General features: G+C 62.4%; 54 protein-coding genes and 1 tRNA gene (1 of these 55 running past the window's edge). 27 read left to right on the top strand and 28 right to left on the bottom strand.

Annotated features, from left to right (window positions below; translation table 11 throughout):
• The first annotated feature begins 383 nt into the window (after positions 1-383).
• From DOM54_RS04105 to DOM54_RS04120, 4 genes are all read left to right on the top strand, one after another.
• Positions 384-1,313 carry a hypothetical protein gene (locus tag DOM54_RS04105; protein ID WP_110715140.1) on the top strand — a complete coding sequence of 310 codons (930 nt, stop codon included), beginning with the start codon at positions 384-386 and terminating at the stop codon, positions 1,311-1,313.
• Between the two features lie 114 nt (positions 1,314-1,427).
• On the top strand, positions 1,428-1,715 hold the full coding sequence (locus DOM54_RS04110) for a DUF4235 domain-containing protein (RefSeq protein ID WP_157958434.1): 288 nt from the start codon (positions 1,428-1,430) through the stop codon (positions 1,713-1,715).
• Positions 1,716-1,898: 183 nt separating this feature from the next.
• The gene (locus DOM54_RS04115) at positions 1,899-4,034 is read left to right on the top strand and encodes a TonB-dependent siderophore receptor (protein ID WP_110715366.1); all 2,136 of its coding nucleotides are present in this window, start codon (positions 1,899-1,901) and stop codon (positions 4,032-4,034) included.
• 292 nt (positions 4,035-4,326) lie between these two features.
• Entirely contained in the window at positions 4,327-5,490 is a 1,164-nt protein-coding gene (locus DOM54_RS04120; protein WP_110715142.1) for a GGDEF domain-containing protein, read from the top strand.
• Positions 5,491-5,545: 55 nt separating this feature from the next.
• Here DOM54_RS04120 and treA read toward each other — a convergent pair whose 3' ends face one another.
• From treA to DOM54_RS04145, 5 genes are all read right to left on the bottom strand, one after another.
• Positions 5,546-7,204 carry an alpha,alpha-trehalase TreA gene (gene treA / locus DOM54_RS04125; RefSeq protein ID WP_110715143.1) on the bottom strand — a complete coding sequence of 553 codons (1,659 nt, stop codon included), beginning with the start codon at positions 7,202-7,204 and terminating at the stop codon, positions 5,546-5,548.
• A 160-nt stretch (positions 7,205-7,364) separates the two neighbouring features.
• On the bottom strand, positions 7,365-8,627 hold the full coding sequence (locus DOM54_RS04130; RefSeq protein WP_110715144.1) for a D-mannose isomerase: 1,263 nt from the start codon (positions 8,625-8,627) through the stop codon (positions 7,365-7,367).
• 308 nt (positions 8,628-8,935) lie between these two features.
• Positions 8,936-9,799 carry an SDR family oxidoreductase gene (locus DOM54_RS04135; RefSeq protein WP_206019012.1) on the bottom strand — a complete coding sequence of 288 codons (864 nt, stop codon included), beginning with the start codon at positions 9,797-9,799 and terminating at the stop codon, positions 8,936-8,938.
• A gap of 577 nt (positions 9,800-10,376) precedes the next feature.
• Positions 10,377-11,861: a PAS domain-containing protein gene (locus DOM54_RS04140; RefSeq protein WP_110715146.1), complete on the bottom strand. Its 1,485-nt coding sequence runs from the start codon at positions 11,859-11,861 to the stop codon at positions 10,377-10,379.
• 105 nt (positions 11,862-11,966) lie between these two features.
• Positions 11,967-12,695: a VIT1/CCC1 transporter family protein gene (locus DOM54_RS04145; RefSeq protein ID WP_240613762.1), complete on the bottom strand. Its 729-nt coding sequence runs from the start codon at positions 12,693-12,695 to the stop codon at positions 11,967-11,969.
• A 993-nt stretch (positions 12,696-13,688) separates the two neighbouring features.
• On the opposite strand from DOM54_RS04145, the gene DOM54_RS04150 reads away from it, so the two are divergent.
• The 3 genes from DOM54_RS04150 to DOM54_RS04160 all read left to right on the top strand — a co-directional run bounded on the left by DOM54_RS04150 (position 13,689) and on the right by DOM54_RS04160 (position 16,750).
• Positions 13,689-15,050 (top strand): maltoporin, encoded by a 1,362-nt coding sequence (locus DOM54_RS04150; protein ID WP_110715147.1) that lies wholly within the window; start codon positions 13,689-13,691, stop codon positions 15,048-15,050.
• 98 nt (positions 15,051-15,148) lie between these two features.
• Positions 15,149-16,063 (top strand): MalM family protein, encoded by a 915-nt coding sequence (locus DOM54_RS04155; RefSeq protein ID WP_110715148.1) that lies wholly within the window; start codon positions 15,149-15,151, stop codon positions 16,061-16,063.
• A gap of 147 nt (positions 16,064-16,210) precedes the next feature.
• Complete coding sequence (locus DOM54_RS04160; RefSeq protein WP_110715149.1) at positions 16,211-16,750, top strand: cytochrome b; 540 nt, start codon at positions 16,211-16,213, stop codon at positions 16,748-16,750.
• Positions 16,751-16,814: 64 nt separating this feature from the next.
• On the opposite strand, the gene DOM54_RS04165 is transcribed toward DOM54_RS04160, so the two are convergent.
• The 3 genes from DOM54_RS04165 to denD form a co-directional block, all read right to left on the bottom strand.
• A complete protein-coding gene (locus DOM54_RS04165) occupies positions 16,815-17,987 on the bottom strand; it encodes an L-rhamnonate dehydratase (protein ID WP_110715150.1) in 1,173 nt (390 codons plus the stop codon).
• A gap of 32 nt (positions 17,988-18,019) precedes the next feature.
• Positions 18,020-19,405, bottom strand: coding sequence for a GntP family permease (locus tag DOM54_RS04170; RefSeq protein WP_110715151.1), 1,386 nt, complete (start codon positions 19,403-19,405; stop codon positions 18,020-18,022).
• Between the two features lie 94 nt (positions 19,406-19,499).
• Positions 19,500-20,459 carry a D-erythronate dehydrogenase gene (denD, locus tag DOM54_RS04175; RefSeq protein ID WP_110715152.1) on the bottom strand — a complete coding sequence of 320 codons (960 nt, stop codon included), beginning with the start codon at positions 20,457-20,459 and terminating at the stop codon, positions 19,500-19,502.
• 246 nt (positions 20,460-20,705) lie between these two features.
• Here denD and DOM54_RS04180 point away from each other — a divergent pair, with 246 nt between their 5' ends.
• The 5 genes from DOM54_RS04180 to otnI are packed head-to-tail and all read left to right on the top strand — an operon-like array spanning position 20,706 to position 25,276.
• Positions 20,706-21,491: a FadR/GntR family transcriptional regulator gene (locus tag DOM54_RS04180; protein WP_110715368.1), complete on the top strand. Its 786-nt coding sequence runs from the start codon at positions 20,706-20,708 to the stop codon at positions 21,489-21,491.
• Entirely contained in the window at positions 21,488-22,438 is a 951-nt protein-coding gene (ltnD, locus tag DOM54_RS04185) for an L-threonate dehydrogenase (RefSeq protein WP_110715153.1), read from the top strand. Before DOM54_RS04180 ends, ltnD begins: the two co-directional genes overlap by 4 nt.
• Before the next feature lie 3 nt (positions 22,439-22,441).
• The gene (gene otnK, locus DOM54_RS04190; protein ID WP_110715154.1) at positions 22,442-23,752 is read left to right on the top strand and encodes a 3-oxo-tetronate kinase; all 1,311 of its coding nucleotides are present in this window, start codon (positions 22,442-22,444) and stop codon (positions 23,750-23,752) included.
• Positions 23,749-24,414 (top strand): 3-oxo-tetronate 4-phosphate decarboxylase, encoded by a 666-nt coding sequence (gene otnC, locus DOM54_RS04195; RefSeq protein WP_110715155.1) that lies wholly within the window; start codon positions 23,749-23,751, stop codon positions 24,412-24,414. Before otnK ends, otnC begins: the two co-directional genes overlap by 4 nt.
• A 55-nt stretch (positions 24,415-24,469) precedes the next feature.
• Positions 24,470-25,276: a 2-oxo-tetronate isomerase gene (otnI, locus tag DOM54_RS04200; RefSeq protein ID WP_110715156.1), complete on the top strand. Its 807-nt coding sequence runs from the start codon at positions 24,470-24,472 to the stop codon at positions 25,274-25,276.
• 10 nt (positions 25,277-25,286) lie between these two features.
• On the opposite strand, the gene DOM54_RS04205 is transcribed toward otnI, so the two are convergent.
• A complete protein-coding gene (locus DOM54_RS04205; protein ID WP_110715157.1) occupies positions 25,287-25,982 on the bottom strand; it encodes a CvfB family protein in 696 nt (231 codons plus the stop codon).
• A 305-nt stretch (positions 25,983-26,287) separates the two neighbouring features.
• Here DOM54_RS04205 and DOM54_RS04210 point away from each other — a divergent pair, with 305 nt between their 5' ends.
• The 3 genes from DOM54_RS04210 (at position 26,288) to DOM54_RS04220 (ending at position 28,648) form a co-directional block, all read left to right on the top strand.
• Positions 26,288-26,659 carry a hypothetical protein gene (locus DOM54_RS04210; protein WP_110715158.1) on the top strand — a complete coding sequence of 124 codons (372 nt, stop codon included), beginning with the start codon at positions 26,288-26,290 and terminating at the stop codon, positions 26,657-26,659.
• Positions 26,660-26,888: 229 nt separating this feature from the next.
• Positions 26,889-27,257 carry a hypothetical protein gene (locus DOM54_RS04215; RefSeq protein ID WP_162619756.1) on the top strand — a complete coding sequence of 123 codons (369 nt, stop codon included), beginning with the start codon at positions 26,889-26,891 and terminating at the stop codon, positions 27,255-27,257.
• A gap of 410 nt (positions 27,258-27,667) precedes the next feature.
• Positions 27,668-28,648 carry a GGDEF domain-containing protein gene (locus tag DOM54_RS04220; protein WP_162619757.1) on the top strand — a complete coding sequence of 327 codons (981 nt, stop codon included), beginning with the start codon at positions 27,668-27,670 and terminating at the stop codon, positions 28,646-28,648.
• A gap of 299 nt (positions 28,649-28,947) precedes the next feature.
• On the opposite strand, the gene DOM54_RS20240 is transcribed toward DOM54_RS04220, so the two are convergent.
• The gene (locus DOM54_RS20240; RefSeq protein ID WP_206019013.1) at positions 28,948-29,280 is read right to left on the bottom strand and encodes a helix-turn-helix domain-containing protein; all 333 of its coding nucleotides are present in this window, start codon (positions 29,278-29,280) and stop codon (positions 28,948-28,950) included.
• 161 nt (positions 29,281-29,441) lie between these two features.
• On the opposite strand from DOM54_RS20240, the gene DOM54_RS04230 reads away from it, so the two are divergent.
• Together DOM54_RS04230 and DOM54_RS04235 are read left to right on the top strand one after the other, a co-directional pair.
• On the top strand, positions 29,442-29,876 hold the full coding sequence (locus DOM54_RS04230) for a helix-turn-helix domain-containing protein (RefSeq protein WP_110715161.1): 435 nt from the start codon (positions 29,442-29,444) through the stop codon (positions 29,874-29,876).
• 120 nt (positions 29,877-29,996) lie between these two features.
• On the top strand, positions 29,997-30,374 hold the full coding sequence (locus DOM54_RS04235) for a hypothetical protein (RefSeq protein ID WP_110715162.1): 378 nt from the start codon (positions 29,997-29,999) through the stop codon (positions 30,372-30,374).
• Positions 30,375-31,046: 672 nt separating this feature from the next.
• Here the strand turns inward: DOM54_RS04235 and DOM54_RS04240 are convergent.
• The 7 genes from DOM54_RS04240 to DOM54_RS19955 form a co-directional block, all read right to left on the bottom strand.
• Positions 31,047-31,937 carry an HpcH/HpaI aldolase/citrate lyase family protein gene (locus DOM54_RS04240; protein WP_110715163.1) on the bottom strand — a complete coding sequence of 297 codons (891 nt, stop codon included), beginning with the start codon at positions 31,935-31,937 and terminating at the stop codon, positions 31,047-31,049.
• Positions 31,934-33,196 carry a CaiB/BaiF CoA transferase family protein gene (locus tag DOM54_RS04245; RefSeq protein ID WP_110715164.1) on the bottom strand — a complete coding sequence of 421 codons (1,263 nt, stop codon included), beginning with the start codon at positions 33,194-33,196 and terminating at the stop codon, positions 31,934-31,936. Before DOM54_RS04245 ends, DOM54_RS04240 begins: the two co-directional genes overlap by 4 nt.
• A gap of 42 nt (positions 33,197-33,238) precedes the next feature.
• Positions 33,239-34,744, bottom strand: coding sequence for a tripartite tricarboxylate transporter permease (locus DOM54_RS04250; protein ID WP_110715165.1), 1,506 nt, complete (start codon positions 34,742-34,744; stop codon positions 33,239-33,241).
• 61 nt (positions 34,745-34,805) lie between these two features.
• Entirely contained in the window at positions 34,806-35,303 is a 498-nt protein-coding gene (locus DOM54_RS04255) for a tripartite tricarboxylate transporter TctB family protein (RefSeq protein WP_110715166.1), read from the bottom strand.
• A 20-nt stretch (positions 35,304-35,323) separates the two neighbouring features.
• Positions 35,324-36,349, bottom strand: coding sequence for a Bug family tripartite tricarboxylate transporter substrate binding protein (locus tag DOM54_RS04260; RefSeq protein WP_206019014.1), 1,026 nt, complete (start codon positions 36,347-36,349; stop codon positions 35,324-35,326).
• A 5-nt stretch (positions 36,350-36,354) separates the two neighbouring features.
• Entirely contained in the window at positions 36,355-37,119 is a 765-nt protein-coding gene (locus tag DOM54_RS04265; RefSeq protein ID WP_110715167.1) for an IclR family transcriptional regulator, read from the bottom strand.
• 263 nt (positions 37,120-37,382) lie between these two features.
• Positions 37,383-37,535, bottom strand: coding sequence for a hypothetical protein (locus DOM54_RS19955; RefSeq protein WP_162619760.1), 153 nt, complete (start codon positions 37,533-37,535; stop codon positions 37,383-37,385).
• 247 nt (positions 37,536-37,782) lie between these two features.
• On the opposite strand from DOM54_RS19955, the gene DOM54_RS04270 reads away from it, so the two are divergent.
• Both DOM54_RS04270 and DOM54_RS04280 read left to right on the top strand, forming a co-directional pair.
• A complete protein-coding gene (locus tag DOM54_RS04270; RefSeq protein WP_110715168.1) occupies positions 37,783-38,556 on the top strand; it encodes an SDR family oxidoreductase in 774 nt (257 codons plus the stop codon).
• A gap of 294 nt (positions 38,557-38,850) precedes the next feature.
• Positions 38,851-39,993, top strand: a complete 1,143-nt coding sequence (locus tag DOM54_RS04280) for a LysR family transcriptional regulator (RefSeq protein ID WP_110715170.1) — start codon at positions 38,851-38,853, stop codon at positions 39,991-39,993.
• Between the two features lie 33 nt (positions 39,994-40,026).
• Here the strand turns inward: DOM54_RS04280 and DOM54_RS04285 are convergent, their stop codons facing one another.
• Positions 40,027-41,043 (bottom strand): LysR substrate-binding domain-containing protein, encoded by a 1,017-nt coding sequence (locus DOM54_RS04285; protein ID WP_110715171.1) that lies wholly within the window; start codon positions 41,041-41,043, stop codon positions 40,027-40,029.
• A 51-nt stretch (positions 41,044-41,094) separates the two neighbouring features.
• On the opposite strand from DOM54_RS04285, the gene DOM54_RS04290 reads away from it, so the two are divergent.
• Positions 41,095-41,646, top strand: coding sequence for a nuclear transport factor 2 family protein (locus tag DOM54_RS04290; protein WP_110715172.1), 552 nt, complete (start codon positions 41,095-41,097; stop codon positions 41,644-41,646).
• A 587-nt stretch (positions 41,647-42,233) separates the two neighbouring features.
• Here DOM54_RS04290 and DOM54_RS04300 read toward each other — a convergent pair.
• Positions 42,234-42,611 (bottom strand): winged helix-turn-helix transcriptional regulator, encoded by a 378-nt coding sequence (locus tag DOM54_RS04300; protein ID WP_167406502.1) that lies wholly within the window; start codon positions 42,609-42,611, stop codon positions 42,234-42,236.
• A gap of 136 nt (positions 42,612-42,747) precedes the next feature.
• Here DOM54_RS04300 and DOM54_RS04305 point away from each other — a divergent pair, with 136 nt between their 5' ends.
• Positions 42,748-43,680, top strand: a complete 933-nt coding sequence (locus DOM54_RS04305) for an aromatic alcohol reductase (protein WP_110715175.1) — start codon at positions 42,748-42,750, stop codon at positions 43,678-43,680.
• 356 nt (positions 43,681-44,036) lie between these two features.
• Entirely contained in the window at positions 44,037-44,465 is a 429-nt protein-coding gene (gene fos, locus DOM54_RS04310) for a fosfomycin resistance glutathione transferase (RefSeq protein ID WP_110715176.1), read from the top strand.
• 192 nt (positions 44,466-44,657) lie between these two features.
• Here the strand turns inward: fos and DOM54_RS04315 are convergent.
• The 3 genes from DOM54_RS04315 to rep form a co-directional block, all read right to left on the bottom strand.
• Positions 44,658-44,734: transfer RNA gene (locus DOM54_RS04315), tRNA-Arg, on the bottom strand.
• A gap of 185 nt (positions 44,735-44,919) precedes the next feature.
• Complete coding sequence (gene cysE, locus DOM54_RS04320) at positions 44,920-45,762, bottom strand: serine O-acetyltransferase (protein ID WP_110715177.1); 843 nt, start codon at positions 45,760-45,762, stop codon at positions 44,920-44,922.
• Between the two features lie 46 nt (positions 45,763-45,808).
• Positions 45,809-47,857 carry a DNA helicase Rep gene (rep, locus tag DOM54_RS04325; RefSeq protein ID WP_110715178.1) on the bottom strand — a complete coding sequence of 683 codons (2,049 nt, stop codon included), beginning with the start codon at positions 47,855-47,857 and terminating at the stop codon, positions 45,809-45,811.
• A 96-nt stretch (positions 47,858-47,953) separates the two neighbouring features.
• Here rep and DOM54_RS04330 point away from each other — a divergent pair, with 96 nt between their 5' ends.
• Positions 47,954-48,409, top strand: a complete 456-nt coding sequence (locus DOM54_RS04330; RefSeq protein WP_110715179.1) for a GNAT family N-acetyltransferase — start codon at positions 47,954-47,956, stop codon at positions 48,407-48,409.
• 20 nt (positions 48,410-48,429) lie between these two features.
• On the opposite strand, the gene trmL is transcribed toward DOM54_RS04330, so the two are convergent.
• The 3 genes from trmL to pyrE all read right to left on the bottom strand — a co-directional run bounded on the left by trmL (position 48,430) and on the right by pyrE (position 50,468).
• On the bottom strand, positions 48,430-48,900 hold the full coding sequence (gene trmL, locus DOM54_RS04335; protein ID WP_110715370.1) for a tRNA (uridine(34)/cytosine(34)/5-carboxymethylaminomethyluridine(34)-2'-O)-methyltransferase TrmL: 471 nt from the start codon (positions 48,898-48,900) through the stop codon (positions 48,430-48,432).
• Between the two features lie 125 nt (positions 48,901-49,025).
• Positions 49,026-49,595: a YfaZ family outer membrane protein gene (locus DOM54_RS04340; RefSeq protein WP_240613763.1), complete on the bottom strand. Its 570-nt coding sequence runs from the start codon at positions 49,593-49,595 to the stop codon at positions 49,026-49,028.
• A 171-nt stretch (positions 49,596-49,766) separates the two neighbouring features.
• A complete protein-coding gene (gene pyrE, locus DOM54_RS04345) occupies positions 49,767-50,468 on the bottom strand; it encodes an orotate phosphoribosyltransferase (protein ID WP_110715180.1) in 702 nt (233 codons plus the stop codon).
• Positions 50,469-50,606: 138 nt separating this feature from the next.
• Here pyrE and DOM54_RS04350 point away from each other — a divergent pair, with 138 nt between their 5' ends.
• Positions 50,607-51,377: an exodeoxyribonuclease III gene (locus tag DOM54_RS04350; RefSeq protein WP_110601541.1), complete on the top strand. Its 771-nt coding sequence runs from the start codon at positions 50,607-50,609 to the stop codon at positions 51,375-51,377.
• A 140-nt stretch (positions 51,378-51,517) separates the two neighbouring features.
• Here the strand turns inward: DOM54_RS04350 and DOM54_RS04355 are convergent, their stop codons facing one another.
• The 3 genes from DOM54_RS04355 to DOM54_RS04365 form a co-directional block, all read right to left on the bottom strand.
• On the bottom strand, positions 51,518-52,243 hold the full coding sequence (locus DOM54_RS04355) for a 16S rRNA (uracil(1498)-N(3))-methyltransferase (RefSeq protein ID WP_110715181.1): 726 nt from the start codon (positions 52,241-52,243) through the stop codon (positions 51,518-51,520).
• A 9-nt stretch (positions 52,244-52,252) separates the two neighbouring features.
• A complete protein-coding gene (secB, locus tag DOM54_RS04360; protein ID WP_110715182.1) occupies positions 52,253-52,738 on the bottom strand; it encodes a protein-export chaperone SecB in 486 nt (161 codons plus the stop codon).
• A 95-nt stretch (positions 52,739-52,833) separates the two neighbouring features.
• Positions 52,834-53,256 (bottom strand): rhodanese-like domain-containing protein, encoded by a 423-nt coding sequence (locus tag DOM54_RS04365; protein WP_110715183.1) that lies wholly within the window; start codon positions 53,254-53,256, stop codon positions 52,834-52,836.
• 530 nt (positions 53,257-53,786) lie between these two features.
• Between DOM54_RS04365 and gpmI the strand changes: the two genes are divergently transcribed.
• The 3 genes from gpmI to DOM54_RS04380 form a co-directional block, all read left to right on the top strand.
• Positions 53,787-55,361, top strand: a complete 1,575-nt coding sequence (gene gpmI / locus DOM54_RS04370) for a 2,3-bisphosphoglycerate-independent phosphoglycerate mutase (RefSeq protein ID WP_110715184.1) — start codon at positions 53,787-53,789, stop codon at positions 55,359-55,361.
• A gap of 45 nt (positions 55,362-55,406) precedes the next feature.
• Positions 55,407-56,585, top strand: a complete 1,179-nt coding sequence (locus DOM54_RS04375) for a murein hydrolase activator EnvC family protein (RefSeq protein ID WP_240613764.1) — start codon at positions 55,407-55,409, stop codon at positions 56,583-56,585.
• Positions 56,586-56,721: 136 nt separating this feature from the next.
• A protein-coding gene (locus DOM54_RS04380) for a S41 family peptidase (protein WP_110715185.1) crosses the window boundary here: on the top strand, positions 56,722-57,053 show its 5' end (the start). 1,072 nt of this gene lie beyond the right edge of the window; the window shows 332 of its 1,404 coding nt (coding positions 1-332); it begins with the start codon at positions 56,722-56,724; its stop codon lies beyond the right edge, outside the window.

A 57,053-nucleotide genomic window follows, 5' to 3' on the forward strand; every position in this document is an offset into this window, starting at 1 on the left:
TATCGAAGGTGTCGAGTAGTTCGTTGAACATGTTGTCTTCCTGATGACGGGCTCAGGTTCCGGTGCGACTCGGATAGGCAACCGGGTAGCAGTGACCATGAATGACGCAATTCATTAGGGTAACGCGGTATTCATCGAATGTTTGTAGGAGAATTGCTATTGATGACTAAGACTTTTGATGATTTGGCGTGGGGACCGCTCTCGATGAGCCATCTCCGAACGATACTTGTGCCATCAGAAGACTTCGGGGCCCTGGGCAAATCGGCATGGCCCGATACTATTCGGTGTCGAGAGCCTGTCGGTGTTGGCACCGTGACTGCGCCATCGCATACTCTAGTGGCAGTGGCCTTGCCAATCCGTCATCTCGATAAAAGATTTCCCGTATGGCACCTGCCATCCCGCAGACTTTCTCGACATTCAATATCCCCCCGACGCGAAGGCACGTCGACACCATCGACTTCCTGCTCGGACGGCCATCGCTGGAGCTGCTGCCGGAGGCGTTGCGCCCCAGCGCCCGAAGCTTCCTGTCCTATCTCGCCACCCTGCCCGCCAGCGCACCTCACCAATGTCCAGCCTGCGCGAGCCGCTCGATCTCACTGGCCATTCCCGCTGGCAGTCGTGGATTGCGTCGAGATGGCTATTACTGCCGAAACTGCAACAAGCGTTTCAACGTCCTGAGCGGTACCCCGCTTCGCCTGCTGCGCTCGGAAGACAAGTGGAAGCCGTGGATGAGTTATCGGTTCCAGGGGTTCTCCCAAGAGCTGATCGCCACCTTCCTGGGGATCAGCAACAAGGCCTCGATGACCTGGAGCCGGGCCTTCATGGAGGCCATGGCCGACTACGATGCCGACCTGCATCGCTGGTGGGAGGATCATCAGTCCACGCAGGTTTCCGAACTGACGGATGAAGCCGAGCAGGCGCTGGAAGCATGTGTCGCGGCGCTTGCCGAGCTCACAGCCTTGACCGACAGGCACTGTCCCTACTGCGGTTCTTCGTCGAACCAGGTGCTGACCAGCCGGCGCGCCACGGAGTATCAATGTCATGGCTGTGGTCGCCGCTACAACAACCTGACCGAGACGCCGCTTTCACATATCCAGCATAGGGAACTGTGGCCCGAATACCTGCGCCTTCTCGTAGTGGGGTATCACGATACCGAGATCGGGGAGCGGTTGGGGTTGAGCAAATCGCTGACCAACTTGTGGCGGCAGCGCTTTCTCCAGTTCATGCAGCCCCGCTGGCCGCTGTTGGCTCACTGGACCCTGTGGCAATGGTCCCGGCGTCGCGCCAGCGCCTCGAGCGAGCCAATGCCCTAGAGAGCGGGCAATCCGGAGACCGTAGGTTCGCGGACACCAGCCAATCACGCCCACTTGTCATCCTGACGAGCCATGGACCATGCTGAGAACCCCGTACTCGGCAAGGAGGCCAGCATGAAACCCCATACGCTCTGGACCATCATCGGCACGTCCACGGCCATCATCTCCGGCGTGGCAACCCGGGAGGCTCTCAAGCACACCACCCGACGTCACGCCTTCGAACCCCCGGTCAACCCGGACGACCCCGATGTGCGTTGGCGCGAAGCGCTCCTGTGGGGCGCCGCTTCCGGCGTCGCGGTCGGCGTGGGTCGTATTCTGGGCTGGAAAATGGCTTCCAGTGGGCTGCGCCGCGCCCGTCGGACTCGCCGGGGCCAACGCCTGCTTTCACGTATCGAGGATTGAAGGCTTGATGCGTTACCGGCCGCCCTCCAGGGGCCTGCCAAATCACCCCTTGAACCTTAAACGCGAATCTAATTGAGAAATATTATTGATTGCATGGAGATCCCTGAGGATAATCCCCGGGCCCGCCACTAAAAAAATCGCGGGCCTGTAAACAGGGATCATTCACTCTTGGGGATCATCACGATGAGCGGCCGCAATCGCACCATCGCGAGCCGCGGAAACCCGCCATGGTGGCACCAGACCACCATGGCGGTTTTTTGCGGCTCCACACTACTCACCCTTCCCGCGATCGGGAACGCGCAGCAGTCACAAAGTGGCGACGATTACCGCCTCTCACCGGTCACCGTTAACGCGCAGGCAGTAGGGGACGACAACGCCAATACCATTCTCGCCCGCGAACTGTGGGTCGGCGGCAAGGTCGCGACCAGCATTCAGGACACCCCGGCTTCGGTGTCGGTGATTACCGAGAAAGAGATCGAGCAGCGCAACGCCAAGACCACCGAGGAAGTGCTGCAATACACGCCTGGCGTGGTGACCGGTTACTACGCCACTGACGATCGCAACGACTACTTCACGATTCGCGGCTTCCAGGCCACGACCTATCGCGACGGCATGACGCTGGGCTCCATGCGCGGCGTACGTGAAGAGCCCTACGCCTACGAGCGTATCGAAGTCCTGCGCGGTGCCAACTCCACGCTGTTCGGCCCGGCTGACCCGGGCGGTTCCGTCAACTTCGTCAGCAAACGTCCTCGCTTCGAGTCCTTCGGCGAGGGTTACCTGGGCTTTGGCTCGTTCGACCATCAGGAAGTGGGACTGGATATCGGTGACACCCTTGGCGACGGCGACACCGTGGCCTGGCGCCTCACCGGCAAGGCCAAGGACAGCAGCTACGAGTACGACCATTCTGATGACGACGATCAGTTCATCATGGGCGGACTGACCTGGGAGCCAACCGACCGAACCTCGGCTACGCTCATCTTCGACTATCTCAACCGCGATGGCACTGCCAACAGCGGCGGCTACCCGTTCGATCGCGAATATGACCGCAGCGATTTCTTCGGCGAGCCCGACTACAACTACCACGATGTCGAGCGCACCAATGTCACCGGTCTGTTCACGCATGACTTTGACAACGGTCTCATCTTCCGTGGCAACGTACGCTATAGCGACCTGACCGACGATTACGGTTATGTCTATCTGACCGACAGCGCCAGTCGCGTCGGCAGCGACGTGGACCGCGGCTATATCGGCTCGGACACGGACGCCGAGGAGCTGATCGGCAATGCCATGCTGCAGTACGACGCCAGTTTCGGCGACATCGACAGCAGTACCGTGGCCGGCGTCGAGTTCCGCGATGGCGAATCCACCGGTTACTCCGTCTACGCCGCTGGCACACCGATCGACATTGACGACCCCGTCTACAGCGGCGCGCCCGCCACGCTGACGCCTTACAACCACGTGAAGCAGGAGTACGACACCCGCGCCGTCTTCCTGCAGCAGAACTTCTCGTTCTACGACACCTTCGTGGTCACGACCGGCGTGCGTAATGACGACCTCGATCTCTCCAGCACCGACTACCTCTACGACATCAGCGATTCCGACGATTTCTCAGAAACCACCTGGCGCGGTGCGCTGACCTACATCATCAATCCGGAAGTCTCCACCTACGTGAGCTACGTCGAGTCGGTGGCACCGCCCACCATCGGAGTCACGCCGGAACGCGGCAAGCAGTATGAAGTCGGCGTCAAATATTCGCCGCTGTGGACGGACGCGCTATTCTCCGCCGCCGTCTACGATCTGACCCGCGAAGACGTCGGCATTGCCGTCACCCAGAACGACGGCACCATCGACCAGCAGACGGTCGGCGAATACCGGGTGCGCGGCCTCGATCTCGAGGTCAAGGCAGAGGTCACCGATAACCTCAGCGTGATCGGCGGTTACACCTACATGCAACCGGAAGTCGAGGAGGGCTCGATCACCGTCAGCGGCGCCGTGGTCCCAATCGACGGCAACGATATCCAGATCGCGCCGCGACACAGCGCCATGCTGTGGGGCTATTACACCCTGCCCGATCTCGACATGAGCTTCGGCCTGGGCGCGCGCTATACCGGCACCTACTACTTCGACAGCGCCAACGACGCCAAGAGCGAAGCGGCGACACTGTTCGATGCCGCGTATAACTATCAGTTCCTGCCGAATACCGACTTCAGCGTCAACGTCACCAACCTGCTGGACGAACAACACGTCGTCGGTTCCGGCACCGCGGACTACTACAACCAGGGTCGCGAGATCTTCGCCAAAGTGCGCTACCACTGGTAGGGCCGAGACTGGCATGCGGTGAGATTCCGAGCGGTCCCAACCGCTCGGAATCCACGTCTCTCCTCCTGGCATGCGCGTCGCCGGATTCTCGAGGGCCAACGAGATATCGGCATGGCGAAGGCCCGCGATCGGACCAGCGGCGCGGCGCTGGATCGCGGGCGGTTCAAGAAGTCGGTGCGATCGCCGATAATGACCGAATGAGCAAGCCTGCTCGCCCGCCGCCAGCGCATGATCGTTCGAAGACGCCGTGACGGCAGAACTTTTCCGCCAAGCCACGACGGATCGACACGACATGGCGTTCGACCCTGCCACGATATTGACCCTGACCATCGCCATCTCGGCCGCCGCCGCGCTCTATCTGCTGATGGAGTGGCGCGGCGCCCGCGACGTCTCGTTGCTGTTCTGGTCCACCGGTTTCGCCTCGATCACGCTGGGCTGCTCGCTCGCGCTGCTGCGCGGCAGCGGCCACTTCTTCATCGGCGTCTGGTTCGCCAACGGCCTGCTGGTATTCGCCCACTGGATGTTTCTGCTCGGCGTCACGCGCTTCGTCGAGCGACGGCTGTCGACCTGGTGGTGGTTGGTCGTCGCGGTCTGGTGCGCGCTACTGCTGCTGCCGGACGGGCAAGCGCCGTCGAAACTCTATCTGATTGTCAACTCGCTGCTGGTGGCGATCGTGTCGCTCCGGGCCAGCCTGCTGCTGCGTCTGGAGGCCGACGTCGCCACGCTCGGCACTCGTCAGTTGCACTACACGCTGCTCGTCCATGGCGCGTTCTACCTGAGCAAGGTCGGACTGGCACTGGTTCCCGGTACACTGATTGACCTCGTCGTCTACCAGGGCGCAGTGATCCGCATCTCGTTGGTCGAGGGGGTGATGGCGATCCTGCTGATCGCCCTGTCGATGACCGGGACAGTGCGGTATCGGCGGGAGCGCCAGATCGAACAGCTCGCCGAGCGTGACCCGTTGACCGCACTGTTCAACCGTCGGGCCTTCGAGGCGCGCACGCCACGATTCTTGAACCACGCTTCCAGCAAGCGGCCGGGGGCGCTGCTGCTGATCGACGTCGACAACTTCAAGCTGGTCAACGACCTCCACGGCCATGCGGCGGGCGACCGACTGCTGATCACGTTGAGCGACCTGATTCGGGAGGCGCTGCCGGAAGAGGCCCTCGCCGCCCGACTCGGCGGCGACGAGTTCGCCATCATGCTGCATGACGTCATGCCCAAGGACATTCGGCAACTCAGCGAGACGTTGCGCGCGCGCTTCCATGAAACCGCTGCGCAGAACTTCGACACCCCGGACGCGGTGACGTTGAGCGTCGGCGCCACGTACTTCGAGCAGCCACCCGGCGATCTCGAATCCCTGATCGGCCACGGTGACGTGGCACTTTACGACGTCAAGCGCAGCGGCCGAAACGGCACACGCATACTCGAGCTGACCGAGCATAGTCGGGCGTGACGTGACGATGCACCAGGGCCAGGCGCTACGACCCGGACTTCAATGAGGAAGCCGGCTACCGATGGGCTGCCGCCGGATAACGATGGATCAGATCCAGCAGCACGCCATTGGTCCAGCCGAATCCATCGACGACATCGTACTCGCCGCCACCACCCACGGCGGGGTCGACCACGTCGTATTTCTCGACCAGCTTGCCGGTCTGCCGGTAGACCTCACGGTTGGTCTCGATCCAGCGACGGGCGATGGTTTCGGCCAGCTCGTCGTGTCCGTAACGGTCGAGCCCCGAAACCGCCAGCCACTGCAGCGGCGCCCAGCCATTGGGTGCGTCCCACTGCTCGCCGGTATCACGCGTAGTGGTGACCATGCCACCGGCACGCAGCAATTCGCGCCGCACCGTTGCGGCCGTGGCATCGGCCCGCGCCGGGTCGGCGACACCGAACGCCAGCGGGTACACCATGGCGGCGGAAATCGCATCGGTCAGGCGCCCCTCCCGCCAGTCGTAATCGGTGTAGTAACCTCCGTCCGGCTGCCAGAAGACCCGGTTGATCGCGCTCTGGCGTCGCTCGGCCATCGCCTGGAAGCGTGCGGCCTGGGCAGCGTCGCCTTGCACCCGCCATGCTCGAGCCAGGGTACGCTCGAGCTGATACAGCAAGGCGTTGAGGTCCACCGGCAGGATATCGCGGGTCTCGATGGTGGTCTGGTGCTGGCCATCGGCCATCCAGCGCGAGCTGAAATCCCAGCCACTTTCGGCGGCGGCCCGCAGATGCCCGTAAAGCTCAGCCGCCGGACGGTCGCTACGTGCGGCCAGCTCCCGTTCGTCGGCATAGCCCTCCGGCCGCGGCCAGTTCTCGCTACCGTGGTAGCGGTTTAGCAGGGTGCCGTCGGCCAGCTCGACCACGTGCTCGCGTGCCTCTCCGGGGCCGATCTCATCGGCGCCGCGCATCCAGTAGTCATGTTCCCGCAGCAATTCGGGCAGGTAGCGGCGATAGACGTCGTCGCCGTCGTGCTCCGCCAGCAGCGCCACCATCGGGGCAAAGAACGGCGGTTGGCTGCGGGTGAGGAAATAGGTTCTGGTGCCATTGGGGACGAAGCCATAGGTGTCGATCAGCCAGGCAAAATTGCCGACCATGTCACGCACCAGATCGAAGCGGTCGCTGCGCGCCAGCCCCAGCATGGTGAAGTAGCTGTCCCAGTAGAACATCTCGTTGAAGCGTCCGCCCGGTACCACGTAGGGCGCCGGGAGCGATACCAGGCTGCTCCAGGGGCCTTCGTCGGTGTCCGCCGGTTCCCGGGTCAGGTAGGGCCAGAGATTGACGATATGGGCCTCGATCGAGGTATCGGCATCCTCGCCGAGACGCGTCTCGTTCTCCGGGCGCGGGTCGAAGTTGGCATCCACGAAGGCCTGCAACCGGGCCTTGCCGATTGTCCCTTCTGGCTGTCGCAGTTGCACGAAGTCGGCCACGATCGCCGCCGGATCGCGCCTGGGCACCAGGTCGACCACCGACTTCCCGTCCGGATAGAGTTTCGCCATGGCGACCGCTTCCATGACCGGCCCCCAACTGCGATCCGGGGATTGCCTGGCCGTCTTGGCAGGTGGCTCTCGCGAGGGCTCCCGCTCGAGGCCCTGGGTGCCGCAACCGCCCAGCAGCAGGCCCGCCAGCAACAGCGTGGCCCACCCTAGCATCGCCTGCCGAAAATCCCCACTGGTTGTCATCGTCGCGCTCCTCACGGCCAGGTGTCGGAGGTCCTAGCTAGCCAGACTTCGGCAACGAAGCCCATGCCGCTTTCGGGGTAGGCGTTTGTCCGAATGAACGACGCCCCGATCATGGATCGAGGCGTTCCGGTAGCGAGAGGGGCGATGCCCGCCTGGCGGACTACAATGCGCCGTCGGCGATCGCCCTGGCCATGGTCGGGGACAGCGGCAATCGCGGCAGCAGCGTCGCCTGGTAGGCGTGGTAGAGGTCGGCCTTGCCGCTCCAGACTTCGCTGGACGGGCGGTTGTGACGGTCAAGCTCCTGCCACCAGCTGCCTCGCTCGCGATCGATCAGGAAGCGATCGATGTAGTCCCAGAAGCGGCGATACCAGACCTCGTAGGTCGCGTCGCCCGTGCGCTTGAGCAGCAGGGCCGCGGTGGCGGCCGCCTCGGCCAGGGTCCAGTGCATCCGCTCGTGCACGACCGGGCGGTTGTTCCAGTCGTGGGTGTAGACCAGGCCCGGTTCTCCATCCACGTGCCAGGCCAGTTCGGTGGCGCTGCGGAACAGCCCTTGGGCATCCTCCAGCAGCCAGCCGGGCGCCGCTTCGCCGTGGCGCAGCAGCCCCCCCTCGAGATGCAGCAGCAGCCGGGACCACTCGAAAGCATGACCGGGCGTCGCGCCATAGGGCCGAAACTGATCCTTGGGCGTGTCTTCGTTGTAGTCGCGCCACTCGTTCCAGTGACTGTCGAAATGCTCCACCACGCGGTAGTCGTTGGGCTTGGCGTGGGCGTGGATGATCTTGTCGGCGATGGAGAGCGCGCGAGCCCGCCACTTGGGCTCGTCGAGGACATCGGCCAGTTGCAGGAAGGCTTCGGTGGCGTGCATGTTGCTGTTGCCGCCGCGGTAGGCCTCGTCCTCGCGCCAGTCGTGGGAGAACCCCTCGCGCATGCGTCCTTCGTCTTCCGACCAGAAATGGGTCTCGATCACGCCGATGATGTCGTCGAGCAGCGGTCCGGCCGCTTCGTCACCGGCCTGCCAGGCGCTGGCCGCCGCCAGCGCGACGAAAGCGTGGATATAGGCCTGTTTTGTCTGCGTCTCCCCCGCCTTCGGTCGTTCGCCATACCAGCCACCGTGTTCGTCGTCCCGCAGGCCGCCCCTGAGCGCCGCCACGCCATGAGCGACCAGCGGCATCATGCCGGGCTCGCCACGCATGGCGGCCAGGGCGAAGCAGTGGGTCATGCGGGCGGTGATCATGGTGTCGGGGTTGGCATCGGCAGGCAGCCGGCCATCTTCGTCGAGCGCGGCGAAACCGCAGTCGGGATGACGCGAGGCGCGATAGAACGCCAGCAGGCGTTGCCCCTCGCTCTCCAGCCAATGATGATGCGCCGGCCGGTCCAGCCAGCTCTCCTGCCGCGGCGGCAGATTGGAAGTCGTACCTGGCATGCTGTAGGGCCTCCTCTGCCCTGTCGTCTCTCATGCTTTGTCGGAAAAATGCCTGCGCTCACCCCTGCGGCGTTAACCGTTGCCGGGAGCGCCAGTCCGGTCCGTTTCGCCGATTCTTGCCTTGCGACCCACAAGAACGTGGGAGGTCCGTTGGCTCATCGGGAACGGGCCTGGCCATGGCTGTCGCACGTCAATCTTTCAGACCGAGCCTGGAGGATGTCTCATCGGGAATTCGTGTCGCGCGGGCCTATTCACCCCGTCCTGGCGGCAAAAGTCCATTCCACCTTCGCCGCCCTCTCCCGCGCGGATCAACCATTGACGACCATTCCGCCATTGGGGTGAAGCGTCTGGCCGCTGATGAAGGAGGCGTCGAGCGAGGCCAGAAAGACGTAGCAGGGGCCCAGTTCGGAGGGCTGTCCGGCGCGCCTCATGGGTGTGTCGGAGCCGAAATCCTCGAGCATCTGCGGATCATGGGCACCCAGCGTGGCGGGCTGGAGCGGCGTCCATACGGGGCCCGGCGCCACCGCATTGACACGAATGCCGCGACCGACGACCTGATTCGAAAGGGCGCGGGTGAAACCGACGATTGCCCCTTTGGTCGCGGTGTAGTCCACCAGGAAATCGGGACCGATGTAGGCGTTGACCGACGTCGTGTTGATGATCGCATCATCTTCGCCGAGGTAAGGCAGCGCCGCCTTGGTCAGGTAGAACATGCCATGCATGTTGGTGGCGAACGTCTCCCGCCACAGCGCGTCGTCGAGCTCTGTGAGGTCGGTGCACACCTGCTGGGTACCGGCGTTGTTGACCAGCACGTTGAGCCCGCCGAAGGTCTCGATCACCTGATCGAGCGCCCCGCGACAGAAGGCGGCGTCACGAATGTCCCCTGCAATCAGCAGGCAGCGGCGACCCTCGGCTTCCACCAGCCGCTGGGTCTCGCGGGCATCGTCGTCCTCGCTGAGGTACATCACTGCCACGTCGGCGCCTTCCCGGGCGAAATGGATCGCCACCGAGCGGCCGATGCCACTGTCGGCACCGGTAATCAGTGCGACCTTGTCTTCCAGCTTGCCGCTTCCGCGATAGCCGGGGCGAATGAACTCCGCGGGCGGCTGCATCAGACTCTCCCGGCCGGGTAGGGTCTGGCTCTGGGCATGAATCTTCGTTTTTTCTACCACGTTATGATCTCCCTGCAACCGGAACGGATGAATCGAGTCACCTTCGGTAAAAAGCCATGGAAAAGATTGGCCTCGGAGGATGATGACGGGATGTATTCAGTCCTAGTCGAGTTGCCCCGATGGCGCAAGCCAGTAACGGGCCGGCGAGATGGGCTCGGGGTGTGAGTATCGCGGCAGCAGGGACTGCAGGGCTGGGGAGACAGTGTGGCGGAAACCCGAGACAGATGAGGGAAATCGGAAAGAGATTCGGTGGGTCGATCCACGACAGGATCGCTTCCGTCGATACCGCTCATCCTGAGCGCCACCAAATCATCAAGCGGTCCTTCGTTTGACTGCAATACGTTCGACTACCGTAACGTTGCGACTCCGTCCACGCGGCGATCCGAGACACCGGTGGTCCGCCGAGGAGCGGGCGGCCTGCCCGTCTTCAGAAGATCCCTCTCCTGTCGCACCTTCCTGGCGCCTCCTCGCGGTCATCACAAGATAGGCGCTCGGCGTCTCGACCAATAGATTCAAATGCGCCGGTGCAGACAGTGCATTTGCGGGGGAAAATACCTCAAAAAAACATAATGTTACATTATGTTTCCAGGCTCGCCTGGAAGCCGCGCTGCCGCGCCCAGACGATCGCCTCGCCGCGACTGTGAACGCCCAGCTTCTGATAGAGCGAGGCCACGTAGTTGCGCACGGTGCTGTGCGCCAGCTCCAGCCGAGCGGCGATCCGCTTGTCCGAGAGCCCGGCACAGATCAGCCCCAGCACATCGCGTTCGCGCGCACTGAGGTCCGCCAGTGCCGCCTGCTGGGCCCCAGAGGCGTCGATGCCCACATCGCGAACATTGGCCAGCTTTTCCACCAGCGTGCGAGTGAACCAGGACGCATCCTTCATTACCGCCTCGATCGCATCGGAAAGCTGGTTCTCGTAACGCTTGCGCTCGCTGATATCCACCAGCGTCAGCAGCAGGCAGTCACGGCGATTGATCTCGACCGCCTCCGCTGCCAGCAAGTAGATGGTGGGCGCGTTGGCGCCATCGACGCCCTGCACCTCCATGTCCTCCACATGACCTGACTCCCCCAGTGCTTTCAGCAACTGCTTGCGTGTCTGCGGCGTGAAGGGCGAATAGTCCTCCAGCCCGGGAGGCACCGAAGCATCGGCGCGCCGGACCAGATCGCGCTCGAAGGCCGCGTTCGCCTCGATCAGCGTCAGGCTGTCGGCAGACACCAGAGCCGTGGGGACCGGTGACATCTGGAATGCCGTGGCAAACAGCGCCTCGCTCTGGCGCAAGGCGTGCTGGGCCTGGCGGGCCGGTTCCAGGTCGGTGAAGGTCAACAACATGCAGGGGGCGTTCTCGACGTCGATCGGCTGACCGGCGACGATCACGCTCTTGCTGCCGCCGTCCCGCCGGCCGAGTTGTAGCACCGCTTCGGTCTGGGGAATCGACCGGCCGGCGCAGAGCCGCTGGATCGCCGACTCGCGCTGAGGCGAATGGGCGAACACGTCGAACTCGTAGATAGAGCGTCCCAGGATCTCCTCGGCTTCCAGCTCGGCCATGTCCAGGAAGCCCTGGTTGACGCGAATGAAACGCTGGCTGTCGAGGCGACAGATCAGTGCCGGCGCCGGGTTGGCGTTGAATGAACGCTCGAAGCGCTCCTCGGCGCTCATGAGTTCGGTGATGTCCTCGATGATCAGGGCCAGCGCATCGGGTCGGCCATCCCGTGAGAGTGTCCTGCCTCGCACCCGGTGATGGCGAACGGGCAGTTCGGGATCGGCAGGCCGGACTTCGAGAATCACGTCCTCGAACGCTTCACCCTCCACCAGGCGCTCCATTGGCGATCGCCCCTCGCCAACCTCATGGTGATTGCGATAATAGAGCTCGAAGCGCCGCCGGTAGGCGTCGACGTCGGGCCCCAGCGCCTCGATCGATTCGGCCCCGTGCATCTTCAGCGCCGCCGGGTTGGCCCAACGCAAGCGTCCATCGGGATCCAGCAGCACGATTCCGTCGGGAAGATCGGCGATGAGCTGGTGCAGCGGCGACTGGATCGCGCCGGGATCGTCTTTCGGTGACATCTCGTTTCACCACCCTCGGTCGTGCTCGGCGTCGATCACGACGCAGGGCGCTATATGAATCGAACACGCAATGGCGGTGTCGACCGACGCTCTTCGAAGCGCGGGTCAGCCACTTGCCACACCGAACGCCCATCCCACCAGCGCCGTGACCCCCATCGCCAATGCCCCCCAAAAAGTGACCCGCACGATGGCCACCCGTAGACGCGATCCCCCGATTCGGGCCGATAACGCACCCAGCAACGCCAACGCCAGCAACGACCCCAACGCCACCATGACGGATGTCGCCATCGTGAACGGGGTCAGCAGCACGCAGATCAACGGTAGCGCCGCTCCGGACAGGAACATCAAGGCCGACGCCATGGCCGCCTGAAGCGGCCTCGCCTGATTGACGGTGCTGAACCCCAGTTCGTCACGGGCATGGGCAGCCAGCGCGTCATGATGCATCAGCTTCTCGGCGACTTCGTGAGCCAGCGCCGGCGCCAGTCCACGCGCTTCGTAGATCTCCGCCAGCTCGCGCACCTCGTGGGCATAGTTGGCCTTGAGCTCGCGCCGCTCGCGCGCCAGATCGGCGCGCTCGGTATCCTTCTGCGAGCTGACCGAGACATATTCGCCTGCCGCCATCGACATCGCGCCGGCTGCCGCCCCAGCTGCCCCGGCCGTGAGCACCCCACTCAGCCCAGCCCCCGCCGTCGCCATGCCGATCACCAGGCTGGCGGTCGACACGATACCGTCGTTGGCACCCAGTACCGCGGCCCGCAACCAGCCCACGCGATCCGAATAGTGGCGCTCCTTGGGTATGGTCATGTCCGGCTGCTGCCCTGACTCCAATGTCATGCCGCTCTCCGTCCTCTTTCCGTCTGCGTACCCGTCATCTCTACCGCCCTTTCCAGAGCACCGAGTCCGTCCATCTTAAGTCAAGCCGTCCACGGAGAGACAAGCTTTCTTCACCCATTCGACTTTTCCGAAAAATCACTCCCTATCGCCCTCTCCAATTTACCGAAATGGTGCTGATTTCGGATGAACGATAGGATCATTTTTTCCTGAAAAAAGCATTTGTTTTATCGCCGACTTTGCCATTCTCTTATCCGAATCAAAGGCAAACACCAGACAACAAATCGATATTTTATTCGGCTATCGCAAAATTTTAGCGTTCTTCTTCGCCACTTCATCCGAGAACCGCCACGGCCTAGCACAAACCAATATTGGTGATATTTACCACCTTGGTATTAATCACATCAGCTACAACTCGCACGGATCTATTATAAGCAATTGATTTAATTATAAAAACATAACCACCCAATAATCATAGTTCATACCTTTGTCTTTATAGACCATGGTTACAATGAAAGTTTACGGAGTTATGGAAATAATGGCTCCCCACAAAAGAAGTCCGATCGCGCCAACGACGGCCGGCCCGACTAATGGGGAACATCACTGGTTTTCGCCAAAACAGGCACTGTCCCAGGCAGAGGATCGAACCGACTTTGACGCCTTTTCTCGGCTATCCGTTGTCGTTGATACCCGACAGAACATACCGATGGCAGCATGATCGCTCCATGGCGGTTGGCGGTATGAGGTTGGACCAACGGTGACGATATCCAGGGAATACGGCAACGATACCCATAGTTAATAAAAAATGGATTGACTCATATCTCTTTCGATATCGATCGCGATATTGAGTATGTCGAGCACGACGCTTTGGCAGAGCCATTCACGACTCCCCCGATACGTCGGTGGCGATTCTCTCCCAGAGCGCCTTGCGTAGCCGAATGCTTTATCCGGCTGCCCAAACAGCAATCAATGACAAGACCACGAGGGACACCAATAATGATTGCCTCACACTCCGTGCTACGCCGGCCGCTCCTCACCGCCGTCCTCGGCGCCTCATGCATCATGCCGGCCCTGGCTTACGCCGATATCAACCCCGAGTTCTTCGGCTACGCCCGATCCGGTATCGGCTCGACCTCCGGTGGCGGCAGCCAGACCTGCTTCAAGGCCTCCGGTGCACCGGCCAAATACCGCCTGGGCAACGAATGCGAGACTTATGCCGAGATCGGCCTGGGCGCGCAGCTCTATCAGCAGCAGGATACGTCGTTCGACTTCGCCAGCCGGGTCGCCTACGTCACCGCGCAGGACAACGACGACGAATCGCTCAAGGACGACGACAACAACATCTCGCTTCGGGAGATGTACGTCTCCGGCAACAATGTCGTCGGCGGCCTCCCCGGGGCCTCGCTCTGGGCGGGCAAGCGCTTCTACAAGCGCCACGATATCCACATGAACGACTTCTACTACTGGGACGTGTCGGGCCCCGGCGTGGGGATTTCGGATATCGATGTCGGCACCGGCAAGCTCAGCTTCGCCTGGACCCGTAGCGAAGGTGACGACGACGGCGACGGCCTGTTCCCCGACGCCGGCCAGCAGATCTCCGACGACACCCTCGATGCGCGCTGGAGCGACATCCCTGTCAATCCCGGCGGCTCGCTGGAGCTCGGCGTCGACTACGGTCGCTCGTCGCTGTCGGAATGGCAGAAGGATTACTACGACGACCAGGGCGTCGACTACGACGAGGGCGACAAAGGCTGGATGGGCACCATCGAGCACACCCAGAGCGGCTGGTTCGGCGGCAGCAACACCTTCGCGGTGCAGTACGCCACCGACGGCATCATCACCCGCGATGGCAATGCGGTGGGTCGGGGTACCGGCGCCCTGCGCCAGGAAGGCAGCATGTGGCGCGCGCTCGACCACGGTCAGGTCTGGCTGATACCGGACCAGCTCGACATGCTCTACGCCCTCATCTACGAGGATAAGGACATGGACGACAACACCGGTCGCAAGTGGTTCTCCGCCGGGGTGCGTCCTGTCTACTACTGGAGCGATATCATGAGCACCGCGGTCGAGTTGGGCTATGACCATATCGAACCGCAGAGTGGCGTGACCGGCTACAACGACAGCGACCACCACCTCACCAAACTGACCATCGCCCAGCAGTGGTCGGCGGGGCGCGGTGCCATGATCCGCCCCACCATCCGGCTGTTCGCCACCTATGCCAAATGGAGCGGTGACGCCTATACCGACGCTCGCAACGCCAACTCGCTCGATACCGGTGCTGGCCCCAACAACGTCGACTTCGACGACACCGACGGGCTGACGTTCGGCGCCCAGATGGAGGTGTGGTGGGGTAGCTGAGCCCCGACCGCGAGATCCATGCTCGCGCTGTTTCGATCCCTTGGGCTCCGGAGACTTGTCGCTCCGGAGCCGTTTTCGTCTCCAGCAGGAGTTGCCGAATGTTGAGTTCGTATCGTCTCGCCGTACCCTTGAGCACGCTCCTTTTCGCCCTGGCAGGATGCAGCACGCCGCTGATGGCACCGCACTCCCCGACCATTCCGGCCCAGCAGGGGCAGCAGGCGCTGGCCAGCGCACCGGACTGCTGCACCTCGCTGGCCAGCCTGCCGTATCGGCCGATATCGGCCCAGGAGACCCTGACGCTGGACTTCACGCCACAGGCGCCGGTTCACGATTTCGGCGACGGCAAGAGCTTCTTCCAGGCGTTCACGCTACCCCGCAACAACGGCCCGGTGGCGATCAGCATCACCAGCCCGATCCGGGACGGCCAGCTCTTCGCGCCGACACTGCTGGTCCTCGACGCGGCGTTCCAGCCGGTCAGGCAAGTCCCGAGCGATTCGCTTCGGGTACGTCGCCCCACCGGTTTCTCCAGCGCCCGTCTCGAGGGTCAGTTCAGCCTGACCCCTGGCCCCGACGCCCAATACCTCGTCATCTACTCGAGCGAGCAGGATCGCCGGGCAACGACGAGCTACGAGTCGGAAGCGAAAGCCTATGCTCGGGTCAGAGGTCTTGCCGAGCCCCCCGGTCCCGACCCTCGCGCCGTGCATGCCGCCACCGGCACGATCACCCTCGAGATCGCGTCGCTGGCCGGGAACGCCGGCCTGACGCCGCTGGCCGCCGCAGCACCCCCGCCAGCGCAACGCCCGACGCCGTCCGAATCGCAGGGCGTGGCCCCGACACCCGCTTCGGCCGCAACGAGCCACAGCGCCGACTTCGACTACCGCCGCATGATCGATGCCGCACTCAAGGCCGGCGATATCGAGCTCGCCCTGGAGCTGGCCGATCGCGCGGAACGCAGCGGACATCCCGGCACCCGCGCCTGGCTGGCCGAGCGACTGCAAGCCAGGACGCCCTGAGCCACTCCCGACGGCTGAAGCAGCCCAATAGCCCATGTTGCCGTCGTGGTGATGCCTCGCCGCCACGACGGCAGGCCGGGGTTAAGCCAACCCTAAGCCAGTGCCGCCTAGGATGGAGATCCCTTGTGCCTCAGAGGATCGTCCGTCGTGAACGACACGCTACCCAATCGCTATTCGGCGAAGGCTCGCCATTTCCACTGGACCGTTGCTGCCCTGGTCGTGCTGGCCTATGCCCTCATCCTGTCGACGGACATCTTCCCGCGTGATACCGGCATACCGACCCTGCTGCTGCAAAGCCATTTCTGGGCCGGTATCGGCGTACTGCTGCTGGCGATTCCCCGCCTGATCGAACGCCTTCGTCATGCGCCCCCACCCGTGTCGCCGCCACTGCACCCGAAGCTCGAACTGCTGTCGCGACTCACCCACTGGGCGCTCTACGCGTTTCTGTTCGCCCAGCCGCTGCTGGGCATCTCGACGGTGTGGCTGGGCGACGGCGCGATCCCGATTCCCGGCACATCACTGGCGATACCCTCGCCCTTCGGCGTGTTGCCGCACTGGGGCCACTCGCTGGAGTCGATCCACAAGACGCTGGGCACGGTGTTCTACTACGTCATCGGCTTGCATATCGCGGCAGTGGCCTGGCATCAGTTCGTGCGCCGGGACAACCTGCTCAAGCGAATGTGGTGACGTAATGGCGTCAAGCGCTGCCCGGTGCATGGCGACGCGACGTTATTCGCGCCGCCACGGCCCCTCACTCGAGGATATGGAAACCGTCGAGGTAGCGCTCGTTGAGAGAGAGGCCAAGGCCCGGCACGTCGTCGGCCAGATCGAGCATGCCCTCGACCGGTTCCGGGTCACCCTCGAACAGGTAGTAGAAGAGCTCGTTGCCGATCTCGACGTCATGCACCGGGAAGAACTCCGACATCGGCGACGCCAGCGACGACATCGTCAGATGGTAGTTGTGCATCTGCCCCGCATGCGGAATCACCGGCACCTCGAACGCTTCCGCCATGGCGTTGATCTTGCGCGCCACGGTGATGCCGCCGACCCGGTTGGTATCGTACTGGATCACCGAGACCGCGCGCTTTTCCAGCAACTGGCGGAAACCGTGGACGGTGAACTCGTGCTCGCCACCGGAGATCGGCATCGGCGCAATGCGGTTGAGCTCGGCATAGCCGTCGATATCGTCGGCGATCACCGGCTCCTCCAGCCAGCGCAGGTCGAAAGGCGCCAGCCTGGGCAACATGCGCCGGGCGTAGTCGAGGTTCCAGCCCATGTAGCAGTCGGCCATCAGGTCGATATCCTCGCCGACCACCTCCCGCACGGCCGCGACACTTTTCAGATTCTCACGCATGCCTTTTGGCCCGTCCTTGGGCCCATAGCCAAAACGCATCTTCATCGCCTGGAAGCCCTGATCGAGATAGCCCTGCGCCTCGGCCTGCATGACATCGAGATCGTCGTGGTAAAGCTTGGAGGCGTAGCACGGGATCTTATCCTTGGTGCGCCCCCCGAGCAGCTTGAACACTGGCTTGTCGAGCGCCTTGCCCATCAGGTCCCAGATCGCGATATCGACGCCGGAGATCGCCGCCATGCCGATACCACGCCGCCCCCAGGCCAGCGTAGCGCGGTACATGCGCTGCCACAGGTATTCGGTGTCGAACGGATCCTGACCCACGATCAGCGGCGCCAAATGCTGGTCGACGATGGTCTTGGCGACCCGTGGTGCCAGCGCCACGTTGCCGAGACCGACCAGGCCGCTGTCGGTCTCGATCTCGATCACCGTCCAGCCGTGAAAGCGGAAGCTCTGCATCGCATCGCCGCGATCCCACAGCGCATCCATGGCATTGGTGCAGAAGTGCGCCTTGGGCGGCACCGTGTCGCCTTTCCATTCGAAAACCCGGGCGCGGACTCGCGTGATTTTCATGTCGGGACTCCTTGTCGTTTGACGGGCGGCCATCAACCCACGAAAGCATTGGCGACCAGCAGCGCCACCAGCCCGGTGGCCCAGCCCAGCGTGGTCGGCACCGACAGCACGAGCAACTGATGCTTGGCGGTCTTGACCCCCAGCAGCCGGTTGACGACCCAGAAGTAGCTGTCGTTGAAATAGCTGAAGAACAGTCCGCCCAGGCACGCCGCCTGCGCCGCCAGCACCATGTTGACGTCCGGCATCGAGGCCAGGATCGGCGCCGAGATCGACGCGCCGGTGATCATCGAGACCGTGCCGCTGCCCTGCACGAAGCGCACCAGCGTGGCGATGATGAACGGGATCAGCACCGCCGGCAGCGCCAGCCCGGCGATGCTCTCGCCAATGTAGTCACCGGCACCGCTGGCCCGCAGCACGGCGCCCAGTGCACCCCCTGCACCGGTGACCAGCAGGATGATACCGGCGCTCTCGACGCCTTTTTCCAGATGCGCCAGGACCTGGTCCTTGGGCATCTTCGGCACCAGCCCGTAGACCGCTACCAGTACGCCGATGCCGACCGCGATCACCGGGTGGCCGACAAACTGAACCACCTGCACGAAGAGACCCGGCGCATCGCTGCCGCCCACCAAGGCGGTGACCAGGGTATTGAAGAAGATCAGCGCGATCGGCAAGGCGATCGGCAGCACCGACTTGAAAAGCGTCGGCAGCTCGCTCTCCTCGAGGGGGGCCGCGAGCGGGTCGTCCGTCGCTTCCCGCTTCAGCGATCCCGGCACGTCACGCTCGATCATCGCCTCGATACGCGGCCCCATGAAGCGGGCATAGAGCACCATCACGATCAGCGCCGGCGCGGTGAAGACCAGGCCCCAGGCGATCATCAGGCCGATATCGACACCGAAGATGCCGGCGACGCCCAGCGGGCCCGGTGTCGGTGGTACCGCGCTGTGGGTCACCGCCAGCCCCGAGGCCAGCGCGATGCCGAGCGTGAGCACCGAGCGCCCGCTGTTGCGCGCCAGGGCCCGCACCAGCGGATTGAGGATCACGTAGGCGGAGTCGCAGAAGATCGGGATCGAGACGATATAACCGGTCAGCGCCATCGCCCAATCCTCGCGCTCCTTGCCGAGCAGCTTGAGAATCGAGTAGGCCATGCGCTGGCCGGCCCCGGAGACTTCGAGGATCCGTCCCATCATCACCCCGAAGCCGATCACCAGGCCGATGGTGGAGAGGGTCTTGCCGAAGCCGGTGGTGATGGCATCGATCACCGCATTGGGCGACATGCCGCCGATCAGACCGGCGATCGAGGCGGCGATGACCAGGGCGAGCAGTGCGTGAACGCGGGTCTTCAGCACCAGCGCGATCATCACGAAGATGGCGATACCCAGGCCGATGATGACCTGGGGTCCAGCGACGGTGTCTGTCATGGCGTGAACTCCTTGTGGGCTTTATTGCGTGTTGTTGCCTGCTTGTTTCAAGGAACGGTTCTGTCGAGTCTCGAGCGTCTTCACAGGGAACGGGTCAGTTATCGAGCTCGTCCTCTCGGTAGGCATGGATGATGGCCTCGAAATCGCTGTCGGCCCGGAAGCCGAGCCTCAAGGGTCGTTCGGTATCCAGCCCGCCCGGCCAGCTGGCGACGATGGCGTCGATGGCGGCATCGGGCTCGAAGCGCACCCACTGGCGGGTCGCGGGGCCGGCCACACGTTCCAGCGCATCGAGCATCGCGGTGACCGTCACCGTGATCCCGGGCAGGTTTAGCGTGCGCCAGTCGCCCAGCGCCTCGCCCTCGATCGACAGCGCATGGGCCAGGTTGGCGACCACGGCGCGCGGCGAGGAGAGCCACATTGCCAGGCCGGCATCCACCGGGCAGATCGCCTCGAGACCGGACAGCGGCTCGCGGATGATCGCGCTGGCAAACGACGAGGCTGCCCGGTTGGGCTTGCCGGGACGCACCACGATGGTGGGCAGACGACAGACCCGGCCATCGACGAAGCCACGCCGGCTGTAATCGTTGACCAGCAACTCACCCATCGCCTTCTGCGCGCCATAGGAAGAGCGCGGCTGCGGGCCGATCGCCTCGGCCACCGGCTGGGCCAGCCCCGGGCCGAACACCGCCAGCGAGCTGGCGAACAGGAAACGCAGCCGCTTCGGATGGGCCCGACACGCTTCCAGCAGCGCCCGCGTGGCATCCAGGTTGACCCGCATGCCGAGCTCGAAGTCCGCTTCCGCCTGGGAACTCACCACCGCCGCCAGATGGCAGACGGCGCCGGAGTCGTCGCCAAGGGCTCGTTCGATCAGCGCGGGGTCGGCGATATCGCCGGTGAGCGACTCGACCCGATCATCGGCCACCGGACACGGCGCCAGGTCGATAGATGTCACTCGCGTAATGGCCTGGCCGGCGATCGAGACCTCTCCCGATAACAGTTGCCGAATCAGCCTTGCGCCGAGAAACCCGGCGCCTCCCGTCACGATCACGTGCATTCGCTCTCTCTCCTGTGCCGGTGAATTGCCACTTGCCTCACGCCGCCGATGGTCTCGAATTGACCAAAGACGAATTGCGTCGGCGATTGAGATTTAACATCTTGTCTGACAAATTCGGAGCACAGGCAATATCGCCATTGGTCGGAGAACGAAGCGGAGCACCGTCGTCACGGCAGTTGGCGATGGTCCGCTTCGACGAACGCATGAGAGATCCCAACCGTGAATCAAGAACCGCGAACCAGCCGCGTGAGTGAAAACACGGAACCGCCATCGCGCGGGCCGCAGCTTTCCGAACAGGTCGCCCAACGGCTGAGCGATGCCATCCAGGCCGGCGAATGGAGCCGCGGCGCACGCCTGCCCACCGAGGCGGCGCTGGGCGAGCGGTTCGGCATCAGCCGCTCGGTGGTGCGCGAAGCGATATCGATGCTGCGCAACGGGGGGCTCGTCACCTCGCGTCGCGGCAGCGGCAGCTTCGTCGCCGAAGCCCCGACGGTCTCGCTGCGTCTGGCGATTCCCGACCCCGACCTGCAGTCGGTGGTCGAGGTGCTGGAACTGCGGCGTCCGCTGGAGGTGGAAGCCGCCCGGCTCGCCGCCGAACGCCGCACCCCCTCCCAGTTGCGTCGAATCCGAAACGCCATGGCGGATATCGATGAAGCGGTCGAGGCAGGGCTTTCCGGTGTCGATCAGGATCTCGCCTTCCACCGCGCCATCGCCGAGGCGGCCAACAACAGCCACTTCACCGCCGTGCTCGATTTCTACAACCGCTTTCTGCACCAGGCGATCCGGGTGACGCGGACCAACGAATCGTTGCGCGACACCTTCATGCAGCAGGTCGTCGCCGAGCATCAGGCCATTCTCGACGCCATTGCCACCGGCGATGCCGAAGCCGCCGCCCGCGCCGCCGCCACGCATCTGGAGCACGCCGAAACGCGCCTGCGCCAGGCACCGACCGATCTGCTCGAGCGCGTGGAAGCGCAGCGTGGACCGGCCTCGGTGTCATCGACAGAATCCACGGGAGGCAATTCGCGATGAGTACCACACAACGACCGCGGGTCGGGGTCATCGGGCTGGGCTCGATGGGAATGGGCATGGCCACCTCGCTGGTGAACGCCGGCTTCGAGACCTGGGGCTGCGATCTACGCGAGGAGGCGCGGGCAAGCTTTGCCGAGGCCGGCGGCCATGCCGTGGCAACCCCGGCGGAGATGGCCGCCGGGGTCGAGATCGTGCTGACCGTGGTGGTCAACGCCGACCAGACCCGAGCGGTGCTATTCGGCGACGGCGGGCTGCTGCCGGGGCTCGCGCCGGATAGCGTGGTCATCTCGTGTGCAACCTGTGCCCCGGATGACGTGCAGGCGCTAGGCGTCGATCTGGCTGCCCAAGATATTCACCTGCTCGATGCGCCGATCTCGGGCGGATCGGTCAAGGCTGCCGCCGGTCAGCTGACGATCATGGCGTCGGGCCCGGCGACGCTGTTCGAGCGTGCCGAAAACGTGCTCGACGCCCTCGCCGCCAAGGTATTTCGTCTGGGAGACGGGCTGGGTCAGGGTTCGCAGGTCAAGCTGGTCAACCAGTTGCTCGCCGGGGTGCATATCGCCGCCGCCGCCGAGGCGATGGCCTACGGCATTCGCGGCGGCTGCGATCCGCAGACGCTTTACGAGGTGATCACCCAGAGCGCCGGCAACTCGTGGATGTTCGAGAACCGCGTGCCGCACATTCTGGCCGGCGACTACACCCCGCATTCGGCGGTGGATATCTTCGTCAAGGATCTGGGCATCGTCCATGACACCGCCCATCGCGACAGATTCCCGCTGCCGCTCACCGCCCTGGCATTGAGCCAGTTCACGCTGGCCTCGGCGCAAGGTCTCGGTCGTGAAGACGACATCGCCGTGGTCAAGGTCTATCCGGGTATCACGCTTCCCGGCATGGCCGCCAACGACGCCGGTTTCGATGGCGGTCCCAACGATCACGGAGGTGCTTGAGCGATGGCGAACTCTCTTTCGAAAACGGGTGAGCGACGGCGTCGCCCCCGGCCGATTCTCGGCTGCATCGCCGATGACTTCACCGGCGCCACCGACCTGGCGAGCATGCTGGTTAGCGCCGGGATGCGTACGTTGCAGACCATCGGCACCCCCGAGATGCCGCTGGAAGCGGATGTCGATGCGGTGGTGGTGGCGCTGAAGTCGCGCACGATCCCTGCCAAAGACGCCATCGAACAGTCGATCCAGGCACTCGACTGGCTGCGCGAACAGGGCTGCGAGCAGTTCTACTTCAAGTACTGCTCGACCTTCGACTCGACCCCGGCGGGCAATATCGGCCCGGTCACCGATGCACTGATGGAGGCGCTGGAAACCGACTTCACCGTCGCCTGCCCGGCGCTGCCGGCCAACCGCCGCAGCGTGTTCAACGGCTACCTGTTCGCCAACGGCGTGCCGCTCAACGAGAGTGGCATGCAGGATCACCCGTTGACGCCAATGACCGATGCCAATCTGGTCCGTGTACTCGGCGCCCAGACCCGCCACACCGTGGGCCTGATCGACTACGCCACGCTGCGCCAGGGCGACGCTGCCGTGAACACACGCATCGACGCGCTCAAGGCCGAAGGCGTCGGTATCGCGATCTGCGACGCCATCGATAACGACGATCTGTTCATACTGGCCCGCGCCTGTCGCGAACTACCACTGGTGACCGCAGGTTCCGGCCTGGCGCTGGGATTGCCGGCCAATGTCGCCCAACGCCTCGGCCACACCGAAGATGCGGCTCGACTCGAGCCTGTCGCCGGTCGTGAAGCCGTGTTGAGCGGCAGCTGCTCGCGGGCCACGCTGGCTCAGATCGAACATGCACGGGCGCACATGCCGAACTTCCACCTCGATGCCCTGGCGCTGAACGATGACTATCAAGGCGTCGTCGATGCCGCGCTGGAACATGCCGAGGCGCATCTGGAAGCCGGCCCCGTGCTGATCTATGCCAGCGCCTCGCCCGAGGAGGTCCGTCGTGCCCAGCAGCGACTCGGCGTGCAGGAAGCCGGCGAGCTGGTCGAGCGCGCCATGGCCGAGATCGCCGCCGAACTGGTCGGCCGGCTTGGCGTGCGCCGGCTGCTGGTGGCCGGTGGCGAGACCTCCGGTGCGGTCGTCAGCGCCCTCGGTGTGAAGGGCTTGCGGATCGGCGAGAGCATCGACCCCGGTGTACCCTGGACGACCACCCTCGGCACCGATGAACCGCTGGCGTTGGCACTCAAGTCTGGCAACTTCGGTGCTACCGATTTCATGACCAAAGCCTGGAAACTGATGCCATGACCGCCATTCGCACTTCGACATCCGCAACCGAGAATCGCCTGCGCGAGGAGATCGCCGAGATCGGCCGCTCGTTCCGCCATCTGGGCATGGCACCGGGCACGTCCGGCAATATCAGCGCCAAGCTCGAAGACGGCTGGCTGATGACGCCGACCAACGCCAGCCTGGGCGCGCTGGATCCGGCGGAGATTTCCAAGCTCGACTGGAACGGCAATCTGCTAGCCGGCAAACCGCCGACCAAGGAGTCGTTCCTGCACCGGGCCTTCTATGAGCAGCGCCCGGATACCGGCGGCATCATTCATCTCCACGCCACGCACTCGGCGGCGGTGTCGTGTCTCAACGGTCTCGACGAGCACTCCTGCCTGCCGCCGATCACGCCCTACTTCGTGATGCGCGTCGGCCGCCTGCCGCTGGTGCCCTACTATCGCCCCGGCGACGCCGCGCTGGGCGACGCCGTGCGCGACTACGCCGCCGATCATGCCGCGGTACTCCTGGCAAATCACGGTCCGGTGGTGGCGGGAAAGACCCTGGAAGCCGCGCGCAACGCCATCGAAGAGCTGGAAGAGACCGCCAAGCTCTATCTGCTGCTGCGTCAGCACGACATGCGCACCCTGAACGAAAAAGAGATCGACGAACTGCGCGACGCCTTCGGCGCCCAGTGGTAGCAGCCCTGTCGAAAAGCCGCTTCTCGATCAAACGGACCAACGAGGAAACCAAGCCATGCCGCGTTTCGCTGCCAATCTCAGCATGATGTTCAACGAAGTGCCGTTCATGGAGCGCTTCGCTCGAGCCGCCGCAAACGGCTTCGCCGGGGTCGAATTCCTGTTCCCGTATGATTTCGAACCGGCAACCATTGCCGCGGAGCTGCGACGCCACGGTCTCGAGCAGGTGCTGTTCAACCTGCCGCCGGGCGACTGGGCCGCCGGCGAGCGTGGGCTGGCTGCCCTGCCCGGCCGCGAGGCGGATTTTCGGGAGAGTGTCGACACCGCCATTCGCTATGCAAAAGCGCTGGATTGTCCACGCCTGCACGCCATGGCCGGGCTGCTCCCGAAAGCCGCGGCCGATGATGTTTCCCGTGAAACATTCAACACAGTGGCAAGGGAGGTTTACCTGGAAAATCTGAGATTTGCAGCCAGAAAGCTTGCCGAACACAACCTGACGCTACTGATCGAGCCGATCAACACCCGCGACATGCCAGGCTACTTTCTCAATCACCAGGCCGATGGCCATGCCATTCTCAAGGAGTTGAACGAGCCCAACGTCAAGGTCCAGATGGATTTCTACCACACCCAGATCATGGATGGAGATATCTGGCAGACCTACCAGCGCTATCGCGATGGCGTTGGCCATATCCAGATCGCCGGAGTACCCGAACGGCATGAGCCGGATAGCGGCGAGGTCAACTACCCGTGGTTATTCGAGCAGCTCGACGAGAATGGCTACGACGGCTGGCTGGGTTGCGAATACAGACCCCGCCATGACACCGAGACAGGGTTGGCGTGGTATCGCGCCTGGCAGCAACGCTGACAGACGTGGATCAATCGCCCTCGATCCGTCGGATCCCATCGTCTTCGATCACGATCCGGCGCTGCTTGTAGAGCCGGCCGATGGCCTGCTTGAAGGCATTCTTGCTGACGCCGAGGCGCGCCTTGATGACCTCGGCCGGGCTCTTGTCGCCGAGGGCCAGGAACCCATCATTGGCGGCCAGCGCTGCCAGCACCTTGTCGCCGACCACATCCAGACGCGCCTGCCCCGGCGGCAACAGCGATAGATCCAGGCGCGCGTCGTCACGCACCCGGCGCACATAGCCATCCACACGATCGCCTCGGCGTAGCGGGCGCGACATGTCATCGTGATACAGCAGCCCCCAGAACCGGTTGTTGACCACTGCCTTGGCGCCGAGATCGGTCAAATCCGAGATCACCAGCGACACGCGGTCCCCCGTCGTCAGCCCTTCCGACTCGTCCTGCAGGAACTTGTCGAGTTTCATGCTGGCCACCGGGCGCATGCGATCGTCGACATAGATCATCACCAGCACCCGCTTGCCCTCGTCAGGGCGAAAGCGCTGCTCGCCGAACGGTAGCAGCAGATCCTTGGGTCGGCCCCAGTTCAGGAAAGCGCCGATGTCATTGACCTTCGTCACGCGCAGATAAGCGACGTCACCCACGTTGGCCTGCAATTCGGCGGCGGTAGGGGCATCGGCGGGAGCGTCGTCCCGAGGAGGGCGGGTCATGGCGTACTCTGGCTGACAAGCGGTGACTGGGAAGGATCCATTATGGCGGGCGCGGCGATGTGGAGCAAAGAAGCGCAGCTCGCAGCACACGCGGCTGCCTTGGCAGCCGCCTTGCTCCGCATTCCCTGCGCGCAGAAAGAAGGTTTACACTATCCTCACGCCTCATGGCTTCGACCTTTGTATCAATCCCATCGATAGTCGAATTCACTACACGTGATTAGCAGACTAAAGAACAGACTCCCATAATGTCATCACAGATCGAGGCCGAGAGGCCCTAGTAAAAAAGACATTTTGGAGGCCACACCATGAAAAACCGTATTCTCGCAGCTATCGCTATTGCCGTCGCCCTGCCCGCTGCCGCCCAGGCCAACAGCCTCGCAGCCGAGCGTCATTTCGACCAACAGAGCGAACCGCTCAGCATCGAGCAGACCGCGCAGTATCATGCGCTGCCGACCCGCTATAGCGTCGAAACGGTCAACGGTGGCCATAGCGCCGCTGCCGACCAGGCACTGCAGAACGTTGCCGACTCGACTCAACTGAGCACCGATGTTCATCCGTCTCATAACGGCCTGATCGGTGAAGGACAAAGCGACGCCGCGCGCCAGGCTCTGCGAAACGCCACTCAAACCGTCAGCAATGACAAAGGCAATGTCGAAGTGAACTTCGCCAGCCTGTAAGTCTCCGCCTTCAGGCACGAAGACAGCGCTAGTCCATCAAGGGAGCCCTCGGCTCCCTTTTTGGTGTTTTGGACTAAAGGAAGGACAAACGCCAGGCGCCAGATCCATCATCATTGATGTCGATAGTTTGTTTCAGAGAATTCGATTAGCAGCCTAACATGAATCGTCCGACAATGACGTCACGGATCGGGGCCCATCGCCCGCATGAATGATCATTGGAGGCAACATCATGAAAAACCGCATTCTCGCCGCTATCGCCATTGCCATCGCACTACCCGCTGCCGCTCAAGCCAGCGATGCCACCAGTGCTCTCTTCGCCGCACAGCGTGAAACGCTCAACCTCAAACAGACCGCTCAATACCACGCGCTGCCGACTCGCTATAACGGCGATACCTTGATCGGCGGGCACAGTGCCGCGGCCGCCCAGTCCCTGCAGAATGTCGCCGACGCCACGCAACTGGCCACCCGCATTCCGGCAAGCCGTAATCCGCTGGTCGGTGAAGGGCAGAGTGATGCCGCAGCTCAAGCGCTACAGGGCACCGGACAGTTCGCCCATGACACCCGAGGTAACGGCGAGGTCAGCTTCACCACGCTATAAGCTGGCCCTTCGCAACACCAACGCAACAGCCGCCGGCCAAAGTCGGCGGCTTGTCGTTCGCCCACAGGATCCCCTCTTCCTTTCCCTCGTTCGCTTCCCTTTATTCCTTACCTCTGAATCATCATCCCTTACCCTTGGTGCTTATTCCTCTACCCCTGCCTTTCGGGACACCTCCAGCCGCAGAGGTCTCATAGGCTGTCTCTCCCTGTGAAAGCGAGGCTGGCTTGAACTCACCGATCCAACATACGTCATACAAAAAAGCCTTGGCTTTGCAAGGAATGTCAAGGAAATCGGGGGCAAAAAATGGTCTCTCCCGCCGATGAAATTTGGCTACGCTGAATGTAATGAAATATTACCAAGCCAGGCCATGGCTTGAATGTCTCAGGGACAGTGTGCGGAGACCCGGTCTCATGAAAGCGTGGATGAAGTCTATCAGAAATCGTTTGAGACGGGACTTCGTCCTCCGAGTCATCTCGCTTCTGGGCATCTGCGAGACGCTCACCCTGCTACCGTTCAGCCTTTACAGGTTCATTCAAGGCAGCGTTGGTAAAGGCCTTTTCGACGGTGTCGCCCTCCTCCTGATCCTCTGCATCATCGGCTACTCCTGGTGGGCCGATGACAGTCAGCGTGGTGGTTTCACCCTGGCAGTTACCAGCGCCCTTTTTGCCGGCATCACCACCAGCGTCCTCGGCTTCGTGGGTGTATTCTGGTCGTTCCCCATGATGCTGACGAATTTCTTTCTGACTGATGCCAGGCGTGCACTCATGATCAACGTCGTCATGAGCATCGTGATGACCCCGATACTGATGCAGTTTTCACGACCCGAGAGTATTTTCTCCTTCATCGCTTCCAGCATCACGGCAAATAGCTGCGCCTATCTCTACGCCAGACGGAGCGACCTGCAGCAGAGAGCCCTGAAGAGGCTGGCAACTTACGACGATCTGACCGGCGCCCGTAACCGACGATCGCTGGAGGAGTCGCTGGCTTACGCCAGGGACAAGCTGATCGACGAGGGGCGACCTTGCTCCCTCATCCTGCTGGACCTGGACAATTTCAAGAGCATAAACGACCGGTTCGGGCACGCCTATGGCGACGAGGTATTAGCGAAATGCGCCAATCTCATCCGTCGGAGTGTAAGGTCTGATGACTGCCTGTTTCGCTTCGGTGGTGAGGAGTTCGTGCTACTACTGGCGGATATCGAAGAGATTGACGCTGCCGAAGTGGCAGAGGATCTGCGCGAGATTATCGCCAATCAGCTTGGCGACCCTTCCTGTCTGATCACCGCTTCTCTAGGTGTCACCGGACTGTACCTTTCCGACGACACCAAACGGTGGATGAAGAGAGCCGACGATGCGCTTTACGAGGCAAAAATAATGGCAGAAATCGCATAGTTTTGAAAAATTTTATAGAAGAAGACGGTAATAAATTGGATTCTAATCAGGCCAAAACTATATAAGAACAATCAAAAACAAAGAATAAAATCGAGACAGTTTCGACCATTAATAATAGCCAAAACCTTTTGGTAACTTGTTTCATATTGATAAATTACAATCACTCACCTATGATATTTCTTGCTATTATTTACCCTCATGGTCTGATTTTGCCCAGCTTCGGCTGGGCTTTTTTTGTTGACTCATTTCCCTCGATAATCCGTGCTCAAAGGACCCGTTAAATCAATGAATTCGTTGCGTTATGATGTCAGCGATTTGCCGGGCCTCGCCTGATGAACATCGGTCTGTTCGACCGTATCTTCCTCACCAGGCGCGTCTCCGGCGGATGACGTGCCGCCGCCGGCCGCCGGGGGCGTCGTAGGACCGGCATTTGCCAGCAGCCAGGCGGCAGTGAAGGCACCCTCGCTTGCCGCGGCCATTCTCGATGCATGGCGGGTTTCACCGGTGTACTCCGTTCGGGGCAGACGCCCCCGGCGCAGCCACTTGCAGACAGCCGACGGCGAGACTCCGCAGACCCGGGCACAGCGTGATACGCCACCGAGTTGCTCGACCGCAAGACGGATCGCGCTCATGACACCCCCTTGTACCTGTACTTCCAGTACATGATTATCAGGTACTGAAAGTACATTCAACCGGTGGGAACATTGAACCCATGGTTCACACCGGTAACCGGGATGAGTTCAGCTCCCGACTTCACAAGGCGCTCCGTCGCGCAGGCAAGGACGGCTATGGGATGGGCGCACGCCTGGCCCGAGCCATGCGTGTCACACCCAAGGCCGCCAGCAAGTGGCTGAACGGTGAAGCTCGCCCGGGCCATGACAAGAAGGTCGCGCTGGCCCGCTGGCTCGGTATCCGCGAAGAGTGGCTGGACTACGGCCGGGGGGAGATGCTGAGAGACGATGCCCCGACGCCCGCCGACGACGCCCGGCATATCGGTGAACCCCTACCTCCCCACTCGCGGCAGCCTTCCGAAAGGTCCGCCGAGGCGCTGCGCCAGATCGAGCAGGCCGTACTGTCCGGCGACATGGATGAAGCGGATCTGCTGCTGCTCGAGCAGATCGCTAGACGCCTCTCCAGTCGCGAACACCAGCGACATCGCAGCGAGGACGCCAGGGCGGACTACCGCACGACGACGGACGCCACGCCCCCATCCGACAGCGAGAATTGAACCCGCAGATAGCGGTGCCCCTCATCAGGTTTCATATCCGGTGCGAAGTTTGTACTCGAGGCACCTTTTATGTACATTTAGTACACAAGTTATCTGCTGCGTTCACGTATCGAGGATGAAATGCGTCGCTCCAGTCCCGATGACCCGTCTCTACCGGAAAACGGTGATAGCACCCTGCGTCACCACACCACGGCCCTGCAGCGGTTCTACTACGCCAGCCATCAGATCGCCATCGCCTACGATGTCCACATCTGCGAAGCGGGCGTGCCCGACGTGGAAACCCGCTACGGCGCCTGCCCCCGCCACGAGGGCGAGCGATTGGCGGCCTATCACCCCTCGTTCCATGTGCCTGGCAAGAACCACACCGTAGTCATCACCGATTGCCAATTCGATGAGGAGAACCTCGCCAGGGCCTGGATGGCCGACCGCATACGCTGGCTCATCCTCAGCCGGCGCGGCCAGTCACTGCCACCGGCCAGATACCGTCGACGGAGCTAGTTGCTAGGGCATTCACCGGCCAACCCCTGACCAGGAGAGGAGGCATCGATGGCAAACATTACCGTCGTTCGACTCTCGGCTATTCGCTTGCCTCATCGCTAACAGCTCGCGGCCTGCCACCATGCTGGAGTGTCCTCCCCGGCACCTTGGTAACCAGGGCGGCATCGGGAAGATGGGCACGACGCCTCTTACCTAAGGATCCCACACCGCCGACAGATGTCTTCAACGCTTCTTCCCATACGCGGGTGATATCGCTGCAACGCAAGCGATTGACGCGGCGGCGGCAAATTGACGGCGCGAGAGGTCCCAGCGACCAAGTCACCCCGGTCGGGTAAGAGCCTGGCGGCTTCCCACCTGATCTCGGTGGGAAAGGAGCGACCTCTTTCGGCCATGAATCACTCTCGGCAGAGTGCAGGCGATGCCACTTCAGTGGATGCCCGGATTCACTCGGTCACTACAGTCTCTCCCTCCCTTTGAATGATTCACGATGGGAGAGATGCTGAAAGCTCTCTCGACCAGGGGAGTGTCTCTCCTGTGTCGACACCTTCAGCGACGTCGATTGCCGGGGGCAAGCAGTCCGAAAGGGTATTGGCACGCTGTGCTCACACTCGTAGCTCATCTTGAGTAAGAGACACAGTGCGGGAGGAGAGATCGCCCCTCGAATAGCAAGGGTCAATGGTCGATCTTTTTCCTATTGGCGACATGCTCGTATCGGGCGATGAGACGTTGGGCGCGATGATAGACCGGCAGGTCGATCATACGACCATCCAGCTTCGCCGCGCCCTTCCCGGATGCCCAGGCGCTCTCCATGGCCTTGACCGTTCGCCGCGCCGTTTCGAGCGCTTCCGCCGAAGGGGTGAACCCTCGGTTCAGCGCAGGCACGCTCGCCGGATGAATACAGGTGGCGCCATCGAAACCGTGGTCTGCCGCCCGCCGGGCCATGTCGTCGAGATCCGATTCGGAATCCAGCCGGGCGACGCTATCGAGCAGCCCGAGCGCCAGCAGACCGGCCGCTTTGGCCGCCATCGCGACCCGCAGCTTGGGCGCACGCAGAGTTTCAGCAGAGGGTACCAGACCGGCTTCTGACGCCAGGTCTTCCGCCCCGAGAATCAGGGCAACATTGCGCTGGCTGGCGCTGGCGATCGCTTCACACTGCAACAGCGCCTGGGGCGTTTCTATCATTGGCACCAGCGCCACCGAGCCCACCGCCATATTCCGCTCGCGCTCGACCTCGGCAATGTAGTCGTCGAGCAGCTCGAGGTGCCCCACCGAGGCTATCTTGGGCAGAAATAGTGCGGCCACTCCGGGTCTGACCGCGGCAGCGATGTCCTCCACGCAGAGACGCAAGGCCGGGTTCACACGTACCAGAATATCGCTGCCCTGCCCTGCCAGTGCATCGATCGTCCCTGCCAGGCTCTGCCGGGTTTCGGCTTTGCACTCGAAGGGAACACTATCCTCCAGATCGAGAATGATGGCGTCAGCACCGCGTTCGGCTGCCTTGGCGATGAAGCGATCGTTGTTGGCCGGGATGTACAGCAGGGAGCGCCAGAGCGGTAGGGTCATGGGTGCGCCCCTCCGACGATGCCGTCACGCATCACGCTGTCGATTCGTTCGGCCGGCAGGCCGTAATCAGCAAGCACGGCCCTTGAGTCGGCGCCGAGTGCCGGTGCTGGGCGGAAGATGGACCCCGGCGTGCCGGAGAGCCTGGGCACCGGTGCATGCATCGGCACGCTCCCGAGTTCCTCGTCGGGTACGCGCACGTAGACGCCACGCTCGATAAAATGCGAATCCTCGGCGATGGCCGCGATGTCGTAGATCGGCGAAGCGGTGATATGTTCACGCTCGAACAGGGCGACCAACTCCTCGCGCTCGAAGCGGCCGACCCACTCACCGACGATCTCATCCACCTGCTGACGATGCGCAACGCGAGCGGCGTTGGTGGCGTAGCGGGGATCTTCGAGCAGATCCTCGCGCCGCATCAGCCTGAACAGACGCTCGGCCATGCTCTGCATCGACCCCGAGATGGCGATGTATTCGCCGTCGGCAGTGCGGTAGACATTGCGGGGACTGGAGGTATTGGAGCCGTTGCCGACTCGGGGCTTGGCCATGCCGGTCAGTGCGAAATCCAGCGCTTCCGGTCCCAGAGTGGAAATGATCGGCTCAAGCAGGGAAAGATCGATGACCTGCCCTTGGCCGGTCTGGTCACGCACGCGAAGCGCCATGACCGTCGAGAAGGCGCCGTAGATGCCCGCGATCATGTCGGCCAGCGCCAGCGGTGGGAGCAGCGGTCCGCCCCCCGCTTCACCGTTGCGGTCCGCAAAGCCGGACATGCCTTCGACCACGGTGCCGAACCCGGGGCGCGAACTATAAGGGCCGGACTGACCGAAGCCCGACACGCGAAGCACGATGAGCGAGGGGGTGGCCGCAAGCAGCGTTTCCGGTGCCAGGCCCATCTTCTCCAGCGTGCCGGGGCGGAAGTTCTCGATCAGCACGTCGGCGCTGGCGATGAGCTCACGCAGCAGCGCCACCGCACCCTCGCGGCGAAAATCCAGCGCCAGACTGCGCTTGTTGCGCCCGTAGACCTTCCAGAACGAGGAAACACCTTCACTCTGCCAGGCTCGGAGCGGGTCTCCGGCAGGGGTGGGTTCTACCTTGACGACGTCGGCGCCGAAGTCACCAAGCTGCATCGAGGTCATGTTGCCCGCGACCAGTCGCGACAAGTCCAGAACCTTGACGCCGGCGAGCGCCGCGCTGGTCTCGCCGGAGAAGAGCTGTTCCTGCCAACGGTCTTGTGCAGTGTGCGAATCGTGTGTGGGAGACATAGGTAAGCCTTGCCGATTGGGTCGAGGGTGTCGTCTCGAGGATCAAGGAGTCGTATCGCCGCGGCGTTTCGCCACGACTTTCTTCGCGATGCTGGCAGCCACGATCAGGACAAGAAAGATCAGCAGCCCGAGCGATACCGGTCGCGTCACGAAGACGTCCCATGACCCTTGGGCCTGCATGATCGTCTGGCGGAAGTAGTTCTCCGTCAGCGGTGCCAGCACGACAGCGAGAATGAAGGGCCCGGTCGGGTAGTCGTTCTTCTTCATCAGATAGCCCACCGCGCCGAAGACCAGCACGATCCAGATGTTGAAGATGTCGTAATTGAGAGAGAACGCGCCAACGACACAGAGCCCCAGCACGATGCTGGAGAGGTGGTTCTGGATCAGGCGAAGGGCGTTGATGAACACCGGGATCAGCAGCACGTTGGAGGCGAGCAGGAACACGTTGCCGACGATCAGCCCGGCGATCATGGCCCAGACGACGTCGCCCGACTGGATCATCAGCAGCGGCCCGGGTTGCATGCCGAACATGATCAGTGCCCCGAGCATGATCGCGGTGCCGCCGGAGCCGGGGATCCCAAGCGTGATCAACGGGATCAGAGAGCCTGGTACGCCGGCATTATTGGAGGACTCGGGGCCGGCCAGGCCCTCTATGGCGCCATCGCCGAACTTCTCGGGGCGTCGTGAGAGCTTGCGCTCCAGCGCGTAGGAGAGAAAGGTCGCAACCGTGGCGCCAGCACCGGGCAGAATCCCGACCGAGGTACCGAGTACCCCGCCACGCATCACCGGCCAGAACGAGGTCTTCAGGCTGCCGCGATCCGGGAAGTAGTCGCTGAACCGAAATTCGGGCCTGCCCAGGTTGAGGACGATCCGCTTCTCGAGATTGAAGAACACCTCCCCGAGCCCATATAGACCGATGATAATGGCGACGAAATCGATACCTTCGATGAGCTCGGGGGTGAAGCCGAAACGCACGTAGCCCGAGATGTAATCGCTGCCGAAGGTGCTCACCAGCACCCCGAACAGGGTAGCGATGACGGCCTTGAAGATGTTGTCGCCCGCGAGCAGGACGATGGTCGACAGGCCAATCACCATCAGTAGGAAGTACTCCGACGGCCCGAGAAAGATGGCGTATTCCGCGACCACGGGGGCGAAGAAAACCAGCACTGCCAGGCCGATGGTGCCGCCGATGAAAGAGCTCAGGGCGGACACGCCCAGCGCCAGGCCGCCACGCCCCTGGCGCATCAGCGGGTACCCCTCCAAGGCGGTGATGATGGCCGGCGCGTCGCCCGGGGTGTTGATCAAAATGGCGGTGATTCGGCCCCCATACATGGTGCCGAGATAGACGCCGGTCAGCAGGCACAATCCTGCGGTCTGCGACATGCCGAAGGTCAGTGGCATCATCAGGGCGATACCGGCCGAAGGCCCCAGCCCCGGCAGCGCACCGACGACGGTGCCTATCAAACCGGCCACGAAGATGAGCAGCAGATTCTGCGGATTCAGTATGTCCGAAAACCCACCGCCGAGACTCGCCAGTGTGTCTAACATTCACTCGTCCTCAATGTTCGATAACGATGCCGGGAGGTGACAGCGGCAAGCGCCGTTGGCATTAGTGCAGCGGGATGCGTAACCAAAGGGCGAAGACGCCGTAGATCGCGAGCATGACCAAAAGCGTTACGCCGATAGACCGGATCAGGGAGTGCCCCGCGAAGTACCACGACACCAGTATCATCAGCAGAGCCAGCGGTGTCATGACGCCGATATAGCCCATACTCGCGATCGCCAGCGCCATAACGCCCATCAACCCGACAATGCCCAGACCGGCATGAAGGTGTGATCGTGCGCGCTGCGGGGCTGCGTCTCCGGTGCTTGCGACGCGATCCTCGCTGTCGTTCATCTCGACCTGCGCGCCAGCGCTGGTACGCGGGGTCAGACCGTGCAGCACCTTCATCGCGATGGTCAGCAGCAGCGCACCGGCAACGATCAGGGGCACGAATCCCGGACCGAAGGTCATGCCCGAGGAAAATGGCATGTCCAGACTATTGAAGAGCAGGACCCCGGCGAATATCGAAATCCCGGTCAGCAACACGATTTCCGAAGTTTTCATGTCGGCTCCATGCAGGAGTGTCACTGTTTGATGATGCCCAGATCGGTCAAGGATTTCTTATAAACGCCGTTCATCTTTTCAAGATAGTTCTCGAAATCTTCTGGACCGAGAAAGTCCGGCACCACGGAGTTAGGTTCCATATAAGACGTCTTCCATTCCGGTGACTGGCTGAGTTTTTTTACCATGCTAACCAGATAATCCTTGCCCTCTTCGTTGATATCACCGGCGGCCACGACGCCTCGAAACAGGCTGAGTTCGATGTCGTAATTATTCTCCTTGAAGGTCGGCACATCAGGGAAAAGATCGACGCGTTCTCCGGTACTGATACCCAGGGCGGCAAAGCGTTTCGAGGCGATGAAGTCCTTGACCGGACCGGGATTGGTAATCACGAAATCGACCTGACCGCTCAGCAAGGCGGAAGTCACGTTGCCGTCACCCTGGAAAGGGATGTAGTTGAACGTCTTGCCCATGGCTTCGCCGAGTTGGACCGCAACGATCTGTTCGATTGAGCCGGTGCCGGTACCGCCCACATTCAACGTTTTCTCGGCGTTGGCGATATCCTCGAGGCTCTGATAGGGGCCCGAAGCGTTGACGACGAGCAGCTCCGGGTCGATGCCAAGGCGGGCGATCGGCGTGAAGTCGCTATAGTCGAGGCCGATGTTCGACATCAAGGGAGTGGTAATGAACGAGGAGGTTGCCGCCATGAGATAGTGCGCGTCGCCTCGGTGCGAGTTCAGATACCCCATTGCGACCGATGAACTTCCGCCCGGCTTGTTGACGACATTGATGGCGGCGTCGGAAATCCCCTCGCTCTGAATGACTTTCGCCATCGAGCGCAGCAGCGTGTCGTGACCACCACCGGGGCCATAGCCTGCGACGAACTCGATGCCGCGACCGGGAAAGTCCTGCGCCATGACGCTACCCACGGGTACGAGTGCCATTGACCCAGCGAGGCAGAGTCCCATGATCGCTCGGCCGAGGGTGGCCATATGCCCCCCGATGACGGCTTTGAACCTGCTGCCCGGCCCTGTCGTGTTTACTGTCATCGTAATCACTCCTGATGTCTGCCAACTGCTTGATGAGCCGAGGCATTCGCCAGTGCCAGCGAGATACTCTCGGCGGTAGTAAGCAGAACCTCGAGGATCTTGCTCTGATCGCGAGTCACCCTCTCTTTCGGTCCTGCAATGTTCAGCGCGGCCACGTATCGGCCTGCGTGATCGCGAATGGGGGCCGCCAGTCCGGAGGCCCCTTCCACGCGGCCCTCGAGATTGATCGCATAGCCATCTTCGCGAGTTTTCTCGATCCAGTGCCTGATCTTGTCCGAGTTGTCACTCTCGGCTGCGCGGTCACTCAGGTAGGTCTCGAGACGGTCTCTGTCCATACCCGCCAGCAACACGCGCCCACTCGCCACATGCTCTGCCACTCGCGTCATGGTGATGTCGCGGTCGTAGCGTATTTCCCGTTCGGGCAAGCATTTATTGAGGTAAACAACCCGCGAAGAAGAGTTCAGTACCGCGATAAACGCACTCTCCTGCGTCTGCGCCACCGCCTCTTCCACGTAAGGCAGGGCCAACCTCCAGAGCGTGCCGAAGGCCTGGTTTTGCGTGTTGTGCTCGCCGGGAAGCCGGAACAATCGGTAATGCCCGTCGGCATCCCGCACGACATAGCCCTTGTCGACGAGCGTACGCAGGAGCATCAAGGCGCTGCTCTTGGGGAGCTCGAGCCCGGCGACGATTTCGGTCAAAGAGCGCGCCTCGACCTGCAACGACAGCCACTCGATCAATTCGAGAACCCGCTCGGTTCCACGTCCGCTCACAAATCACCTCTTGTTCAGTATTATGAACTGAGTTCAATATCTGGAATTCAGCTTGTCAGACAGTCATAACGGGGACCATTCGACTTTGGGATACTCGATACGAAAGGGGGATCTACGGTCGGCACTGCCTGAAAGGCGACGAGGGGCGGTCGGATCGACGCATCGTCACGAAGGATCCGCGCTAAACCGCCGGTTTGAGGATCTGGAAAGCTCTACGGCTCGGAGTGGGAGGATCGACGCTGAACGCTACCGGCGTTCAGCCCTCAGCTATCCGGTCGCCTCATCGCCGACAGCCCCTGGCTGGAGAGCAGCATCAGGCTGCCGCTGGCACGGTTGAACCACTGCATGGCCTTGCCGCTGCGCAGGTACTTGCCGATCCTGCTGCCCAGCAAGGCAGAGATCGCGACCGCCAACACCTCCATCGCCAGAAACAGCGCCCCAGGATCGTGAAGCTCAGGGCATAGTGATCGGGCGCGACGAACTGAGGAGGAAAGGCCGTGACAATCAGAATCGCCTCGGGATTGCCGGCGGATGGAACTGTCGATTGGTCGATCGCCTTGGATAGTGTTGTTCGGGCCAGGGGCATTATCTGGCGAAGACGAATCACTAGACTGCTTCTTGTCATCGGGACATTCATCACACCGACTCACAAGGAGTGCCGTCATGGCTGACCATACGCTTCAGAACAAAGTCGTGCTGATTGCCGGGGATGCCAAGAACCTGGGAGGCCTGCTGGCCCGAGACCTGGCTCGCAACGGCGCGCAGGCAGTCGCGATCCACTATCACAGCGACGCCACCCCTTGCGCTGCCGAGGAAACGGCTCAAGAGGTAAAGGCCCTTGGCGCCGAGGCTGAGCTGTTCCCGGGAGACCTGACTCAACCCGCCAACGTCACCCGGCTGTTCGACGACGCCAAGGCGCACTTCGGTAGCCTGGACATTGCCGTCAATACCGTCGGCATGGTGCTGAAAAAGCCGATGCTGGAGATCAGCGAGGCCGAGTACGACCGCATGTTCGACATCAACGCCAAGAGCGCCTTCTTCTTCCTCAAGGAAGCCGGTCGCACGCTCGACGACCATGGCAAGATCGTCACTCTGGTGACCTCCCTGCTGGGCGCTTTCACGCCCTTCTATTCCACCTATGCCGGCGCCAAGGCGCCAGTGGAACACTTCACCCGAGCCGCCGCGCAAGAGTTCGGCGAACGCGGCATTTCCGTCACCGCCGTCGGCCCCGGTCCGATGGACACGCCGTTCTTCTATGGCCAGGAGGGCGAGGACGCCGTGGCATTCCATAAATCCGCCGCCGCCCTGTCATCGTTCAGCAAGACGGGGCTGACCGACATCGAGGACGTGGTACCGTTGATTCGTCATCTGGTCACCGAAGGCTGGTGGATGACGGGCCAGACGATCCTGACCAACGGCGGCTACACTACCAAGTAGCCGGATGGGCAAGTGCCAAAGGCCGGCAATACAAGGCGGAAGGAGAACGGCAGTGGCGGAACGCAACCACCCCCTGATACGCCGGCGCGGCGACAGGGAAGCACCGGGGCGCTGCGTTGGGCTGTCGTTCGACCGGGTTAACGCGTTCGCGAGCCCCCAGCCAGCCCACTTCCCGCGCACCAACCTGCACCTGCTCGATACGTCGCAGAGCTTGCTGCCGTGCCTCGCCGCCCAGGTTCTGGCCTCCGCAAGGGTGTGGCCGCGAACATCCCGCCGAGGAGTGGCCGCCTGGTGATGCCTGCCGACGATCGCCCATCGCGGCACGCGGGAGGACATCGCGCCGACAGGATCGACCGCCTGCGAGCGTTCGTCACGGTAGCCGAACTGGGCAGCTTCACTCGTGCCGCGCACAAGCTGGAGTGGCCGCGAGCCTCGATTTCGCTGGCGATCCAGCGCCTGGAGAAAGCCATTGGCACGCGCCTGCTGAATCGCAGTACCCGGCAAGTTCACCTGACCCACGACGGTGAGCGGCTGCTCGACCGGGCCCGCCACCTGATCGAGGAGAACGAGCGTCTGGAGCGCATGTTCCTGCCGCCCCATCTCGAACTGTCCGGGCGTCTCACCGTCGATGTTCCCAGCCGGGTCGGTCGCCGCCTGCTGACGCCGGCTCTCCCCGGCTGGTTGGCCCAGCACGCCAATCTCCAGTTGGAGTTGCGAGCGACCGACCGCCCGGTGGACCTGATTGCCGAAGGCATCGATTGCGCCGTTCGCTTCGGCCCTCTGCAAGACAGCGCACTGGTGGTCCAGCGGCTTGGACAGGTGAACATCGTCAACTGTGCCAGCCGCGAATACCTCGCCCGCCATGGCGTGCCACACACGCTCGATCAACTTCTGACCCAGGCCCATCGTCTGGTCGGCTACGCCGCCAGCGAAACGGGCACCAGTGACGCCAGCACGTTCGACTACCATAGCGAGGGGGCCTCGCAGCACCTCGAATTGCCCTGCCAGGTACGAGTCAACAGCGCCGAGAACTACATCGCCTGCTGCGAGGCGGGGCTGGGGATCATCCAGGTCCCCCGCTACGATGTCCTGGACCAGCTCCGGGACGGCACGCTGGTCGAGCTATTGCCGACGTTCACCGCCGAGCCACTCGACGTTTCGATACTCTATCCCCACCGCCAGAACCGGTCGCCGCGGGTCGACGCCTTCGTCGCCTGGTTCCGCGAGCTGATGTGCCCCCATCTCGAGCCGAACGACGGTGACACAGCCCATCAAAGGCGATCCCCAGCGGGAACTCATATAGCGCCCATGGGCTTTTCAATGGTTCGCAATGAGACCGGGAGCGTGTTTGGAATGTTCGTCCGCGCCGACCATGAAGGGCGAGGTGTGGGCCGCTTACTCCTCGAGAGAGCCGACCGCATCTATTCGCTAAATTGATAAACGGGATCGCAGCGCCTTATCGCAGGTTCTCTAATCGTAGCCAGGAATGCCTGACGATCTCCAATCAGGTCTAGAAAATATCCAGCGCAGTTCTTTAGCGACTACTTCGGATGCGACGGGATTGTCCGATGTTGCGCTTCGCAAAAGCGCTCTATGCGAGTAGAGCTTGGCTATCGGGATGATTTGCACCGCATTGGCACGGGCCATGGGCTGAGCCGCACTGAGAGGCAGGACGGCACAGCCTAGCCCCCGCAGGACGCAGTTCAGCTGTGAAGTCATGGTCGTGGCCTCGGCGACAATGTTCAATGTAGTGCCTTGCTTGCTGGCAAGTCGTTCAAGATTTTGACGCCGCGCATTGGGACGTGGCGTCAGAACGAGAGGCAGTGACAGCAAGTCCTCAATTGAGATGAATGGATCAGCAGGGCTGTCTTGCTTCAGCGTGATCAGATAATCCTGTTCCCTTCCGAGATGCTCCAGATGGCACTGATAGGTCGCACGTCGGGATATTATGCTCACGATGGCGAGATCCAACGATCCACTTTCTACGTTCTCGATCAGGTCTGCAGCACCCTCACGGCAAATGATTTGAATGTCTGGATATCTCGCTCTCGTGCGCTCGACGACCATGCCGAAGAACATGTCCGCCAGGGCCGAGGGTAGACCGAGTCGGACCTCTCCTCTGGGTTGGCCTCGACCGGGTTTGACGAGTTCGCGCAGCATATCCGTACGAATTAGGATTTCACGTGCCTCGGCGACGAGCAGTCCACCCTGGGATGTGAGCGTAACGCCGCTTTTGGAGCGGAAGAGAAGCGGCACGCCCAGATCGGCTTCCAATGCCTGAATCTGACGCGTCAGGGCCGGTTGCGCGATATTTAGCATCTCCGATGCGCGTCGAAAACTGCCCGCATCAGCCACTTTCACGAAATAGTGTAGCTTCCTGAGATCCATCCTCGGGCCCATGGCGAAAGTGCTTTGTGATGCCGGTTCGGCATCATGGTCAACCTCATCAGTATTATCGAACTCTTTTCCAGCTGCATACAATGACATCACTACAGGTGATGGTTGTCTTCATGACCAGGAATCGAGAAGAGGTGGACCATGGACGTGCATGAGCTGGAACAAAGACTGTGTCTTGTCGAAGACAAACTCGCGATCTATGAACTGATCGCGTCACATCCACCAAGCGCGGACACCGGAGCGGCTGACTACACCATATCGGTCTATCGCGACGATGGCGTCTTCGATCGTGGACCAACGTTGGACGGCGCTCGTGGCGCGAAGGATATCGCAGCGTTCATTCAGCGGCCTGAGCATGACGAAGCTCGACGAGGAGGACTTGCGCATTTTGTGGGGCTGCCGCTGATCGACCTGCGCGGCAATCGCGCGGTGGTGACCTCCTATCTGCAGATCGTCCATCTCGATCATGAGGGTACGCCACGCGACTTGCCAAATCACGGGGTGTCCACGGGATACCGGATCCATCGTGCGGTAGTGAACCGGTGGGAGCTGGAAAAGCATGACGGGCACTGGCAAATCGCCAGGCGCACGCTACTGCCCGTTGATGGTTCCGAAGCGCATCAGGAACTGCTGCGCACAGGGCTGAATGAGCTCTATGATGAGGCGCCACACGGGGAAGGGCTCAGAGTATGAGGGCCGTCGAGGACGGAAACCATGCTTATTTGAAAACACTCTTCGACGTACTTGCCCGCGAGGGCTGGGGCAAGATTTCCTCAACGCGTTGCGCGAAGACGTAGTCTTCAACGCGATGGGACAATCTCCCATTGCGGGCCGCTACGAGGGCAAGGAGACGCACCGCGCACAGGTACTCGAAAAGCTTGAAGAGCACCGAATTCTCGCCGACCGTCATGCTGATGGATGGCGAGATGGCTTGTGTCCGGTTCCAGTCGTGCGGGGCGGAACCTGTCAGCCATCTCAAGCCCTGTTAGGAATACCTTTGGTATCACTCTGCCCCGTTCCGTTGCACTTCTCTACCCAAGGTCCCCCACCTTTCGTCGGGTAGGCTGCAAAATGCATCATTACGCACTATTTTTCCGCCTGCCAAATCGCACTGCCGCCCCAGTGCTGGCGCGGCCTAGCGCCCTCTGCAACGCTGCATCAAAACCGACCCATTTAGCGCGGGCGGGGCGGGGAGTCGACAGCGCACCGAGAGGAAGCAAGGCTATGAGAGGCAGGCGGTGGCCACGTGGTGTGCGTCGGCTACTCGCCTCACTGGGTGGTCAGGGCAATGAATCGCCCCGCTCCTCAACCGCTGCAATCGAATGCGCTTCTCGGGCCTGACGGAAATCTTCCGCGTGCTCGAAGATCCAGAGCCACATGGGGATGATCTTTAGGAGAAATCCCTCCCCCAACCGAGTCAGCTCGTAATCGACTCGCGGCGGGACTTCCTCGTAATCCTGGCGAAGAATCAGCCCATCGCGCTCGAGCTGCCGCAGCGTTCTCGTTAGCATCCGCTGAGTGACGCCATCGAGCCGCCTGCGAAGCTCGGCGTGTCTCAACCGCCCTCCCTCCATGAGCGCGTGAATCACTCCAAAAGCCCAGCGATTGCCGGCGTGGGATAGCACCTCTCTTTTCAGCCAGTCGTCCTCTTCTTCCATCGCGTCGCAGAGCGCCCGGGAGCGAGTGAGCAGGTCGTCTTCGTCTTTCGGTATCACTGATGTACCTACTTATGTGGGGAATCCTGACGTGCAAACATCCGCTACCTCGATCAAAGCCGTCAACTTTGGAGATAACATGAATCGCACCGACAGGAAGGAATCGATATTGGTATTGGGCGCGGGGGAGCTGGGCTTCGAAGTACTGCGCCACCTGGCAAACCACGCTCGCAAGCATCAATCAGCGCGTATCTACGTCCGGTTGAGACAATCCACGATAGAGACGACCGATCCGATCAAGAAGCAGCAAATCGAGCAGTTGCGGGCATGGGGCGTCGAGACGGTTCCTGGCGATGTCGCCGCAACCGGCACGGATGAGCTGGCCGCCCTCCTCGCCCCCTATGATACGGTCATTTCCTGCATCGGCTTTTCAGCCGGACGTGGCACACAGACCAAGATTACCCAGGCAGTGCTCCAGGCCGGTGTGAAGCGTTATGTGCCGTGGCAGTTTGGCGTCGACTACGACACGATTGGCCGAGGTAGCGCCCAGGACGTATTCGACGAACAGCTCGATGTGCGCGACCTGCTCCGGGCGCAGAACCGCACAGAGTGGCTCATTGTCGCCACGGGAATGTTCACCAGCTTTCTGTTCGAACCGGCTTTTGGCGTCGTGGACCTTGAGCAGAGCGAGGTTCACGCCCTGGGTAGCTGGGATAACCAGGTTACCGTGACAACGCCGGAAGACATCGGACGCTTGACCACAGCGATACTGTTTCACGAGCCACGGTTCCAGAACGAAACCGTGTTTGTCGCAGGAGACACCATCAGCTACGGGGAATTGGCGGACGAGCTGGAGCGGCAGCTCGACCGCCCTTTCAAGCGAGAAGCTTGGTCGATTTCCTACCTTAGCGATGCGCTACGTGCCGATCCTGAAAACAACCTGTTCAAGTATCGAGCCGTGTTCGCGGCAGGCGTTGGCGTCGCATGGCCCAAGGAAACGACGTTCAATTATCGCGAAGGACTCGAAACGATTGATGTCCCAACCTGGATACACCGCCACTTGGTTGAGTAATGGCCGGCCCGTTTATAGCTTAGAAGGACGGGCACCGGATCCACCCTATTCGCTCGTCAGGGGCGAATGATCGACCGCACGATTGTGCAATTTAGCGCCCTCTCACAGTCGATAACGGTTCTCATCTCACCAATGCGTTATTACACACGTGATAAACGCCATCGATCCTAGGATTGGGCAACCCCCTCTCTCCTGGCGAGCGAAGGGGTTGGATGGGGTTACGGTCGAGGCTGGCCAGCGGTCGTTTCACTTCCCGGCCCGAGCCTTCGGCCGCGCGGCTTTCATTGATGGCCAGTGATTGCGATGCTCTGATCCTCGTGAGATTCAGAAAAATCTGTCACATGCAGGAGCCAAGCATGCTCAAGGGTCTAAACCACCTAACACTCGCCGTCTCTGAGTTGAGTAGAAGCACTGAATTTTACCGGGAAACACTGGGGCTGACGCTGAATGCCCATTGGGATGCGGGAGCGTACCTATCGCTTGAAGGATTATGGCTTTGTCTCACCCTGGACAAGCACCGCGGCACCGAACCGCATCCCGAATACACACACTACGCCTTCACGGTTACGGCCGATGAATTCACACCCATCGTCGAACACCTGAAAGCCAAGGGCGTGAAAGCGTGGCGGCATAATCGAAGCGAGGGAGATTCGTTCTACTTCCTCGACCCTGATGGCCATAAGCTCGAGATCCACGTGGGTGATCTAAGCAGCAGGCTGGAAGCCTGTAGGCAAAAGCCCTATTCCGGCATGGAGATTCTGACCTGGCCAGATGACGGCGATTGATTCGATTCTTCTTATAGTTAGCGGCGTTGGGGTATAGCGAGGGTTTCCGAACAGGGATATATACCCTGATCTGTACCACATTGCGGCTGGATTCGGTAGGAACGCTTAGGAAGAGGCGAGGAAAAAACTACTGGTTTATAAGCGTTTTTTCTTTCGATTTTGGACTTTCTCGGAAGGTTCAGGAAGTCCAGATGGCGCGCCCAGCAGGATTCGAACCTGCGACCCCTGCCTTCGGAGGGCAGTACTCTATCCAGCTGAGCTATGGGCGCGCGATGACGTGACGTCGTGCCGAATGGCGTGGAATAGCCGAATGGCCTGCCAACAGCGCGGCCATCCTACCCGCTCGGCCATTGGCTGTCCAGCCACGGTGCGGCGTGACGGCGGCTTTCGCGATGCGAAGGGCGAGCCAAGCCGCCAGCCAGTCGGAGACGCCCTGGATGCTCGACCCCGTCGGCTAGCGCCCGCAGCAGAGCTTGCCGTTGGCGGGCACGGGCCGTGCCGAGGTTTCCGGCTCCATTGGCTTGTCGAGGCAATGCTGCATTTCCCGTGAAGGTGCCGCGCAGCCGGCATCGCCGACGATACGCGCCGGAACGCCAACCGCGGTGGTGTGAGGCGGCACCGTCTTCAGCACCACCGATCCGGCGCCGATGCGGGCACCCTCGCCGATCTCGATGTTGCCAAGCACCTTGGCGCCGGCGCCGATCAGCACGCCACGGCGCACCTTGGGGTGGCGATCCCCGGCTTCCTTGCCGGTGCCGCCCAGGGTCACGCCCTGCAGCAGCGAGACGTCGTCCTCGATGACCGTGGTCTCGCCGATCACCACGCCAGTGGCGTGATCGATAAACACGCCGTTGCCGACCCTGGCCGCAGGGTGGATATCGGTCTGGAACACTTCGGAGCTACGGCTCTGCAGATAGCGCGCCATCTGCCGGCGACCGCTCTGCCACAGCACATGGGCGAAGCGATGCACGGTCAAGGCGTGGAATCCCTTGAGGTAGAGCAGCACTTCGGTGACCTGGCGAATCGCCGGATCGCGCTCGATCACTGCGGTCAGATCCTGGCCGATGCCTTCGCCGACCGTGGGATCGCTGGCCAGCAGTTCGTCGAACAGTTTGATCAACTGGTTGGCCGCCAGATCGGGATGCGCCAGGCGTTGACCCAGGCGATAGGCCAGCCCCGCGCCCAGTGTCGAGCGATTGAGTACCGCGCCCAGCATCAAGGGGGTCAACAGTGGCTCCTGCCGCGAGATCGTCATCGCCTCGTCGCGGGCCTGTTGCCATAGCTCGATCGTGTTCATCGTCTCTCCTTGAAGCGACTGTCGCCACCGGCGCCACGTGTAATCTCTAGCCTAGCAGCGATCTCAGCCCGGCGATGGCGCTCTGGCCACGCTCCTGCTTCTTCTCGGGGTTCTCCTTGTCGGCGCGGCCTTCCCACTCCAGATCGTCCGCCGGCAGTTCGTCGAGGAAGCGGCTCGGGGTGCAGTCGAGCAGTTCGCCGTAGGCCTTGCGCTGGCGCGCCAGGGTCAGCGTCAGCGTGCGCCGGGCGCGGGTGATGCCGACGTAGGCCAGGCGCCGCTCTTCTTCGATGGTGCCGGATTCAATGGAATTGCGGTGCGGCAGCAGTTCCTCCTCCAGCCCCATCAGATAGACGTGGGGAAACTCGAGCCCCTTGGAGGCGTGCATGGTCAAGAGTTGGACGCGGTCGGAGTCATCCTCCTCGGCCTGCTGCTCGAGGATGTCGCGCAGCACCAGCCGCGAGATCGCCGACTGCACGTCGTCAGTCTCCTCACTGGCCTCGCCCTCCTCGTCGTCGCGGTGCATCGACTTCTCGAGCTGGTCGATCAGCGTCCAGACGTTGGCCATGCGCCGCTCGGCGATGGTCGGCGCGCTGGCGTTCTGGTAGAGCCAGGCTTCGTAGTCCATGTCGCGGATCATCTCGCGGATCGCGGCGATGGCGTCGCCCTGGTCCATGCGCTTGCGCACGCCATCGATGAAGTGGGCAAAGCGCCCCAGCCTCTCGACCGCACGGGTCGGCAGCACCTGCTCCAGCCCCATCTCATGGCAGGCCGAGAACATCGAGCCGCCGCGTTCGGAAGCGTAGTTGGCGAGTTTCTCCAGCGTGCCGGGGCCGATCTCCCGGCGCGGCACGTTGACGATACGCAGGAAGGCGTTGTCGTCGTCCGGATTGATCAGCAGCCGCAGGTAAGCCATGGCGTCCTTGATCTCGTTGCGCGAGAAAAACGAGGTGCCGCCGGAGAGCTTGTAGGGGATCTGGTGGTGCTGCAGCTTGAGTTCCAAAAGCCGGGCCTGGAAGTTGCCGCGATAGAGCACGGCGAAGTCACGCCACTCCGCACGCTCCTTAATCCGGCGGGTGAGGATCTCGCCGGCCACGCGCTCGGCCTCGGCCTCCTCGTGGCGGTTGACCACCACCCGGATCGGGTCGCCCTGGCCCATGTCCGACCACAGCGTCTTCTCGTAGACGTGAGGGTTGTTGGCGATGAGCGTATTGGCGGCGCGCAGGATGGTGGCGGTGGAGCGGTAGTTCTGCTCCAGCTTGATCACGTTGAGACGCGGGAAATCCTCGCCCAACGTCACCAGGTTCTCCGGCCGCGCACCGCGCCAAGCGTAGATCGACTGGTCGTCATCCCCCACCACGGTAAAGGTGGCGCGCTCGTCCATCAGCATCTTCACCAGTTGGTACTGGCTGACATTGGTGTCCTGGTACTCGTCCACCAGCATGTAGTGGATGCGTTTTCGCCAGCGCGCCAGCGCCTCGGGGTCGGTCTTGAGCAGCACCACCGGCAGCATGATCAGGTCGTCGAAGTCGACCGCGTTGTAGGCCTTGAGATGGCGGTTGTAGGCCTCGTAGATCCGCGCGGCGTACTGCTGGTCCTCGTCTTCCGCATGGGAGATCGCCGGTCCGGGCAGCACCAGGTCGTTCTTCCACTGGGAGATCTGGTTCTGCACGCCGTTGATCTGTTCGGCATCGGTGTCCGCCTCCTTCTGCATCAGGTCGCGCAGCAGCGCCTTGGCGTCTTCCGGGTCGAACAGCGAGAAACCGGGACGGAAGCCCAGCGCCTTGAGCTCGCGACGAATGATGTTGAGCCCCAGGTTGTGGAAGGTGGAGACAGTCAGGCCGTGCCCCTCGCGCCCCTTGAGCATCTGCCCCACGCGCTCCTTCATCTCGCGCGCCGCCTTGTTGGTGAAGGTGACCGCGGCGATCTTGCGCGCGCTCATCCCGCACTCCTGGACCAGATAGGCGATCTTGGTGGTGATCACGCTGGTCTTGCCGGAACCGGCGCCGGCCAGCACCAGGCAGGGGCCATCGATAAAGCGCACCGCCTCCTGCTGGCGCGGGTTGAGCTTGGCAAGACGTTGGCGAATATCGGACATGAGGGCAGAATCGCAGAGGTGAAGAAAGCGTCGAGAAAGAGCACGACGGAATCAGGACGACAGAGTCAAAACAACAACGCGGGAATGATACACCTCATGCAGATCAAAAGAGACGATCTACGCGGTCCCGAAATCGCCGCCATGCTGGAAGCGCATCTCAAGGACTTCGAGCCCCACTCCCCGCCCGAGAGCCGCCACGCGCTGGATCTCGACGGGCTGCGACGCCCGGAGGTTCACTTCTACACCGCCTGGGAAGATAACGAGCTGCTGGGCTGCGGCGCGTTCAAGCGCCTCGACGATACGCACGCCGAGATCAAGTCGATGCGCACCGATCCGAACCATCTACGCAAAGGCGTGGCGCGGGCGATCCTGGCGCACCTGATCGAGGAGGCGCGTGCCGCCGGCCTGCATCGGCTGAGTCTGGAGACGGGGTCGATGGAAGTATTCGTACCGGCGAGAAAACTCTACGAGGCGTTCGGCTTCGACTACTGCGATCCGTTCGGCAGTTACCGGGAAGATCCGTACAGCGTGTTCATGACTCGACGGCTGTAGGCCAACGGATCACACCGCGCTCAGACATCCACCGCGCCGGCGAAGTCGAGCTGGCGCCACGCCTCGAAGACGATGATGGCGCAGGCGTTGGAGAGGTTCAGGCTGCGGCTGTCGGCCAACATGGGAATGCGCAGACGTTGCGCCGGCGGCAGGGCATCCAGCATCTCCTGGGGCAGGCCGCGGGTCTCGGGGCCGAAGACCAACGCATCGCCTTCGCGATAGTGGATATGGTGGTAGCCGTGGCGGCCGCGGGTCGAGACCGCGAAGACCCGCTCCGGCCCGACGGTTTCGAGAAATGCCGCCCAGTTGGCGTGGACCTGGACGCGGGCCCACTCGTGATAATCGAGCCCGGCGCGGCGCAAGCGCTTGTCGTCGAGTTCGAAGGCCATCGGTTCGATGATATGCAGGCGAAATCCGGTATTGGCGCACAACCGGATGATATTGCCGGTATTGGGCGGGATTTCGGGCTCAAACAGCACGATATCAAGCATGGCGGCCAGCTCGGAGGCGGGTGACTCTCGCATCATACGCAATCGACACCGCTTTCTACAGCGCCCTCAGAACGTCGCCGGCCTCCTCCTCGTACCGCGAAGCCGGCGCCATGGCCAGGGGTGTCCTAGAAGCCGACGCTGACGCCGAGCACCGGTCCGCTGTCCAGGGTGTGGCCGTCGTCGTTGTCGAAATCGGTGCGCATATAGCGATAGCCGCCGTAGACATAGGTCTGCGAGATGATGTTGACCCGCGCCTGGGCGCCGTACTCGTAGCTCTTGTCGATGTCGCCGTGGGCCAGCCCATTCGGCGTGTAGAAACCGTAGGCGCCGATGGAGGTCAACGGGATGGGCGTGTCGACGAATGCGGAACCGCCGAGCCCCAGGCCGCCGCCATTGCCGTAGTGGGTATCCTGGTACTGGTAACGCCCACCAACGGCTAGATCGATGCCGGGAATCCATGGCGTGAACATCAGCGAACCGGAGTAAGCCTTGGCGTTGTGACCACTGTCGTCGGTGTTCAGGTAACCGACACCGGCCCGCACCGAGGGCAGGATGGTCTGGCTGGCTTCGACACCGAAGGATTCGTCACCACCGTTGGCGGATACGCTCAGCGCCATCGCCTGTTGACTGGCGAAGACAAAGGTCGCTGTGGCAAGGGCAAAGCCCCATGGTTTCATCCTGTTGCGCTTGATCATGATACGTCTCCCGATATTCGCGCCAAATCGCGTTGGACCACTCGCTTAAGCGTGACATAATCCGGGAAATTATCAAACGGTGTTTTTAAACCTTTTGTAACGCCTTGCCGCGAGCCGGGCGCGGCAGATAGAGGCCACCATGAGCACGGCTGTCGGGAATCGGGTCTCAGCTCAGTGGGCGTCGGTGACGCCGTAGCGATCACGGTAGGCGCGGATGGCTTCGGCATGCTGGGCGATGGAGGCACCGCCGTCACCGTGGCCTGGCCGGGTTTCGAGATAGGCAAGGAGTTGATCGAGGTTGACGATGCTGACAACCGGCATATGATACGTCGCCTCGACTTCCTGGATGGCGCTGTGCGGCTTCAAGCCCTCATCACCCTGGCCACGCTCCTGGCGGTCGAGCGCGATGACCACGCCAGCGGCTCGGGCACCGGCCGCTCGGATGATCTGCATGACCTCGCGGATTGCCGTCCCAGCCGTGATGACATCGTCGATGATCAGGACGTTGCCGCGCAGTTCGGCGCCGACGATATTGCCGCCCTCACCATGGGTCTTGGCTTCCTTGCGGTTGAAGGCAAAGGGCAGGTCGCGCTGATGATGATCGGCCAGAGCAACGGCTGTGCTCGCCGCCAGCGGTATACCCTTGTAAGCTGGACCAAACAGTACATCGGCCTCGATGCCGCTGTCGGCGATGGCACTGGCGTAGAAACGCCCCAGGCGAGCCAGGGCACGGCCGGAGCGGAACAAGCCGGCATTGAAGAAATAGGGACTGACGCGACCGGACTTGAGCGTGAACTCACCGAAGCGCAATACCCCTTCGGCGATCGCAAACTCGATGAACTCCTGCTGATACGGCTGAATCTCGACGCTCACCCCGGGGTCTCCCTAAGTCCTTATGCATGGCCTCATGAATCTTGACTGACCGCTGCCGTTTTGGCCAAACGAAGCAGTCATTTACCTAAACCTTTCAAGCTCGGGTATCATACACGCGCGACAAAGAAGGAACACTGTATGAAAATCGCCAGCATCAATGTGAACGGGATCCGAGAGGCCGTCGAGCGGGGCTTCCTCGACTGGCTGGCCGAACAGGATGCTGACGTCGTCTGCGTGCAGAACCTGAAGGCCAAGAGCTTCGAGCTCGATGACAGCATCCTCTATCCAGAAGGTTACGAAGGTTATTTCCTGGATGCGGAGAAGGATGGATTTTCCGGCGTGGGTCTCTACTGCCGCAAGATTCCCAAGGCCATCATGTATGGGCTGGGCTTCGAGCAGTGTGACAACGAAGGGCGTTTCCTGCAGGCCGACTACGACCGCTTCAGCATCGCGACCTTCCTGATGCCCAGCGGCGACGACGATCCGGCCGCCAAGCAGACGTTCATGACCCAGTATCTGGAGTACCTGAACAAGATGGCTCGCAAGCGTCGCGAGTACATCATCTGCGGAACGTGGCATATCGCGCACAAGACCCTCGATCTCGCCAACTGGACCGACAATCAGACGACGCCCGGCTTCAAGCCCGAGGAGCGCGCCTGGATGGATCAGGTGTTCGGGCCGACCGGCTTCATCGACACCTTCCGCGAGGTCAATCGGGATGCCGACCAGTACACCTGGTGGCCCAAGCTCGATCAGGAAGTGTCGCGGACCCGTCAGGAAGGTTGGCGCCTCGATTACCAGATCGTCGGCCCCAACTTCCGGCGCAACGTGAAGGACGCCTGGATCGATACCGATGCAACCTTCAGCGAGTTCGCCCCGCTGATCGTCGAGTACGATCTCGAGCTGTAATCGCCCGGCACGACGCACGCCAGCAGCTGTCAGCGATTGAATGTCAAAACACCCCGCCAACCGGATCTTCGGCTGGCGGGGTGTTTTTATTGGCTGGCCTGCGGTGGCAGATGACCTGACGCGACGCGCCTGGCCTACGGCTAAAGGTCCCCGAAATGATGCTGCAGCAGCGCCAGCGCGACCACCGGCGCCGTCTCGGTACGCAGAATACGCGGACCGAGGGTGAGCGGTTGGAAGCCGGCACGGCGGGCGGCATCGACTTCGGCGGCGCTGAGCCCACCTTCGGGGCCGATCAGCAGCGCAGCAGCGTCGATCGAATCCGCCGGCCGCCAGCTATCGTCAGTGGCGGGATGCAGCACCAGACGCAGCGCTTCGTCACGCTCGCCGAGCCACTCCGCCAGCATCCGTGGCGGGTGAACCGGCGGTATTGTCGCCCGCCCGCACTGCTCGCAGGCGCTAATCGCCACGCCCTGCCAGTGAGCCAGTTTCTTCGCCTCGCGATCGCCCTTGAGGCGCACATCGCCATGCTCGACATAGAGCGGCGTAATCGCGGCCACGCCCAGTTCGACGGACTTCTGGATCGCGTAGTCCATGCGATCGCCCTTGGAGATCGCCTGCCCGAGATGAACCCGCAGCGGCGATTCCGTCGCGATCTCCGTTACCGCCTCGATCCTGGCGACGACCCGCTTGCGGCCCACCTCGGTCAGCCGCGCCTGCGCCTCGCGACCCTCGCCGTCGAACAGGATCAACGGCGCGTCCTGGCGAAGCCGCAATACCAGCGCGACGTGACGCGCCGGGCCCTCGGGCAGAACGACATCGCCGCCAGCGATCAGGCTGGCGGCGACATGGATACGTGGCTTGGCCATGATCCGGGCTTACTGGGTGGTTTCGCTGGCCTGGGCGGTGCGCTGCTTCTTCTGGGCGTACATCGCCTCGAAATTCACCGGCGCCAGCATCAGCGGAGGGAAGCTGCCACGGCTGACCAGGCTGTCGATGCACTCCCGGGCGTAGGGGAACAGGACGTTGGGGCAGAAGGCACCCAGCGTGTGATCCAGCTGGTCGCCGGCCAGGCCGGCAATGCGGAACAGACCGGCCTGCTCGACCTCGACCAGAAACGCCGTGGCGCCATCTTCGTTGTTCGAGACCTGAGCGGTCACCTTGACCACGACCTCATAGAGGTCCTCACCCACCGACTGGCTGGTGGTATCGAGATCCAGACCGACCTTGGGCTTGAACGGCTGCTGAAAGACGCTCGGCGCGTTGGGCGACTCGAACGAGATGTCCTTGACGTAAATGCGCTGCAGGGAGAACTGCAGCTGCGGCTTTTCCTGGGAACCCTGCTGATTGTTGTCTTCCGCCATGATGCGTTTCCTTTACATTCCTGAATGACTGGCCATGCCGACCGGCCGGCGTGCCGGGCAGAATGGCGATGGCGATTCGGCGAGCGGCGCCCTGCTCAGCGGCGCACCACCGGCAGGCTGTCGGCCTGCCACTGTGCCATGCCGCCCTTGAGCTTGTAGACCCGGGTGAAGCCGGCCTGACTGAGTTCGGTGACAGCGGCACCGGCAGACTGCCCCTGCTTGCAGACCACGATGACCGGCGTCTCCTTGTACTTCTCGAGCTGCGTCAGCCGCTCCTTGAGCCGGGACTGCGGGATGTTCTTGGCACCGGCGATATGCCCGGCCTTGAACTCGCTGCTCTCGCGGATATCGATCACCACACCGTCTTCACGGTTGATCAGCGAGGTGGTCTCGGTGGTGGAAACACCGGAGGCACCGCCACGCTTGGCCTCGAACGCCAACCACGCGAGCAGCACGACCAGAAAGGCGCTGACCAGCAGCGGGTGGTTTTCGACGAATTCGAACAACTGATCGATCATGGGTCTGCCGACACTCTAAATCTGGGGCCAATGGGATCGCGAAACGCCTTCACGGCGTGCGACTCCGCCCTTGGCGCGTCTGCGTCAAACCGCGTCTTGCACCTTGGCGTGGAAGCCTTCGTGGCTCGGGACGCGAACGGCTGATAATCCTGGCCCGTTGAAAGCCTGTCGGACTTAGCACTGATCTACTGCGAATTCCGGGCTTTTGGCCAATTTCATTCGATCGGATGCGTTAAATAGCGGGCTATTCGCCTTATCCGATCGATGTACCTGACTCAAAATCCAATTTCCTCGCGACGATCGGCCAAGCCCGGCAGACTCCTGGCGGGCGCCGGCCATTATACACGAGGGCGTCGGTGAAACGAGGCAAGCTCAAGGCAGACGGCTGACCCGACTCGCCCGGTGCGCTATCCTTTGAGGTCTTCGTTTCAAAACGACGAATTCCAGAACGGCAGGTTCCAGCATCTCCGGTGCCGAACGATAGGTTTCGACACGACTTACGCCGCCCATCCGATTTTTCGAGGCTTGTCATGGCAGATACTCCCCGCACTCCGCGTCCCGTCGCGCTGTTGATTCTCGATGGCTACGGCCAGAATGACGATAGCGCCAACAACGCTGTCTCCGCCGCCGACACCCCGGTGATGGATCGCCTCAAGCGCGACTACCCCAACACCTTGATTCACACCGATGGCAACTACGTCGGCCTGCCCGAAGGCCAGATGGGCAACTCCGAAGTCGGCCACATGAACATCGGCGCCGGCCGGATCGTCTACCAGGATTTCACCCGGATCACCAAGGCGATCGCGGACGACGAACTGAAGACCATCGAACCGCTCACCGCACCGATCGACGACGCGGTCGCCAACGGCAAGGCCGTCCACCTGATGGGTTTGCTCTCTCCCGGCGGCGTCCATAGCCATGAAGATCATCTGCTGGCCGTGGCCGCCCTGGCCGCCGAGCGCGGCGCCAAGCGCATCTATCTCCACGCGTTCACGGACGGTCGCGACACCGCGCCGAAAAGCGCCGGCGCCTCGATCGAGCGCGCCAACGCCCGGCTAGCCGAGCTGGTCGGTGCCGATAATGGCTTCGTCGCGTCGATCGTCGGCCGCTACTTCGCGATGGATCGCGACAATCGCTGGGACCGTGTCGAGAAGGCCTACCGGGTAGTGCGTTTCGGCGAGGGCGAACATGTCGCCGACAGTGCCGAAGCCGGCCTGGCGGCGGCCTACGACCGCGGTGAGACCGACGAGTTCGTCACCGCCACGGCAGTGCGACCGAGCGGCGACAAGATCGCCATGGCCGATGGCGACGCGGCGCTGTTCCTCAACTTCCGCGCCGATCGCGCCCGCGAGTTGACCCGCGCTTTCGTCAATCCGGACTTCGACGGCTTCGACCGGGGGGAAAGGATCAAGCTGGCCGGCAAGGGGCTGGTGATGCTGACCCAGTACGCCGACGACATCGACACGCCGGTCGCCTTCCCGCCGCGGGATCTGGTCAATACCCTGGGCGAGGTGGCGGAGAGCCACGGTCTCACCCAGCTGCGCATCGCCGAAACGGAGAAGTACGCCCACGTGACGTTCTTCTTCTCCGGCGGTCGCGAGGCGAAGTTCGACGGCGAGGATCGTGCCCTGATCCAGTCGCCCAAGGACGTCAAGACCTACGACGAGAAGCCGGAGATGAGCGCCTTCGAACTCACCGACACGCTGGTCGAGGCGATCGAGGGCGGCAAGTACGACTTGATCATCTGCAACTACGCCAACGGCGACATGGTAGGGCATACCGGTGACCTGGGCGCCGCCACCAAGGCGATCGAGGCCGTCGACACCTGCCTGGGCCGCGTCGTCGAGGCGATCGAAAAAGCGGGTGGCGAATGCCTGGTCACCGCCGATCACGGCAATGCCGAACTGATGGTCGACCCCGAGACCGGCAATCCGCACACCTCCCACACCACGTTCATGGTGCCGCTGGTCTACGTCTGCCGCGACAAGGCGGCCAGGCTCAAGTCGGATGGTCGGCTTTGTGACCTGGCGCCGACGCTGCTGCACATGCTGCGCCAGCCGGCTCCCGAAGAGATGACGGGTGACGTGCTGATCGATGATGCGTAACGCAGGCTCGTCTCAGGCCATCGTCCACGCCAGGATTCGCCCGACGTGAGATCCAGCAAGGCCAACTTCTCATGTCGGCGCGGGCAACGCAGAAACGGTCTCTCTCTCCTGCTGGCCGGCAGCTTGCTGCTGGCCGGCCCCGTCTTCGGCCAGGCCAACCCGCAGGAGGCCCGTGCGCGGCTGGACAGCCTGGCGACCGATATCCAGGCGCTGCAGGGCAAGCTGGAAAACACCCAGGCCGCTCGCGGCAACGCCCAGGATGACCTGAAGCAGGTAGAGACGGCGATCGGCCAGACCCACCAGCGTCTTGACTCGCTACAGGCGGAGCGACGGCAACTGGACGACGAGGTCGCAGACCTCGAGCAGCGTCGCCAGGGCCTGGCCGCTGATCGCCAGCGGCAGCGCGAGGCGCTGGCGCTGCAGTTCGATGCGCTCTATCGCCTCGGCACCACGCCACAGCTCAAGCTGCTGCTCAATCAGGACGATCCGGCCGAGGTCGATCGGCTCCAGCACTATCTCAATGCGCTGTCGTCGGCACGCCGGGAACGCCTCGACCAGCTCCGGGAGATCAACCGCCAGCTCGACGACAACCTGGCGGAGATCGATCGGCGGCGCTCGCGCCTGGATGACGTCCAGGCCGATCTCGAGCAGCAGCAGCAGCGCCTGGCATCGAACCTGAAGGAGCGCCAGACCCTGGTGGCCAAGCTGAACGGCCGCTACGACAGCGAGCAGGCCCGGCTCGAGGATCTCAACCAGGATCGTGCCCACGTCGAGCGCCTGCTGGACCGGATGCAGAAAGAGCTCGCCAACCTGAAGAAACCGCCCCCCTCGACCGATATCCGCCAGACCAGAGGCGGTCTGCCATGGCCCGTCCAGGGAGCGATGCTGTCGAGCTACGGCAGCGGCGACGGCATCAATCGCAACGGTATTCTGATCGGGGCACCGACGGGAACGGCGGTCAAGGCCGTGCATGCCGGCCGGGTGGTCTTCGCCAACTGGATGCGCGGCTTCGGCAACCTGCTGATACTCGATCATGGCGACGGTATTCTCACGCTCTACGCCCATCTCCAGCAGATCGACGTCGACCCCGGGCAGCAGGTCTCCAACCGGCAGACGGTCGGGGCCGTCGGCGACACGGGTGGTCAGTCGAGACCGGCGCTCTATTTCGAGGTACGCCAGAACGGCAACCCGATCAATCCCAGCAACTGGATTGCCAAACGCTGATCGGCAAGCTGGATCATCGACCCGGCGAAACGCTATGCTGGGTTATCAAACGCCGTTCCTTCACGGATATCGGTATCGCCAGTCGCCTCGGGTATCGGCGCCAGCGAATCCATCCAGCTCGAGTCGCGGAGACCGCATGAATTCAAGCCGCCTGAAGCCAGGGCCTGCCCGCGCGGATCTTCTCGCCCGGAGAGCCGCCTTCGTCCCCACGCTGGGCGCCGCGCTGATCCTGATCCTTGGCCTGGCCCCGGTGGCCCAGGCCCAGCAAGACAGCACCGCCGGCGCTCCCACCCAGGCCGAGCAGGATGCCGCCAACGGCTTGCCGGTGGAGGACGTTCAGACCTTCGCCGAGGTCTTCGAGCGCATCAAGCGTACCTATGTTGAGCAGGTCGACGACAAGACGCTGCTGCGCAACGCCATGCGAGGCATGCTCAGCCAGCTCGACCCTCACTCCGAATACCTTGACGC

It is taken from the genome of Salinicola acroporae (assembly GCF_003206615.1).
Classification (GTDB): Bacteria; Pseudomonadota; Gammaproteobacteria; order Pseudomonadales; family Halomonadaceae; genus Salinicola; species Salinicola acroporae.

Coding starts and splice junctions, on each gene's coding strand:
- fos (WP_110715176.1), top strand. CDS start 44,037: ATGCTCAAGGGTCTAAACCACCTAACACTCGCCGTCTCTGAGTTGAGT.
- DOM54_RS04150 (WP_110715147.1), top strand. CDS start 13,689: ATGATTGCCTCACACTCCGTGCTACGCCGGCCGCTCCTCACCGCCGTC.
- DOM54_RS04145 (WP_240613762.1), bottom strand. CDS start 12,695: ATGACATTGGAGTCAGGGCAGCAGCCGGACATGACCATACCCAAGGAG.
- DOM54_RS04285 (WP_110715171.1), bottom strand. CDS start 41,043: ATGTCATTGTATGCAGCTGGAAAAGAGTTCGATAATACTGATGAGGTT.
- DOM54_RS04230 (WP_110715161.1), top strand. CDS start 29,442: ATGGGCGCACGCCTGGCCCGAGCCATGCGTGTCACACCCAAGGCCGCC.
- DOM54_RS04290 (WP_110715172.1), top strand. CDS start 41,095: ATGGACGTGCATGAGCTGGAACAAAGACTGTGTCTTGTCGAAGACAAA.
- secB (WP_110715182.1), bottom strand. CDS start 52,738: ATGGCGGAAGACAACAATCAGCAGGGTTCCCAGGAAAAGCCGCAGCTG.
- DOM54_RS04270 (WP_110715168.1), top strand. CDS start 37,783: ATGGCTGACCATACGCTTCAGAACAAAGTCGTGCTGATTGCCGGGGAT.
- DOM54_RS04215 (WP_162619756.1), top strand. CDS start 26,889: ATGAAAAACCGCATTCTCGCCGCTATCGCCATTGCCATCGCACTACCC.
- DOM54_RS04115 (WP_110715366.1), top strand. CDS start 1,899: ATGAGCGGCCGCAATCGCACCATCGCGAGCCGCGGAAACCCGCCATGG.
- DOM54_RS04120 (WP_110715142.1), top strand. CDS start 4,327: ATGGCGTTCGACCCTGCCACGATATTGACCCTGACCATCGCCATCTCG.
- DOM54_RS04330 (WP_110715179.1), top strand. CDS start 47,954: ATGCAGATCAAAAGAGACGATCTACGCGGTCCCGAAATCGCCGCCATG.
- DOM54_RS04210 (WP_110715158.1), top strand. CDS start 26,288: ATGAAAAACCGTATTCTCGCAGCTATCGCTATTGCCGTCGCCCTGCCC.
- DOM54_RS04240 (WP_110715163.1), bottom strand. CDS start 31,937: ATGACCCTACCGCTCTGGCGCTCCCTGCTGTACATCCCGGCCAACAAC.
- DOM54_RS04250 (WP_110715165.1), bottom strand. CDS start 34,744: ATGTTAGACACACTGGCGAGTCTCGGCGGTGGGTTTTCGGACATACTG.
- DOM54_RS04300 (WP_167406502.1), bottom strand. CDS start 42,611: ATGGAAGAAGAGGACGACTGGCTGAAAAGAGAGGTGCTATCCCACGCC.
- DOM54_RS04305 (WP_110715175.1), top strand. CDS start 42,748: ATGAATCGCACCGACAGGAAGGAATCGATATTGGTATTGGGCGCGGGG.
- DOM54_RS04355 (WP_110715181.1), bottom strand. CDS start 52,243: ATGGCCAAGCCACGTATCCATGTCGCCGCCAGCCTGATCGCTGGCGGC.
- DOM54_RS04165 (WP_110715150.1), bottom strand. CDS start 17,987: ATGAAAATCACGCGAGTCCGCGCCCGGGTTTTCGAATGGAAAGGCGAC.
- DOM54_RS04155 (WP_110715148.1), top strand. CDS start 15,149: ATGTTGAGTTCGTATCGTCTCGCCGTACCCTTGAGCACGCTCCTTTTC.
- DOM54_RS20240 (WP_206019013.1), bottom strand. CDS start 29,280: ATGAGCGCGATCCGTCTTGCGGTCGAGCAACTCGGTGGCGTATCACGC.
- DOM54_RS04350 (WP_110601541.1), top strand. CDS start 50,607: ATGAAAATCGCCAGCATCAATGTGAACGGGATCCGAGAGGCCGTCGAG.
- rep (WP_110715178.1), bottom strand. CDS start 47,857: ATGTCCGATATTCGCCAACGTCTTGCCAAGCTCAACCCGCGCCAGCAG.
- ltnD (WP_110715153.1), top strand. CDS start 21,488: ATGAGTACCACACAACGACCGCGGGTCGGGGTCATCGGGCTGGGCTCG.
- DOM54_RS04220 (WP_162619757.1), top strand. CDS start 27,668: ATGAAAGCGTGGATGAAGTCTATCAGAAATCGTTTGAGACGGGACTTC.
- DOM54_RS04130 (WP_110715144.1), bottom strand. CDS start 8,627: ATGCCAGGTACGACTTCCAATCTGCCGCCGCGGCAGGAGAGCTGGCTG.
- denD (WP_110715152.1), bottom strand. CDS start 20,459: ATGCACGTGATCGTGACGGGAGGCGCCGGGTTTCTCGGCGCAAGGCTG.
- cysE (WP_110715177.1), bottom strand. CDS start 45,762: ATGAACACGATCGAGCTATGGCAACAGGCCCGCGACGAGGCGATGACG.
- DOM54_RS04245 (WP_110715164.1), bottom strand. CDS start 33,196: ATGTCTCCCACACACGATTCGCACACTGCACAAGACCGTTGGCAGGAA.
- DOM54_RS04110 (WP_157958434.1), top strand. CDS start 1,428: ATGAAACCCCATACGCTCTGGACCATCATCGGCACGTCCACGGCCATC.
- DOM54_RS04235 (WP_110715162.1), top strand. CDS start 29,997: ATGCGTCGCTCCAGTCCCGATGACCCGTCTCTACCGGAAAACGGTGAT.
- DOM54_RS04205 (WP_110715157.1), bottom strand. CDS start 25,982: ATGACCCGCCCTCCTCGGGACGACGCTCCCGCCGATGCCCCTACCGCC.
- DOM54_RS04260 (WP_206019014.1), bottom strand. CDS start 36,349: ATGACAGTAAACACGACAGGGCCGGGCAGCAGGTTCAAAGCCGTCATC.
- DOM54_RS04280 (WP_110715170.1), top strand. CDS start 38,851: ATGCCTGCCGACGATCGCCCATCGCGGCACGCGGGAGGACATCGCGCC.
- gpmI (WP_110715184.1), top strand. CDS start 53,787: ATGGCAGATACTCCCCGCACTCCGCGTCCCGTCGCGCTGTTGATTCTC.
- trmL (WP_110715370.1), bottom strand. CDS start 48,900: ATGCTTGATATCGTGCTGTTTGAGCCCGAAATCCCGCCCAATACCGGC.
- DOM54_RS04365 (WP_110715183.1), bottom strand. CDS start 53,256: ATGATCGATCAGTTGTTCGAATTCGTCGAAAACCACCCGCTGCTGGTC.
- DOM54_RS04255 (WP_110715166.1), bottom strand. CDS start 35,303: ATGAAAACTTCGGAAATCGTGTTGCTGACCGGGATTTCGATATTCGCC.
- otnI (WP_110715156.1), top strand. CDS start 24,470: ATGCCGCGTTTCGCTGCCAATCTCAGCATGATGTTCAACGAAGTGCCG.
- DOM54_RS04105 (WP_110715140.1), top strand. CDS start 384: ATGGCACCTGCCATCCCGCAGACTTTCTCGACATTCAATATCCCCCCG.
- DOM54_RS04340 (WP_240613763.1), bottom strand. CDS start 49,595: ATGATCAAGCGCAACAGGATGAAACCATGGGGCTTTGCCCTTGCCACA.
- DOM54_RS04170 (WP_110715151.1), bottom strand. CDS start 19,405: ATGACAGACACCGTCGCTGGACCCCAGGTCATCATCGGCCTGGGTATC.
- otnK (WP_110715154.1), top strand. CDS start 22,442: ATGGCGAACTCTCTTTCGAAAACGGGTGAGCGACGGCGTCGCCCCCGG.
- otnC (WP_110715155.1), top strand. CDS start 23,749: ATGACCGCCATTCGCACTTCGACATCCGCAACCGAGAATCGCCTGCGC.
- treA (WP_110715143.1), bottom strand. CDS start 7,204: ATGACAACCAGTGGGGATTTTCGGCAGGCGATGCTAGGGTGGGCCACG.
- DOM54_RS04140 (WP_110715146.1), bottom strand. CDS start 11,861: ATGTCACCGAAAGACGATCCCGGCGCGATCCAGTCGCCGCTGCACCAG.